We start from the raw sequence: 57,671 nt of genomic DNA, 5'->3' as shown, positions 1-57,671 counted from the left end.
ATATGATAGAAGTGGCATTGGAAAGTTCATTAAATTTATAATAAGGGGAAATGGTATGAAAATATCAGATATAAAGATGAAATTAACGGAAAAGGAAATAAGTAACTATATAGATGAAGCTAACAATATGCTTAAAAATGCTTATGTTCCTTATTCGAAATTTCCTGTAGCGGCTCTTCTCATTGATGAACAGGGAAGAAAATTTAAAGGTGTAAATGTAGAAAATGCTTCTTACGGATTGGGAATATGTGCTGAAAGAAACGTAATTCCTACAGCTGTGAGTGAAGGAATGAAGAAAATTCGTTTTCTTGTGATAACAGGAGGAACACCGGAACCGATAAGCCCTTGTGGAGCATGTAGACAAGTAATATATGAATTTTCCGATGAAGAAACAGTAATTATTTTGACTAATAAAGAAAAAAAATATAAAATTTGTTCAATAAAGGAATTACTTCCTTATGCTTTTGGTCCTGAGGATTTATAAAAAATAAACATCACCTATTTTAAGATTAAATTTTCAATTTATTTTTAAAATAGGTTTTTTATTAGAAATTAAATTATATTTGAATATCAAAATAATTGATTTTCAAAATAAATTGTGATAAGATAAATTTAACAAATTTATTTAGGAGGTTTTTTATGAATTACAGCAAAGCTGAAACTTATACAAAAAAAGTGTTACTGGGAATAACAGGATTTGTATTTGCAGGAATGAATATATTTGCAGGAGAAACACTGACATATCCTAAAGATGGAAAAGCTGACAGAGCGCTCGGGTATCAAAAATTAGAAAATTCCTTAGGAATATCAGGAAGTTACGAAGGAAATAAAGTGATTGTCAATGCAGGACCTGCAATTGAGCGTGTTTTTGGTGCTGCACAACCCGGAAAAGAGAATATAGAAATAATGAAAAAAAATACTGTAATTATTGATGGAGGTACACTTGCTACAAATGGACGTTGGGAAAGGGAAAATGAAAATATTCCAAAAGGAGGAAGCATTTACGGAGCAGGCGGACAAGCTACGCTTGTAACAGAAAATACAGTAATTATAAAAGGGACTTCTACAGTAGAAGGAAATGTTTATGGCGGATATAGTCATAGAGGCTCTGCAACATATAATAAAGTAATTATAGAGGGAACACCTAAATTTGGGACAGAAACAATATTGTTCGGAGGTAGAGGAAGTCGTTCAACAGCTTTGAAAGAAGATAAAAAAACTCTTGCTCCGTTGGATGTAATAACAGGAAATACACTGGAAATCAAAACAAAAAATGTAACAGTAAATGATATTAAAAACTTTGAAAAAATAATATTTAATTTGTCACTTGAAGAAATTGGTAAAAATGATAAAATACTGACTTTAACAAACAATAAAGGCGTTGATTTAGAAAAACCCGAAACGGTAGGAGTTTCTAAAAAACTTAACGCATTGACAGAAGAAGAAAAAAATAAAATTATTAAAGAGAAAAATAAGGATATTTCTTTAAAAATAGATGTTTTTCTCCAAAATAAACCTATGAAGAATATGAAAAATGTTAAAGTTGTTCTTATAAATGCGAAAGAAGGCCTTAGATTAAGTAAATTACCTAAAAATATAAATAAAACGGAAAAAAATTATAAATATCAGGTAAAATTTGAAAAAGATAAAGAAAATCTCTATGGAATAATAAATGTAACTTTTTTAAAATAATAAGAAATAAAAATGCCGCTTTGTCTTGAAGAGAAGCGGTGTTTTTATTGAAGTTGCTTATTCTTTTATTTTTATTTTAAATTATAAAATTATCACTTTAAATTTATTTATTGTACTTGGGAAGTAATAAATTTATTATATTTAGAGGAATGTTTTCCTAATAAATATAATTTCATATTTATTCAGAAAATTTTAAATATAAGAAAAAATTAATGTTTAAATTATTTTAGGCTCTCTGTCAAGAGTGGGGGTGAAAAAAGTTTGGTAATATCAAGAAATTCTAAGTTGTATCAACTTTTTAAGGTTATACCCCATAAGATATTTTTTACTATTTTTATCCTTTCTAGATTCTATGTTTATTTCCTTATCTCAATTATATAATATAGTTCTTTATTATGGATTTTTTTCTTCCAATATAAAGTTATTCAATTCATAATTAAATACGGATGTTTTTTTAAATAAATTTAAAAACTTCTTTTTCAATTTATATGTTTTTTCGACAGTATTTTTTTCTTTTATCAATTTGATTTCCAAATATATGATAGATATTGTCAATTAAATTAACTTTTTTATTTTTGTATCTTTTATTTCAGGTTAAAATAATTTTGCATAAATAAAGTTTCTTTTTTTAATGTATATCTTAAAAAACAATATCACAGATTTGTTAATTTCTTTTTTATTCATATAGATATTAGACATCCTTTATTTATGATTTAAAGTAAAAAATATTTTTAAAAATATAGTGAATTTAATTGAAATATAGTGTATAATAAAAAAATATCTGAAATAAAGAATTTAGATATTATAAATAAAATAAAGCAATGCGAAATATTGAAAGATAATAAAGAGAAAGAGGTGGAGAAAATATGTGGTTTACAAAATCACAGGAAGAAGTTTTAAGAGAATTGAATGTGGATCCGAAAATAGGTCTTACAACTGATGAAATAAATAAAAGACTGGAAAAGTACGGACAAAATAAATTAAAAGGGAAACCTAAAAAGAGCATATTTCAGTTATTTCTTGGACAACTTAAGGATGTACTGATTTATGTGTTAATAGGTGCAGCAGTTATAAATATAGTTGCACATGGTATAGAAGGAATTAAGGATGCCGTAATTATTTTAGCAGTTGTCTTTATAAATGCTATTGTAGGAGTAGTGCAGGAATCTAAAGCTGAAAAGGCATTGGAAGCTTTACAGCAGATGACTACGCCTAAAAGTCTCGTTAGACGTAATGGGGAAGTTATTGAAATAAGTTCCGAAGATCTTGTTCCGGGAGATATACTTGTAATTGATGCAGGGCGTTTTATTCCGGCTGACGTAAGACTTATTGAAAGTGCGAATTTACAGATAGAGGAGTCAGCTTTGACAGGAGAATCGCTACCGTCGGAAAAAAATGCTTCTTTTATTACTGAAGATACGAAAATATCTGTAGGAGATAAAGCTAACATGGCATTTATGTCAACAATGGCCACTTATGGAAGAGGAGAAGGTGTCGTTGTAGCAACAGCAATGGATACTGAAATCGGTAAAATTGCTAAAATACTTGATGAGGATGAAAATACATTGACACCGTTACAGATAAAGCTTGATGAACTTGGGAAAATTTTAGGATATATGGCAATAGGAATATGTGCTTTAATATTTGTAATAGGTATGTTTCAGGGAAGAGATATGCTTGATATGTTTATAACAGCTATAAGTCTTGCGGTAGCTGCAATACCTGAAGGTCTTGTAGCTATTGTAGCTATTGTACTTTCAATAGGTGTGACAAGAATGTCGAAAATTAATGCTATTGTGAGAAAATTACCTGCTGTGGAAACATTGGGAGCTGTAAATATAATATGTTCAGATAAAACAGGAACATTGACGCAAAATAAAATGACAGTTGTAAAAACTTATACTCTTGATAATTTAAGAGAAATTCCTTCAGAGGGAAAAAATTTTGAAGCGAATAATGATGAAAAGGAACTGATAAGATCATTTGTACTTTGCTCAGATGCTTCCATAGATAGCGGTCAGGATATTGGTGACCCTACTGAAGTGGCACTTGTAGTTTTAGGAGACAGATTTAATCTTGAAAAAAATACATTAAATACTGAATATAAAAGAGTAGGTGAAAATCCTTTTGATTCAGACAGAAAATTGATGTCAACATTAAATGAAGAAGGAAACAGATACAGGGTTCATACAAAAGGAGCAATTGACAATATTCTTACGAGAGCCGACAAAATACTTGTAAATGGACAGATTACTCCGTTAACTGAAGAAACTAAAGAAAAAATACTGAAAGTAACGGAGGAAATGTCCAATGATGCTCTTAGAGTGCTTGGAGTTGCATTTAAAGACGTTGAAAATATGATTTTACCTGAAGAAATGGAAAACAACCTTGTAGTTGTAGGAATTGTAGGAATGATAGATCCTCCAAGAACTGAAGTTAAAAGTTCTATCGATGAAGCAAAAAAAGCGGGTATCACACCTGTTATGATTACGGGAGATCATAAAAATACTGCTGTTGCCATTGCCAAAGAACTGGGAATAGCTACTGATATAAGTCAAAGTTTGACAGGAACTGAAATAGATGAGATTTCAGATAAAGAATTTGCAAAAAATATAAATAAATATAGAGTATTTGCAAGGGTATCACCTGAACATAAAGTTAAAATAGTGAGAGCTTTCAAAGAGCAAGGAAATATCGTTTCAATGACAGGTGACGGAGTAAATGATGCACCGTCACTCAAATTTGCAGACATAGGTGTAGCCATGGGAATTACAGGAACTGATGTTTCTAAAGGTGCGAGTGATATGATACTTACTGATGATAATTTTACAACAATTGTCCATGCTATAGAAGAAGGAAGAAATATATATAACAATATTAAAAAAACAATAATGTTTCTGCTTTCATGTAATTTAGGAGAAGTAATATGTGTGTTTTTTGCTACATTATTTAACTGGCCGTTACCTTTAATGGCAATACAGTTATTGTGGATTAATTTGGTGACGGATACATTACCTGCCATTTCACTGGGAGTGGATCCGGGAGATAAAGATGTTATGACAAGAAAACCGAGAAATCCTAAAGAAAGTTTTTTTTCAGGAGGAGCGGGAATAAGAGCTATAGTAGCCGGAACACTTATAGGAATATTAACACTCGCAGCATTTTATATAGGAATAGTGCATCATGGAAAAATGCCTATAAATGGTGATTTTTCAATTCCTGAAGGTCAAGCAGCTTTGACATATGGAAGAACGATGGCATTCATAGTATTGACAGTGTCTCAGCTATTTTATTCTCTAACTATGAGAAACAGTAAGAAAACTGTCTTTGAAGTGGGCTTCTTTAAAAATAAATATTTGATTTTATCTATAATAGTTGGAATAGCATTACAGGTAGGACTTACTTCAATACCGTCACTTGCAGCTGTATTCAAAGTTACTCAGCTTAAACTTGTGGACTGGGATATAGTCATAATATTTGCACTGATTCCATTTACTGTAAACGAAGTAATAAAATTAATTTCCCGAAATATAAAGAAATAATCTATATATTAAAATAAAAATTAAAATTTTGAATTATACAAAATTTATGCTTTATACTTAGAATATTCTTTATAAAATTAAAGCTAAAAATTATATTTTAACATATGAAAATTTAATTTTTGATTAAAAACATGAATAAAATGCGAATTTTACTTGACAAATTAAAAAAAAAGGTTAAAATACAAGTGTAGAGTTGATGTTTGTATTTTTACAAATAACAATTTATAAATCTTTAGGAGGAAAAAATGTCAAAAAAAGAATTTGTAGAAGCTTATGCAAAAGCAACGGGAGAAACTAAAAAAAGAGCTGAAGAATTAGTAAATGAATTTTTAGGAACTGTTGAAAAATCTTTATCTAAAGGAGAAACTGTACAGTTTGTCGGATGGGGAACTTTCGGAGTTCAAAAAAGAGCTGCGAGAAAAGGTAGAAATCCTCAGACAGGTAAAGAAATAAAAATAGCTGCTAAGAAAGTGGTTAAATTTAAAGTAGGTAAAAAATTAGCTGATAAAGTGGCAAAAGGAAAATAATGAATTAAAAAAGAGATGTATGTTTATCAGATCATCTCTTTTTTTATTTACATTTAAAATATATAATATTCAAATTTTTTATATTTTATAATAAAATAATATGTACTTAAAAATTAAATGTAGAAAGAAGGAGGCATTATGGAATTTTACAATCATATTTATCTTGAAAACAGTAGATTAATAACCGATAAATTATTTTTTTTTTTGGTTTATTTATCATACTATTGTTTTTAGTCTTTGTTTTATCAAGATGGTTCAAAGGAAGTATTACATTGAAAGAAAAACAATTGAGTTTACTGGTTCTTATTTTGGTATTATTATTCGGATTATCAAAAATGAGTGAATATCAATTACAAAATGATCAGGAGAAAATATATAAAAATATGGCAAGTGTTGTTAGGGGATTATCAAAAAAATTTCATGTATCCGAAGATGAAATATGTGTAAATACAAAACAGATAACCGAACATACCGTTTATAAAATTAGAGACAAATTTTATCAAATACATTGGGTTGACGGAACTATACTTGTTGAAGAAATGAAAGTTCCTTATGTTGATGAAATAAAGATATTTGATAAATAATGAAAAATGAAAGGAGAGTAAAAATGCCGTTTATAATATCTATGGCAATAAAATTGACAATAGGTTTTTCAGCACTTGTTCTATTTATGAATTTAAATGGAAAAGGTCAGCTTGCTCCTTTATCAACAGGAGATCAAATAGGGAATTATGTTCTTGGAGGAATTATAGGAGGAGTAATATATAATCCTTCCATAACAATAGTTCAATTTTTAATGGTTTTATTAATATGGGGTTTACTTATGACTGCTATAAATTTTCTTAAAAATACGAGTACGGAAATGAAAAATATAATTGATGGTCAAATAATAACTTTAGTAAAAGATGGAAAAATGGCGACAGAAAATTTTGCTAAAGCAAGTATGTCAATTTTAGATTTTTATACTAAGCTAAGAATGAAAGGTGTTTATAAAGTTTCAGATATTGAGGAAGCGTTTACGGAATCCAACGGTCAGATTACCATAATAAAAAAAGAAGATAATCTTGGAATAATGTTAATTGCTGAAGGAAAAATTATAGAAAGTAATTTGGAACATGTAGGAAAAGATATAAGGTGGTTGGTGAAAAAACTAAATGAAAAAGGAATTGAAAGTATAGAGAATATATTTTTAGCTGAAATTTCAGGAGATGATTTATTTATTGTAAAAAAAGAGTAAAAAATTATCCTATGTTTTCAGGATAAATAGAAAAAATAATAAAGATATTAGAGGAAAAATAATACAAGTATAAAAATAAATATATATGAAGATAAATATAAAAATAAGTTATAAATATTATATAATATTAAAAATTAAAAATCAAAAATTAACAAAATATATTTTTGATAGAAATATATAATGAAATATGTTATAATTAAAAAATAAAATTATTTAAGGAGGAAATTCAGATGAAAACAATTATGAGAGGTGTACTGTTATTCGGTATGTTAGGAGGCATGTTACTATCATGTGGAGGAAATGGAAACAAGAAAGAAAAAAAAGTTGAGAAAACTCAAGTTGAGAAAAAAGTTTATAAAATCGGGATATCACAGATAATTGATCATCCGGCATTAAATTCTGCTAAACAAGGGTTTAAAGATGCTTTGATAAAATCAGGAATAGAATCGGAATTTGATGACAGAACAGCAAACGGTGAAATCCCTACACAAACATTAATAATGCAGCAATTTTCAGCAGATAAAAAAGATTTAGTGTATACAATTACTACACCGACATCACAAGCAGCAAAAAATCAGATAAAGGATATTCCTATTGTCATAGCCGCAGTTACAGATCCTAAAGGAGCCGGCTTGGAAGGCGTTGAAAATATTACAGGAACAAGTGGAGCTGCTCCAATTAATGAAAATCTTGAGTTAATGAAACAGGTGTTTCCAAAAGTAAAAAAAATCGGTATAATTTATAATTCATCTGAACAAAATTCAGTTTCCGAATTAAATAATTTAAAGAAACTGGCCCCTGAAAAAGGATTTCAAATACTTGAAAAAGCTATAACAAATGGTACGGAACTTGTTGCAGCGGCAAATATAATTTCAAAGCAGGTTGATATTTACTACGCAATACAGGATAATACAATTTCTTCATATTTTCCTACATTACTTGATATTCTAAATAATGCAGGAATACCTGTATTTGCTACAAGTGACGTTTATTCCGATAGAGGAGGATTGATTTCTCAGGGAACGACTGATTATGACCTAGGTTATAGAGCAGGAGAAATAGCAGTGGAAATATTGAAAAATGGAAAAAAACCTGCGAATATTCCTATTGAAACAATAAAAAATCTTAAAATAGAAATAAACAGAAAAAATATGGAAATGTTAAAAATAAAAATTCCTGAAGAAATATTGAAAAAAGCTGTATTTACTGAAGATAAAAACAAAAAGTGATTTTTTCTCTGAATATTTATTAGTGCATTTATACTTTGTCTATCGACTACAAAATTTTTAAATTCTCAAAAATATTCATTGAATTTGAAAAATAGTAAACTTAATATGTTTAGACAGATGTTTTTCTAATCGACATAATTCAAATTTTTTCGGAAAACTTTTGAATATCGGAGATTTGAAAAAATAATAGAATATATGTGTATCAGATTAATAACAAAACGGTAAATTTTATGTGAAAACGTAAAGTTTTTTGTTTTGTTATATTTTTTGGAAAAATAAAAATTAAATAATCAAATCAGTATTGATATTAAATTTCTTTATTTATTATGTAAAAATAAGTTTTCAGTTTTTCTGAATTATGCTATAATAACACCTATGAAATAAATAAAGGAGCAAGAATGAGTAATAAAATAAAAAATATAGCGATTATCGCCCATGTTGATCATGGAAAAACTACTTTAGTAGATGCGTTATTAAAGCAGGCAGGAACATTTGCAGAGCATGAAAAAGTAAGTGAAAGAATAATGGACAGTAATGATCTAGAGAGAGAAAGAGGAATAACTATTTTTTCTAAAAATGCTTCAATTCATTATAACGGATATAAAATTAATATAGTGGACACACCGGGGCATGCCGATTTTGGTGGAGAAGTACAGAGAATATTAAAAATGGTAGATTCGGTGTTGTTACTTGTGGATGCTTTTGAAGGGGTTATGCCTCAAACAAAATACGTTTTGAAGCAAGCACTTGAACATGGACTTAGACCGATTGTCGTAATTAATAAAATAGACAGACCTAATTCCAATCCTGATGAAGTTGTAGATACAGTATTTGATTTATTTGTAGATTTGGGAGCAAATGATTTGCAACTTGATTTTCCGGTAGTATACGCATCAGCAAAAAATGGATTTGCTAAAATTAATATTGAAGATGAAAACAAAGATATGAAACCATTATACGACATGATTTTAAAATATGTAGATGAACCCGATGGAGATGAAAACGAACCTCTTCAAATTCTTATTACAAATACTGAATATGATGAGTATGTGGGGAAATTAGGAACAGGAAGAATTTACAACGGAAAAGTAAGGAGAAATCAGGATATTGTATTAATAAAAAGAGATGGAGAACTTGTAAATAGTAAAATTTCGAGAATTTACGGTTATGACGGACTAAAAAAAATAGAAATGGAAGAAGCAGGTGTAGGAGATATTATTACGATTGCGGGAATTGATAAAATAGATATAGGGGAGACTGTTTCTGAAAGGGAAAATCCGCGTGCTTTACCGTTAATAGACATAGATGAACCTACATTGGCAATGACATTTATAGTAAATGATTCTCCTTTTGCAGGAAAAGATGGTAAATATATTACTTCAAGAAATCTTCTGGAAAGACTGACAAAAGAGGTAAATCATAATGTAAGTATGAGACTTGAAATGACAGATTCTCCTGATGCTTTCATAGTAAAAGGTAGAGGGGAGCTCCAATTATCCATATTACTTGAAAATATGAGGCGTGAAGGGTATGAGGTGGCAGTATCGAAACCGGAAGTTATTTATAAAGAAGAAAACGGTACAAAAATGGAACCTGTTGAACTTGCCATAATAGATGTTGCTGATGAATTTGTCGGAGTAGTCATTGAAAAAATAGGGCTGCGAAAAGGAGAAATGCTGAATATGGTTCAGGGAAGTGACGGATATACAAGGTTGGAGTTCAAAGTACCGTCACGTGGACTTATCGGATTCAGAAATGAATTTTTAACTGAAACAAGAGGAACAGGAATATTGAACCATTCATTTTTTGAATATGAACCCTATAAAGGAGATATTACCGGAAGAAGGAAAGGAGTACTTATTGCTTTAGAGCAGGGAACAAGTATAGGATACTCATTAAATAATCTCCAGCCGAGAGGAATACTGTTTATCGGTCCGGGGATTGAAGTGTATGAAGGAATGATAGTCGGTGAGCACTCAAGAGAAAATGACCTTATAGTAAATGTATGTAAAGGAAAAAAGCTCACAAATATGAGAGCAGCAGGAAGTGACGATGCGTTGAAACTGGCTCCACCTAAAGAATTTACTCTGGAATTGGCTTTAGAATATATTGCCGATGATGAGTTAGTGGAAATAACACCAAATAATATAAGATTAAGAAAGAAATATTTAAGTGGAATTGAAAGAAAGAAGTACGAAAATTCAAAAAACTGATAAATATAAAAATAGACAGTGACATTAATACTGTTTATTTTTTATTTACAAAAATGATATTACATTAAAGTTGAAAGAATTTATAGAATATTGATATTAAAACCATGATGACAATTTTTTCTTATCGTTATTCTTTTTATTTTTTATGAAAAGGGATAATTGATAAATCTTATAATCCATTGAAATCAAATTTTTAAGTAAAGATATCAATTATAAACTTTTAAAATTTAAGATAGAAAAAACTTTTCTTTTTGTATAGTTAAAAATGACAACAGCTTGTAATTAAATCAAATGTTTTTATATTTTATCTGTTATAATTTTTATTATTAATTAGAAAGAATTAAAGCTTTTTAAAAAATTATTTGTACAATAAAAAAGTATTAAAAAATTATTGCATAAATTAATTTTAATACTTTACTATAAGAAATTTTATGGTGCGAGTGGTGGGATTTGAACCCACACGGACTAAGTCCACTGCTCCCTGAAAACAGCGTGTCTACCGTTTCACCACACTCGCTCAACTACATTAGATTATCATATTTATAAAAAAATTTCAAGAGGAAAATAAATTTTTTATTTTAAGTGAAAATGGAATGAGACTATTTTAAAAATAAATTGAAAATAATGGAAGAAGTTATATATAAAGAAAAAACAGCCTAAAAAATCAGAGCTGCTTTCTTTTAAATCTATATTTATAATTATATTATAACTTAAATAACAATGCTTTATAAGTAGGTAGCTTCCAAGTGGAATAATCGGTTATTTTTTCAATTTCATCACAAGGATTTCTAAGTGCTTTTAATCCTGAAACTAATTTATCGGCAGCTAAATCAGTCTGCTTTGAAAGATCTTTTTCAGATTTTACTGTTTCTATGCCTGCTTCCAGAGACTTTATTTCTTTTCTTAAAAGATTAATATTAGTCAGTAAGAATTTTAAAAGCTCTTCCTGTTCACTTACAAATTCTTTGCCGAATTTTTCTGTTTTATTTATATTATCGGCTAAAATATTGGCATATTTAACAGCATTAGGCAGTATATGTTTATTGGCAATATCAATTAGAACTCTGGACTCAATCGTCAATTGTGTTACATATCTTTCAGCATAAGCAATATAACGGGCTTCCGCTTCCGCTTTTGTAACCATTCCCGTTTCTTCAAACATATTTACAATTTCAGGTGCAATTAATGCCCTTAATGCTTCATTTGATGAAGTTATATTCGTTAATCCTCTTTTTTCAGCCTCTTTAGCCCATTCATCTCCATATCCGTTTCCGTTAAATATAATTCTTCCATGATTTTTATAAGTATTTGAAATAATTTCAATGACTGTTGTATCAATATTATCAGAGCTTTCAAGTTTATCGGCATATTCACTCAGAACTTTGGCAACAATGGAATTTATTGCTGCGGCGGTAGTTGCGGGTGTGGAACTTGAACCGGGCATTCTGAATTCAAATTTATTTCCTGTAAAAGCAAAAGGGGAAGTTCTGTTTCTGTCTCCTGAATCGGTATTTAAAGTAGGTAGAACACCTTCAATTCCTAAATTTAAAGATCCGACTCCTCCGACAGGTTTATTTTTACCTAATGCAATATTTTCAAGAATATCTGTTAATTCATCTCCAAGAAAAATGGATATTATAGCAGGAGGGGCTTCATGTCCTCCAAGTCTATGATCATTTGTAGCAGAAGCAGTTACTCCTCTTAGCAAAGGATAATATCTGTCTACGGCTTCTATTACTGAAGAAATGAATAAAAGAAATTGTCTGTTATTTTTAGGATCTTTTCCGGGACTGAACAGATTCTTTCCGTCATCAGTTCCTAAAGACCAATTGTTATGTTTTCCCGAGCCGTTTACTCCCGTAAATGGTTTTTCATGAAGAAGAGCGACCAGTTCATGTTTTAGTGCAGTTTTTTCAATAGTTTCCATTATTATCTGATTTTGATCTGAGGCAAGGTTTGCTCTTGAAAATAATGGAGCAACTTCAAACTGATTAGGAGCTACTTCATTATGTCTGGTTTTAGAAGGAATACCTAATTTCCATAATTCAACATCTACATCACTCATAAAATTTATAACTTTATTTTTTATTCTACCGTAGTAATGATCGCTTAATTCCTGTCCTTTAGGTGCAGGTGCTCCGAACAATGTTCTTCCTGTCAGTAATAAGTCTTCCCTACTTTCAAATAAATCTCTTCTTACAAGGAAATATTCCTGTTCAATGCCTAAAGTATTAAATACATGATTAGTAGTAGTATTTCCCAAAACTTTTAATATTCTTAACGCTTGTTTCCCTACAGCATTCATTGATCGCAATAGTGGGACTTTTTTATCAAGAGCCTGTCCGCTGAAAGAAATAAATGCAGTAGGGATATATAGCGTAGTCCCATTTTTATTTTCTCTTATAAAAGGATATGAACTTGTATCCCATACTGTGTATCCTCTTGCTTCAAATGTACTTCGCAATCCTCCGTTAGGAAATGATGAAGCATCGGATTCTCCTTTAATCAGACTTCTTCCTGAAAATTTATAAATAACATCTTTATCTCCTGTAGGTTCTAAAAATGAATCGTGTTTTTCAGCTGTTAAGTCTGTCAAAGGTTGAAACCAATGGCAATAATGTGTAGCTCCTCTTTTTGTAGCCCAATCTTTAATAGCATTTGCAATAACATCAGCAGATTCTTTTGATAAACGGGCTTCTCCCAATTGCGAAGCTTCAAATTCCTTGAATACACTTTTAGGAACCCTTTTTTTCAGATTACTTTCGGTGAACACATTTTCTCCGAATACTTTCATAGCGTTTTCCATAATTACCTCTTTCTTTCATTTTCAGTTGTCTTGATTAGAAGATAACTTTTTAATATGTGACATTATATAATAAAATAAATATTGTAGTCAATTATGAATTATATTAATAATAAAATTTTAATTTTTTTGTTTAGAAAATCAAAGAATTAAAAAAATTTTTTTATTATAAATAACAAATAATATATATAAATAATATACTTTACTGTAATTAATAAATATTGTATAATCTTTTATAATACAGTTAAAATTAGAATTTATCGAGGTAATTGGAATGAAAAATGCTGTTATATACATACATGGTAAAGGTGGAAACGGGAGAGAAGCTGATCGATATAAAAAATTTTTTAGTGATGAATATGAAGTTATAGAATTTAATTATAAATCAGAATTTCCTTGGGAAATTAAAATAGAATTTTTAAAATTTTTTGATCATATAAACTCTCAATATAGTGAAGTTTTGTTAATAGCAAATAGTATAGGCGCTTATTATTCTATGCTGTCATTGGCGGACAAATCTATCAAAAAAGCTATGTTTATTTCGCCAATTGTAGATATGGAAAAATTAATTTTGAATATGATGAACTGTTCAAATATATCAGAGGAAGAACTGTATAAAGAAAAAGTAATTACAACATCCTTTGGAGAGCTTTTATTTTGGGAATATCTTTCTTATGTTAGAAAAAATCCGATAACTTGGAATACACCGACTAACATTCTTTATGCAGAGAATGATAATATGACTTCTTTGGAAACAATGATGAATTTTGTAAATAAGATTGGTGCAAATATAACAGTTATGAATAATTGAGAGCATTGGTTTCATACAGAAGAACAAATGATTTTTTTGGATAATTGGGTTAAGAAATTTATATAACAAATCATTATTTATTAATAATAATTACTTCTTTAGGTTATATATGGGCAAGATTAATAGGAAATGTTTTTTTCTTACGGTGTTGATTGTACAGTTTATTGTATTCTGTTTGTTTATAATAAAATGTATTCACCTGTTTAATTTAATTTTATTAAAGAAAACAGATTTTTATGAGGTGTTTGATCACATGACTTAATTTATTTTCGGTATGCGATCAATTTTTAATGTTTTTGCCTGATAGAAAATATTTATTTAAATATTTATCTTTTAGTTCGGAGAATAACTTTTATAAAAAACGGAATATCTGTTTAAAAAAATATTTTAAAAATACAATATAACTTAGTATTTATTGATTTAATATAATATATATTTAAGTTATAAAAAATTTGAAGTAATATGGAAATGAGGAAAATAGATGAATGAAAATCATAAAAACGCAAGGTACAAAATTCTTGAAAAAAATATTATGGACGAAGTAGATGTTTCAAAAGAAACTTTTCTTATATTAAGTTGTGCCATAATAATCGCATCAGTAGGGTTAAATACAAACTCTATTGCGGTTATTATAGGTGCAATGCTTATTTCGCCTCTCATGTCTCCTATACAGGGTATAGGATTAGGCTTATCAAAAGGAGATGTTAAACTGACATATAAATTTTTATATCAGCTACTATTATTTATTTTAATAAGTGTCGCAAGTTCAACTTTTTATTTTATCCTTACTCCGATATCAGAAGCGACTGAGCAGATTATAAGCAGGACATCACCGACTTTATGGGATGTTTTAATTGCAGCATTCGGAGGGATTGCAGGAGTAATAGGTAAAGCCAAAAAAGATGGTGGAAATGTTACACCGGGAGTTGCTATTGCGACTGCTTTAATGCCTCCCCTATGTGTTGTAGGTTATGGATTTTCTCAAAGTAATTTTTCAATTGTTTTTGGAGCGGGTTATTTATTTATAATAAACCTGTTCTGTATTATGACTTCAACTTTTATAGGAGTAAAGATTTATTATGGAAAAATGGCGAAAGAGTCGTCATTCAGGCAGAAAGTAATATTTTATGTTATTACATTTTTAGTAGTTGTTCCGAGTATTTATACAGCTTCTATATTAGTAAAGGAATCTTATCAGCAGACATATATCAATCAGTTTATAAATACTGAACTGAAAAATCATTATGTGTTTGACAGAAATATAAATAATGCTGAAAAAATAATCAGTTTCAGAGTAGTAGGAGACATTTTATCTAAAGAAAATATTGAAAATTTAGAAAAAAAGTTATTCAAATATAAACTGAATAATTATAATCTCATTATAAAACAGTTATCAGATAATAAATATCTGACAGCTCAAGAATTATCAAGTTATCTTAAAAAAGAAGCGATAAAAACAAATGAAAGTAAAAGTATAAAATTTGATGAAGAACTTGAAAAAATAGAAAATATATTATATAAGGATTATAAAACTGACATTTTAGATATTCAGGCAGGAAGAGTCTTTGACAGTAAGAAAACGGAAAATTTTATTTGTATAATAACAGTTAAAAATGATGTATCAGATGAAACAATTAACAAAATAAAAGAATCAAAATTTAATACAAAACATGAATATATAATTATAATTCAAAAACGGGAAGAAAAATAAAAATTTTTGCACCACAAAATTTAAGTTGTCAGTTTTTGTTAAATAAGTTTAAGAGAAATTTTTTGTCAAATATTTTTCTAAAAAAATCGGATTTCACTTTTTTTCCTTGACAAATAATAAGTTATTTATTATAATATCTTGTATTATAGTAATTTTAAAGAGCAGTATTTAGGAATAATGCTTATTATATACCAAAATTATTGGAAAGGAGTCGATAATAATGGCAGTACCTAAGAAAAGAACTTCTAAAGCGAAGAGAAACATGAGAAGAGCACATGATTCAATCAAAGCACCTAATATAATAGTTGAAGCTGATGGAACAGTGAGAAGACCTCATAGATTAAATTTGGAAACTGGAGTATACAGAGGTAGACAAGTACTGGAATCCGAAAGTTCCGTAGCTGATTCTGAATAATAGTGAAGCAAGATAAAGCAGTCTTGCTTTTTTTGTATAAAAATTATTAAAAAGAGTGATTATAAATTGTAATTTTTAGTTTTTTATGGTAAACTTCATAATATCTAAATCCTTAAAAAAGGAGAATTTATGGAAAAAGATTTTGAATCTTCAGAAACGGAAAAACAACCTGTTTCAGAAAATTCAGAAAGCGAAAAATCACAAAATATAATATTTGAGATAAACGGTAAAGTAAGAAAAAATATAAAATTTATTGAAAAACTGCTTAATGTATTAGGAATTTTAAAAATTATAATGGGGAGTTTATATTTTATTTTTGCCATGGGAATTTTTTGGATGGAAGATTTTATTCTTGCAATTACAAATATTTTATTTGGAGGTATAAATATTATATTGGCTTTAAAAATTATAAAATTTAAAAATACTCTTCAGAATTTTTCAGAAAATGAAGATGAAAATATGTTGAGAAATTTTGTTAACAAAGAAGTTTCGTTAATATTAAAAGCAGCAGTCAGTTATATATTAACAGGATATTCTATAAATTTAGTATACACATTCTTTTTAATATATAATAATATGCATAGATAGGAGAGAAATATGAAAGAAGATGCATTTGACAATAGTAAAATAAATAGAATATTTTTGAAATCTGATAAAGAAACAGATAAAAATATAAATTTTATCCAAAAAATATTAAGAATATTAAGTTTTTTAATGTATTGGAAAGCTTTGGGTTCATTTCAGCTAGTTTTAAATATAAGAAAAGAAGCTTTATTAAATATTGAAGTAAGTTATCAGAGTGTTATTTTTACTGTTATAGAAGGAGTTTTATTTTTAATTACAGGATTTCAGCTGGGAAAAATATTTGAAAATATAAAGATGATGTTAAATACTGAAAAGAAAGTTTTGAATAATGAAATAATATTTGGAAAAGTAATTTTTATTTTAAAAATTCTTATTATGTTTACTATTTTAGCAATAATACTTACATGCATAAGAATTTCTGAGATAATTAATTATATAATGACAGTGTTATAAAACAAATAATAAATAACTGAGGTGAATAAATGAAAATAGGAATATTGGGAACAGGGTCTTATTTACCCGAAAAAGTGTTAACAAATGATGATCTTGCAAAAATGGTTGATACTAATGATGAATGGATAAGAACCAGAACCGGAATAATAGAAAGAAGAATTGTAGCAGAAGATGAGGCCACATCGGATTTGGCTTATAAAGCTGCAAAAAGTGCCATAGAAGATGCAGGAATAAATAAAGATGAAATAGAGTTGATAATTGTAGCGACAATGACTCCTGATCATGTTACTCCATCTACGGCGGCAATAGTACAGGACAGATTGGGAATCAGAGCAGCGGCTTTTGATCTTTCGGCGGCATGTACAGGTTTTGTTTATGCTTATACTACAGGTTACAGCTTTATTAGAGCAGGAATATATAAAAAAGTTCTTGTTATCGGAGCTGAGGCAATGACAAGAACTATTGACTGGGAAGATAGAGGTACATGTATTTTATTTGGTGACGGAGCCGGTGCCGTTGTTTTAGGAGAAACGGATAGTGGAGGATTCATAGCTTCGAATCTTGTGGCAGACGGTTCGGGAGCGTGTGAACTCATGATACCTTCAGGAGGATCAAGAAAACCTGTAAGTATAGAAACAATAAAAAACAAAGAAATATATATGCAAATGAATGGAAGAGAAATTTTTAAATTTGCGGTAAAAGTTTTCCCTGAAACAGTGGAAAATGTTTTAGAACAAGGAAATATAACAGCAGACGATGTAGATTTATTTATTCCTCATCAGGCAAATATAAGAATTATAGAATCCATAGCTAAGAGATTTAAACAATCGATGGATAAATTTTATGTAAATCTCCAGAAATATGGAAATACTTCTGCAGCAACAATACCTATTGCAATTGATGAGGCTAATAAAGAAGGTAGGCTGAAAAAAGGTGATAAATTGGTAGCTGTTGGATTTGGAGGCGGTTTAACTTACGGTTCAGTATTGTTTGAGTGGTCAAAATAAATGGAAATTAAATTAAAATTAAATATATGAGAGGGTGAATCAGATGAATAAAAAATTATTATGGGGAACGGTTATAATTCTTTTGAGTATATTTTACGGTATTCAAACATTATTTCCCGATTTTTTATCTGAAAGTGTGATGAAATATATTTTCAATTATCAGATGATATTAATACTGATAGGAGTATTTTTCATTGTTAAGAAAAGCAAACTTGGATGGTTTGTATTGGCAATAGGATTTTATCTGTATTTTCAGCAATTCCTTGGTGAATATTTTACAAAAGGATTGCCTATATTGACACTTATCGGAGGTATAGTTCTTGTTACTTTAGGGTTTAAAGAAACAAATGTAGGAAAACCTAAAAAGGATAAAAAAGCATTCAAACCTTCAGAAGCCGCTGAAGAAAATAAAGAAAACAAAGAAGAAATAGTTGATGCTGAAGAAGTAAAATAAGGAGGAGTAATGTCAAAAATAGCATTTGTATTTCCCGGTCAAGGCACTCAATATGCAGAAATGGGAAAAAAGTTATATGATGAAGTAAATGATGAAACAAAAAAAATAATTGACAGAATATTTGAAAATATAGAAAATAAAAATATAAAAAAAGTTTTGTTTGAAGGAACAGAAGAAGAATTGAAAGATACTAAATATGCTCAGCCTGCAATAGCACTTCTTTCAGTAGTATTTACAAAACTTCTGAAAGATAAAGGAATAATACCTGATTATGTTGCAGGACATAGCTTAGGAGAGTACAGTTCTCTTTATGCAGCCGGTGTTTTAAATGAGACGGAAACTTTAAAATTAATTTCCGCAAGAGGTGAAATTATGGGTAATGCCCGTGTGGAAGGAGCAATGGCGGCAGTGTTAGGACTTTCTTCAGATGAGGTTGAAAAAGTGTGTGAAGAAATAAGTGGCATAGTGGAAGCCGTAAATTATAATGAGCCTAAGCAGACAGTGATTGCAGGAGAAAAGGAAGCTGTTGAAAACAATATTGAGATTTTTAAAGGAAAAGGTGCTAAAAGAGTTATTCCTTTGGCTGTATCAGGACCTTTTCATTCTTCACTTATGAAACCTGTTGCTGAACAGTTGAAAGAAGAATTTAAAAATTATTCATGGAATAATCCTGAAATTCCCGTTATTGCAAATACAACTACAAAAATATTGAATACATCTGATGAATTGAAAGAAGAACTGTATAGACAGACTTTCGGTCCTGTGAAATGGGTAGATACAATAACAGTATTAGCTGAAAATGGAGTAAATAAAATATATGAAGTAGGTCCGGGTAAAGTTTTGGCAGGACTTATAAAAAAAATTAATAAAGAAATTGAAGTAATTAATATTGAAAGTGTTGAAGATATAAATAATGTATAATTTAATAAATTATAATTTGAAATGTAGAAAATTCAGTTTTAACCAAACAAGAAAAATAAAAATGTCACTTTGTGAGAGTTGAAAAGTGACATTTTTTATTTTGCAAAAATTATTTAAAAAATTTAGTTTTAAATTAGAAGATAAAAATTAAGTAACAAAAAATAAAGAAAAACAGGAACAGTATAAATTAAACTGAACTTTAAAATCAAAATATCCCGAAACCGTTAATTTCCATAAATCTGAAAAGTAAATCATTAGTAATTTTTTCATTTTTATGTTGTTCATAAGGTAAAGTAAAATCCCCATCTTTGTTAGTCCATAGTCTGTCATAGTAATCTAAAATATTTTTAGAAATATTTTGATCATATGTTGAAATGATTTTTATTTCATTTTCAAGATTATAATTTCTCATATTTCTTCTTGTAAAATTTGTAGAACCTCCGTAAGTAATTATATAGTCTTTTTTTAGGATAGAAAGCATTTTTACATGATACATTTCCTCACCTTTATTATAAAATTTTATTTCAATTTTATAATTATGCTTTCTTGCATATTTCATAAGATTTCCAGCAGCTGCTTTATTTGGTACTCCTGCATTGGAATTATTGAGTATAACCTGAATATCTGCACCTCTTTTAGCTGCTTTTTTAATATCGTTTATAATTCCTCTGTCAGCCAGAAAAAACTGTGCAATTATTATTTTATCTCCTATTGTCGTAAGTGAAAGTTCTTTGGAAATATCAGCAGCTGTCTGTCCTTCAGTAAAGTACTGTAGTCTAATTTTAGTATTATCGGATATAGGAATTTTACTGAAATCTCTGTTAGGAAGATGCTGTTTCAGGCTTCCGTCAGACTTTGTAATTTTAGCTGCCGCTTGTTCGGAAGAATATATCTCTTTTAAAATTGGAGAAGAAAATTTGAAAGCTACATTGGAATGTTTTGAACCTTCAGCATGAGGATTGGCAGAAGTCAACATAGCTGTATTTTCATTCATAATTAATTTTCTATGGTTAGCCTTGGCATTTAATGCTCTGAGAATACTTCTTACAGTGACTTTATCGGTACCTTCATAAACGGGATTTTTAATCTTTCCTTTATTTTTAGGATTTCCGAAAGGTCTTATAAATAATCTCCAGGGAGTAGAATAAACAGGCATAGGATCTCTTAGTTTTGCCAAATCTACATATCCGATTTTAACTCCTGCTTCTTCAAGTTTTTTATGGGTTTTATTATCAAAAGCCCCATAAAAAGTATTACTTTCGTCGAGAATAAGATAAATTTCCACATTGGGGTCTTTTTTTCTTTTTTCGAGAATTTTTTCTGAAAATTCTTCAGCAATGTTTAAAGGTTCAAGTTTTTCTTTTACTCCCTTTCCCAAAAAGTCATTAAATACAAAAATATCCATAAGAAAAAATTCTTTAGCGTTATCAAGTATGTTGTATGCCTGTTCCCATATTTGTCTTTCATATTGTATTTTTCCATTTTTCTTATATGTTAAATCATAGTAGAAATCAACATTGTCTGCATTATATATTTTGGATTTGTAAGAAAGTCCTTGGGGTAGAGATACGCAGGATAAAAGAAATAAAAAAATAAATATATTAAAAAAAATAAACTTTAATTTTGTCATAATTCTTCCTTTCATATATAAAGTAAAATTCACACAGGATTTTAATATTTTTCTTTGATTGAGTACATTATATTAATTTTTATTTGAAATAAAAAAATAAAAATAAGTTTCAAATTTTTTAATTTATATTATACTTTCAAGTTATAAAAATTTTTGATTTTATTAAATATCATATCGTATTTTAACTGAAACTTAAATTTTATTTTGTAGTTATTTATTGTACTAATTATACCATTTTTATTTCAAATATCAAAGAATAATTCAAAGACTATTGAATAATAGTTCAATATATGATATTATATTGAATATCAAAATATTAGGAGATGATTATACATGAATGAAATAATAAAGCAACTAAAAAATAGAAGATCTGTAAGAGAGTTTACAGGAGAAAAAGTGAAAGAAGAAGATTTGAAGCTGATTTTAGAAACAGCTCAAAGATACCCGAATTCCGTTCATGGACAGCAGACATCATTAATAGTTATAAGAGATAAGGAAACTATTAAAAAAATAGCTGAATTGTCGGGAGGACAGAAACAGGTGGAAACCGCAGATGTATTTATTTTAATATTAATAGATTATTATAGAGGTACATATGCCGCAAAAAGTTTAGGAAATAAGCATTTCGGACCTAAATCGGCAGACGGGATACTTGTAGGAGCCGTGGATGCAGGTATTATGTTAAGTACAATTCAGACAGCAGCAGAATCATTAGGATACGGAACGACTGCAATAGGTGGACTTAGACTTAATCCTGAAATATTTATAGAAATGTTTAATTTACCTGAACATGTATTTCCTATTTTAGGAACAACTATAGGAGTTCCACAGGAAAATAAATTGAAAAGTCCTAAACCCAGAGTACCTTTTGAAAGTTTTTCATTTGATGAGAAATATGACAGTGAAAAGTCAAAAAAAGGTGTAGATAAATTTGAAATAATCTATGATGAATGGAAAGCCGAAAATAATCTGAATCATCTTCCGTCTTATAAAGAAAATGTATCTAATGCATATAAGCAGATAAGATATAACAAAATTAAATCTACTATGGAAAAGCAGGGATTTGAATTTACGGATGATGAAAAATAAATAAAAAAATAATAGATAAGTCTACTTTAAGATTATATCGATATATCTGAATATCTGAAAAGTTGATAATATTTCAGAACAGGAAAATTAAAAAACATTTGAAATATAGAGTTTTAAGATATAGGTTCAATTTTTCATGATATTTAACATTATCATTTAATAAAAATTAAGTATAATTTTAAAATTTAAGTTTTTAAAATTTCGATGTTTTTTAGATTATGAGAAATAAAAAAAATAAACCTATAAATTTAAAAAAAATTTGACGGATATAAAAAATTATATATTTTATTTGAAAAAAGAAATTCATATAAAAATAGACAGAAAAATTATCCTGATTATAGATTTAGATATCTGTTAAATTATAGGGATATTCCCTAAACAATAAGTGAAAACGGTGAAGAAACGGGTGTTTATATTTTAGTCATATTTGAGTCTTTGGAGAAATTTGTCGGAATATACAGAGCAGATATAATGATGAAAATAGATTCATAACTACTCCTGAGAATAGAGAGTGTAATATTTTATAAGTGGAAGCATTAGTGAAATTTCAAGAAAGACTTTTCAGTATAAAATAATAGATAAATAAGTATTATCCAAAAAATATTTAAATATAAAATTCTATTTTTAAAAATAGATAAAACACAGGGCTGTTTCATAAATTGAAAGTATATTTAATTTATATATTTGTAATTCTATAATTTATAAAGTTTGAAAAAACAGTTTGTAATTTAAAGAATGTTCAGTGTATATAGTTTAAAAATAATTTTCTGTTTATGGACAGCCTTAAATTATATTTTTACTGAATAAAACATGTGATGTATTTGTAAAAATTTAAAGGAGAAATAGTTTAATTTAACGGGAAATTTGTCAGAAAAATTGGTAATATATTTACAATAAAAATTTAAATTTTAAAGAAAAAAATAAATAAAACGTATTTTATACCTAAAAATTCGGATATTATTCAAAATAATATTTAAAAAAAAGGAAAAATATTATATAATTATTATATAATATATAAAGTGTAATATAAAATCGGAGGGAATTCATGTGGAAACATTGAGAGAATTTTATAAAATTGGAAACGGACCTTCAAGCAGCCATACTATGGGTCCTGAAAGGGCTGCTTCACTGTTTAGAAAAAGATCCGAAGAAAAATATGGAATTGATTTAAGATACAGAGTGGAACTTTATGGAAGCTTAGCAGCTACAGGAAAGGGTCATCTGACAGATTACATTATAAGAGAAACATTGCAGAGTTTTGGAAAAGATAATGTGGAAGTTGTATTTATGTCTGAAGTTGTATATGATTTTCATACAAATGCAGTAAAATTTTCAGTTTATGAGAAAAATGATAAGGAATTTGAGAATTTACTGGAAGAATCATTGTTTTTTTCTGTAGGGGGCGGAACTATAGTTGAAGAAACGGAAGGGGAAACTTTAAGCAAAAATGAAAATGTAGAGCATATTTATCCTCAGAAAAATTTTAAAGAAATAATGGATTATTGTGAAAAGGAAAAAATAACTCTTCCTGAATATGTTGAAACATATGAAGGTAAAGAAATATGGAATTATCTGAAAAAAATTTGGGAAGCAATGGATGAAGCTGTTTATAGAGGGTTAAATGCTGAAGGATATTTACACGGCCAGCTCAAACTGGAAAGAAAAGCCAAAAAATTTTATGAAAAATATCTGAATTCTCCTTTTAAAGATTTTAAAGGAAAAGTATATTCTTATGCGTTGGCAGTTTCAGAAGAAAATGCAAGTGCGGGAAAAGTAGTAACTGCTCCTACATGTGGAGCTTCAGGATTAATTCCCGCATTGCTTAAAACTTTTCAACAAGAAAATGATTTATCTGAAGAGAAAATTTTAAAGTCATTGGCAGTAGCCGGAGTAATAGGAAATATTTATAAACAGAATGCTTCAATTTCCGGAGCGGAAGTGGGCTGTCAGGGAGAAGTGGGAGTAGCTTGTTCTATGGGAGCGGGAATGGTGGCGTATATAATGGGAGCGGATATAGCCGAAATAGAATATGCGGCAGAAATAGCAATGGAACACTGTTTGGGAATGACTTGTGATCCGATGTTGGGATACGTACAGATACCGTGCATTGAAAGAAACGCTATATACGCAGCTAAGGCAGTAGACTGTGCTCAGTACAGTCTTATGTCGGGAAGTAGTCATCTTATTTCCTTAGATGAAGTTGTGGAAACAATGCTTGAAACAGGAAAGGATCTTCATTCTAATTATAAAGAGACATCTCTTGCAGGACTTGCAAAGCTGAAAAAAGAAAAGCTAAACCTTGAATAAATAAGATTATAGGGGGATAAAATGAATTTTTTAGGGCATTCAATGATTTCTTTTGAAGTTGACAGAAAAAATAATAAAGAGACTTTGTATGGAAATTTTACAGGAGATTTTTATAAAGGACTTATAACAAAAATAACTCTTCCTGCCGGATTAAAAGAAGGAGTTGTTCTTCATAGAATAGTAGACAGTATTTCAGACAGAGAAGAAAATTTTTTAAATGAACTATTAAAAGAAAAATTCGGAATATACAAAGGAATTGTTTCAGATATGTTTGTAGATCATTTCCTATCAAAAAAATTTGATAGGTTATTCAATGAAAATATTAATGATATTGAAAAAGAAATTTTTTATAATATAAAAATCAATGAAAAATATTTTCCTGAAAGATTTGAAAATGTTTTCAGTTGGCTTGTATCTGAAAGAATTTTATCAAAATATGCAGATATTAATGTATTGGAAAAAGTATTTTCAGGAATTTCAAAAAGAATGAGAAATGGCACCGTTCTTACTTTAGCAGTTGAAGAATTGAAAAAAAATTATAATGAATTTGAGGAAAAATCAATTAAAGAATTTGAATATGTAAAAAACAACAGTATTAAAAAATTTTTAGATAAAATAAAGTAAAAAATATTAGGAGGATAGAAATGAAAAAAATCTTATTTACATTATTAATTTCGATGCAGGGATTAATAATGGCAGAATCAAAACCGAAAGCAACAGCTGTAAAGCCTCAGAAAAAAACTGAAACTAAAGCAGCAGCTAAAACAGCCCCCAAAAAAGACGAAATTAAAAAATTCAGTACATTAAAGGAAGCGGCGGATGATTATGCAAAAGTAATGCAAGAGATTTCGAATTACGGTTCAAGAGAAATGCTTAAAACGATTAATGTTGATGTTGATAAATATGTGAGTGCAAGAGGGGATCAGGAACTGGCTAAAAAATGGGAAGATACAAATACAATGTTACTGGAGCAGTTTGAAGTATCGGTATATAAAGTAAACGAGCACGGTAATTTGGGAGACGTAGTATTTTTAATACGTGGATATAATGAAAATGCTTTAAGTAAGTATTTGAACGATAATCTTGACAAATATGCTAAAATAGATAAAGGAAAAAGTGAAGTCGAAATTGACATAGAAGCATATATAAATCTCCAATATGAATATCTTTCAAATATAAGTAAAGTCAATATTGCAACTTCAACAGTAAATTTTGTTAAAACAGGAAATGAATGGAAAGTTGTAGAAGAAAAAGCAAAAAAATAAAAGTTCGTAAATGAAAGAAGGAAAAGGGGAGTTATGTTGATAGATTATCACATACATTTTGAATATGGTGATTATGATGAAAAATGGGTAAAGTTGTTTTTTGAGCAGGCAGAAAAAAAGGGATTAAAAGAAATAGGAATAACTGAACATACACATGGATTTAAAGAATTTAAGGATTTATACTTTGAAGATCTTATTTTGGATAATTCGAAAATGGGGCAATTTCAGAAAAAATGGCTCAATAATCCTAAAACAAAATTTGTACACACTCTGAGTGAGTATGTAGATTTTATAAGTATGCTAAAATCAAAAGGATATCCTGTAAAATTAGGATTGGAAGTATGTAATTTTAGAAATCAGATTGAAGTTAGAAAAATATTAAAAAAATATGAATGGGATTACTTAATAGTGTCCATTCATTTTATAAAAGGTTGGGGATTTGACTTTAATACCTTAAAACATAAATTTTCAGAAAGAAATTTAACTGACATATGGAAAGATTATGTCTATGAAATAGAAAATGTCATAACAGACGGATTTTATGACATACTGGGACATCCTTTCAATTTACGTTTGTTTAATAATATTCCTTGTAAAAATGATGTTGAAAAATTACTTGAAAAAACAGCTTTGTTAATTAAACAGGAAAATATGACAATTGATATTAATACAGGAACATATTATAGGTATCCTGTAAAGGAAATAACACCTTATGCCGATTTTATGGAATATGTAAAGAAATATGATATTCCTGTAATTTTATCCAGTGATGCCCATTATCCTGAACATGTGGGCATGGAGATAAAAGAAGCGGCAAATTATGTAAAAAGATTTGGAATTATGGAAATAGCAACATTTAATAAAAGAAAAAGAATACTTGAAAAAATTTAATAAAGCTATATTAATTTTATATATTATTATAGTTTATTGTAATTTTTGATTAAATTTTAATAGATTCAAAATTAATTTATTGAAGGATGATAAATAATGGAAAAATTTACTCTTGAAATATGTGTGGATAGTGTTGAATCCGCTATCAATGCTCAAAAAGGAGGAGCAAATCGCCTTGAGTTATGCAGTAATCTCATAATAGGAGGAACTACTCCCACAAAAAGTCTTTTTGAAGAAGTAAAAAAAAATGTGGATATACCTGTAAATGTACTTATAAGACCAAGATTTGGTGATTTTCTATATTCTCCTTATGAGTCGGATATAATAAAAAATGAAGTAGAAATGTTCAAAAAACTGGGAGCAGATGGAATAGTAGTAGGTGTTTTAACTGAAAACGGAGAAATAGACACTGTGAATATGAAAAAAATAATCGAAAAATCGGAAAATATACCCATAACTTTTCATAGAGCTTTTGATGTGTGTAAAGATCCTGTAAAGGCTTATTATGAGCTGAAAGAATTGGGAGTAAAAATTATATTGACTTCAGGTCAGGAAGAAAACTGTTTGAAAGGGAAAAAAAATCTGAAAAAATTAGTAACACTATCAAATAATGATAAAAACAACAGCCCGGAAATATTAATCGGTGGAGGACTGAATATAAACAATATTAGTGAAATTGCAAAATATACAAAAGGAACTTCCTTTCATTTTTCAGCAAAGAAAATCAAAAAAAGTAAAATGATTTATAAAAATGAAAATGTCAATATGGGATTAAAAGAGTTCAGTGAATTTGAAATTATCGAGACAGATATGAAATTAGTAAGAGAAATGTCGGCTTATCTTAAAAGCATATAAATAGAAACTCTATAAATTAAAAAATTATGTTTTATAATAACGTAGGAATTAATTTTCCTACTTTTTTTAATCTTAACAATAATTAATTTTCAATAGAATTTCAGTATTTTTAAAAATTTAAAAATATTATAAAGAACTAACGTTATTCACTTTGATTTATAATGATTTTTTGTGAAATAATTTTCTATCTAAATTTTGAATTAAAAATGATTTTTTAGTGATTTCATAAAAATTGAAATATATAGACAATATATTTTTTATATTATGTAATAAACGTATTTTTATAATATTGAAAAATTATAAAGTAGTAGTTATACCTTAATTTATAAAACAAACTAGTATTCTAAATTAACACATTTTTTTAAAAAATATAGGTTTAATATATAAGCTATAATATTAAAAAAAGTAAAAAATCCGCGTAATTACTATATTTCAAATAATTATCGGATTTTTTACTATCCAAAGTTTTTTATTGTGTTGTTAAAATTTTATAATTTTAATTATGAGAACTAACTAAACGGATTTATTGCCCATCTGAATGTTCTGCTATAATAATTACTGTCCAAACTTGAAACAGTAACTCTTCTACTTCCGGAAGAAGCATGGATAAACTGCCTATTTCCCATGTAGATACCTACGTGTGAAATACGACCTTTTCCGGTTGTTTCAAAAAATACCAAATCACCTTTTTTCATATTCATTGATGAAATTTTTGGTCTGAATGTTGCCTGAGCACTGGAAACTCTCGGTAAGCTAAGGTCAGCAGCCTTTTTAAAGACATAACCGACAAAACCGGAACAGTCAAAACTATTTGGTCCTGTAGCACCCCAAACATAAGGTGCTCCAAGTTTGTTAGAAGCAAATTCTATAATTTGGTCTCTAATACCGGATTTAACAGTACGTGAACTTTTTTCACTTTTACTGTTGCTATCTTTGACATTTAAAGACATAGAATCGTTTCTATAATAGTTTCCGATTATGTTTGTCAATTCATCTGAAGGATTTTTTTGTTTTGCAGCAAAAATCGATACAGATAATAACAGAGCTCCAGCCAGTGTTACTATTCTTTTCATGTAACCTCCAATCTACCATAGAACTTTGGTGCTAATATTTTATCATTAAAAACTTTGAAAAAAATTAGAAACAATAAGAAAAATATTTTATTAAAAAAATGGGTTATTATTTATAAAACAGAACAGTTGAATTGTTATTTATTATATGATATTATATATAAAATATGAAAAACCGATTTATAATATAAAAAATATATTTTTAAATTGTTTGGAAGTAAAATGCATAAAGTTTTAGTCGGGAAGTATATTGATGATGAGTAAAAATAAAATTTTAAAGCATCTGGAAATATTCAAGTAAATGTGAGAATAAGAATTTCCCGAGAAGAAATACTTAAAATAAATACATAAATATGATACAACATTTCATAAAAGTAGATAAATATCTTTTGGAAAAAGAAAAAAACTTAAAATAATAGAACATGCAGGAAGTAGATGTCGTAACTATCTGTACACCTAAAATTAAAAAAACAACAGATATAATAAATAATGACAATTTACACAAGCCTAAAGACGGGGTAAGACTTGTAAATGTTGCAAGAGGCGGGCTATTTAACGAAGAGAGTATAGAAAAAGGATTGAAATCACGAAAAATGGCAAAATTATTTCTAAATTTATTTAATTTAAAAATAAATTTAGAAGTTATCCAGTTATATTTTTAGAAGTTTAATTTTTTATTATTTCATAATTTTAGTGACAATAAGAAATTGATTTTATATTATAATACAAAAAAATAATATAGGAAATTTTTAAAAAACATTAAAGAAAGGTTGTAAAATGAGTTTAAAATTTAAAGTTAAAGTACCGGGAACATCTGCAAATATAGGAGTAGGATATGATTGTTTAGGAGTTGCTCTTGAGTATATATTGGAGTTGGAAATTGAGGAAAGTGATAAAATAGAGTTTTTGGAAAATGGTTCTCTTTTTTCAATACCTATTGAGAAAAACCTCATTTTTGAAGCAATAAAATATACTGAAAAACATCTTGAAAAAAATATACCGAGTTATAAGGTAAATATCAAAAAAAATGAAATTCCCATGGCAAGAGGGCTGGGAAGTAGTTCAAGTGCTATAGTTGCAGGAATACTTATAGCAAATAAATTTGCAGGAAATCCTATGGATATTAATCAAATCGCAAAACTGGCTGTTGAAATGGAAGGACATCCTGACAATGTAATTCCTGCAATTTTTGGCGGCATGGTCTTAACGGCTTATGATAAAGAAAATCTTGTTTATAGTTCATTGGAAAACTCCAATGACTTATATTTTTATGTTATGATACCTGATTTTCAACTGTCTACAGAACGCGCAAGAAGTGTGTTGCCTGAGTCATATTTGGTGTCTGATGCAATAAATAATATGTCGAAACTCGGACTTCTTGTAGATGCGTTTAATAAAGGCAAATATGAAAATTTGAGATTTTTATTAGATGATAAGATACATCAACCTTACAGATTTAGATTGATAAACAGTTGTGAAAAAATATTTGAAGCTTCAAAAAAATATGGAGCATTAGGAGAATATATAAGCGGAGCGGGACCTACACTTGTATCTTTAAATTACAATAACGATAAATTTTTGGAAAATATGAAAAAAGTACTTGAAACTCTTCCTAATAAATGGAAGATTGAAAAGAAAAAGATAAATTTTAAAGGTGCGGAAATTATAGATTAAGAAAGCCTGTAAAACAATAATCATATAAAATACTTATACTTACTTAAATCATAAAGAAAAATATGTTAAAATAAATATTCAGAAAATAATTGAAGTAGGAGAAATTTGACAATGGAATTTCATTTGAAAAGTAATATAGGAATATTGGAAGTAATTACAGGAAGTATGTTTTCCGGAAAAAGTGAAGAGCTGATACGACGACTGCGTAGAGCTAAGTATGCAAAGCAAAAAGTAATAGTATTTAAACATTCCATCGACAGGAGATACGGAGAGGGAGGCATATATTCCCATGCAAACAGCAGTTTGGAAGCTTATCCTGTAAATTCGGTAAAGCAGATGGAAGAAATAATGGAAAAAAATAATGATACTGAAGTTATAGGAATAGATGAAATTCAATTTTTCGGAGAAAAAGAAGATGTAGTAGGTTTTTGTAAAAAATATGTAGAATTTGGAAAGAGAGTTATTGTTGCAGGATTAGATATGAGTTTCAGAGCCGAACCTTATCATCCTATGCCTGAATTAATGGGCATAGCTGATCAGGTGGATAAATTTCGTGCTATATGTACTGTTTGTGGAAAACCTGCTTATGCCAGTCAGAGACTGATTAACGGTAAGCCTGCTTATTATGACGATCCTTTAGTTTTAGTCGGAGCTTCTGAAAATTATGAAGCCAGATGTAGAAGGCATCATATTGTAAGATATAGAAAAAATAATAAAGGAAAAATTTATTTTATAGTCGGAACGGATATAGGAGCAGGAAAAAAATCAGTTGAAAAATTATATTCAGAAAGTATATTAAAAGATAAAAAGATAAAAACGATAATACTGTCTTCGGAAACTGAAAAATCGGAAAACAGGTTGTCGGATTTAAGAAAAGAAATAGAAAAAGAACTGATTGAAAATGACTTTATTTTTATAAGAATAGTAAAAGGGATTTTGTTTCCTTTAGAGGGAAATTATACAGTTCTTGATTTTATGTGTGAATACCGAAAAAGTTCCGAGATAATTTTAGTTTCCAGAAATAAAAAAGGTCTTTTAAATCAAGTATTGCTTACAGTAGATATATTAAGAAAGTCCGATTTGAATTTTAAGGAAATAGTTTACACGAATAGAAGTGATATTGATAAAGAGGATAGTGAAATTATAGAAGAAGTATGTAAATTGACAAAATTAAGTTACAGAGTACTGGAATAAATTTGTTATTTTTAGTAAATGGAAAGTTTAAAAAAATAAAGGAGATATTGAAAATAAATACGAGGACTGTATAAGGTTCTCGTTATTTTTTAGACAAAATCAATCAAAATCTCTATATCTCCTTCTTTATATACAAATAATCCTGTGACTGCAATATCGGAAAGATGTTCTCTAATCATTTTGACAGCTTTTTTTATATAGTTTTTCTGAGTTTTATCATCAATAGGACAACCTGCACAGTCACTATGTCCTGCAATAAAAATATGATCAGATTTATGTTTATTAATAGAAATCAGTACAATTTTGTCTTCAACAGCTTTCAGGTAATCATCATAGATGATTTTATTTACAGGACCTGCATCGGTTATTGTGTCCACATATTCATATCTGTAATTGTTTCTTATATATTCATTTATTATATGTATAAATCTTCCATCCATACAGCAAATTAAAGTACAAAACATTTTCATCCTCCTAAATATAAAAGTTACATTTATTTCTAATGTTGAAATTCATTATTATGTCGATATAAACTTAATTTGTTAAATTTATGATTAATTTATTTTAATGTAAAATTATGAATTTGTTTTTCAGGTTGTTATACAACAGGATATATGATACAATAAATTACAAAATAAATCCAGTATATATAATATATAATTAACATAAATTTTATTAAAGGTCAATGAGAAGCACAAAATAAGAAATATCATATTATTACTGATTATTACTGAAAGAATGGAGAAATATAAAATGGAAGATATAATAAAAAAAATAAATGAGTTTTCAAAAATAGCAAGAGAAAGGGAATTGACAGAAGAAGAAGCAAAAGAAAGAGAAAAGTACAGGAAAGAATATCTGAAAAAATTTAAAGCAAGTATAAGAGGGCATTTGGAGAGTATAAAAGTCGTAAGAGTGGATGAAGCGGGAAATCCTATAGATGAAAAAGGAAATAAAATCCCTACTGAAGCATAATTTTAAATATAATTTTTACATTAAAGAAAGGAAAGCACATGAAGTATGATTTAGTATTATTTGATTTGGACGGAACACTTGTAAATACTCTTGAAGCTATTGCAAAATCGGGGAATTCAGCATTTGAAGAATTAGGAATGAAAACTTATTCAATAGAATACTTTAATAATCTTATAGGACATGGAGTGACCGGAATTGTAGATAAAGTATTTGATGTTGAAAATTATAATGAAAAGGAAATTAATAAGGAAAAAGTGAAGGAAGTTGTAAGAAAATACTATAAAAAATATTTTGATTACAATGTTTCTCTTTATCCTGAAATTGACAAATTAATGGATTTTCTTGAAAAAAACCATATAAAAAAAGGGATTGTTACTAATAAAGATCAGGAGCTGGCTTTAAAAACAGTAGAAAGCAGACTTTCAAGATGGAACTTTGTTGATATAATAGGGGCGGATGACGGCAAATATCCGAGAAAACCTCATCCTTATGGAATAGACAGAATTTCAGAAGAACTGGGTATATCTAAAGAAAAAGTATTATTTGTAGGAGATATGGAAGTGGATATAAAAACTGCATATAATGCAGGAACAGATGTGATTTATTGTGAGTGGGGATTTGGTAAAGGAAAAGGTGAAAAAAATATTCCTGAAACTATAAAAGTTGGCGATGTGAATAAATTTATAGAAAAAATCAAATAAAAAATTTTAAAGAGGACCGTTTTATATAATGATATTGTATTATTGTATAAAAGGTTTTTTTATATGGACAAAGTATTCAATTAAAGGTATAATTAGTTGAAAAATATTAAATCGGAGAAAATAATGAAAGAAAAAATTTTAATTATAAATACCGGAGGAACTATAAGTATGATTCATTCAGACGGTAGTGAAGGAAAAGGCGGTTTGAAGCCGTCAAAATCATGGGATGAAGCTATACAGAATTATCAGTTTCTGAAAAAGCTTAATGTAGACTATGCACAGACTAGTCAAATTATTGATTCTTCGGATATGAGTTATGAATTGTGGATAGAAATTGCAGATATAATTGAGAAAAATTATAATAAATATAAAGGGTTTGTAATACTGCACGGGACTGATACGATGTCATATACTGCCAGCGCTCTTTCATTTATGCTCAAAAATCTTAATAAAACTGTCATACTTACAGGCGCGCAGCGACCTATTCAGGAAATGAGGAGTGACGGGCTTCAGAATTTACTTACTTCCATTGAGATAATTGAAAAGCAGGAAAATTTTCAGTATAATGGAGAAAAACTTCCTGTAGTTCCTGAAGTATGTATATTTTTTAGAGATCATCTTTTCAGAGGAAATAGATCAAGAAAACTGGATTCATCAAATTATTTCGGATTTTCTTCACCAAATTATCTTCCTTTGGGACAGGCAGGCTCTAAAATAAATATATATGAAGAAAGACTCATGCTTAAATCTTCAGAGGAATTTTATGTAGATTATGAAATTAATCCCGATATACTTATGATTGATTTATTTCCAAGTTTTAATCCTGAAATATTGAAAAGAATATTTTATAAAAATAATGAAATAAAAGGACTTGTTTTAAGGACATACGGTAGCGGAAATACTCCTCAGAACAAGGAATTTCTTAATACTCTGAAATATATAGCAGATTCAGGAGTAATTATTTTGAATATAACTCAATGCACAATAGGAAGTGTAGAACCGGGACTATACGAAGCAAATGAAGCGATAACAAAAATTGGAGCTGTAAATGGATATGATATGACTCCTGAAGCCGCGATTACAAAATTTATGTATTTACTCGGCAAATATACAGATAAAGAGAAAATAAAAGAGAAACTTGGAGAAAATATTGCAGGTGAACTTACAAAATGACGCAAAAGATGATAAAAACAGAAAAAATTAATAGACTGATAAGAGAGTTTGAAAATACTGAATATTTCGGATATATGTTCTTCATTGAATATAACGGTGAAAAATTTGATTCTTTTGATGAAAATTCAGGAAAAAAAAGTGTAAAATCGGAATTCAGAAAATTGCTTGAAAAAAATAATATAAAAATTTTTAAAGGAATTCAACAGGCAGGCAGAACAGATAAAGAGGTAAATGCCGAAGAAAATATACTTTATGTAAATTCAAAGCAACATATAATGTATGAAGACATTATTAATGAATGTGACGGTCTTAAAATAAAAAGAATATCCAAAACTTTACCTTTTCTTGAATTTCCTCAAATGATAGAAAAGCGTTATTATATTTATGAATATCCTGAACATTTGATAAAAAATAATGAGGAAAAAATAAAGAAAAATTGTGAAGAACTGTCAGGAAAACGAAACTATATAAAGTTTACTTCAAAGAAAGGAAAGCAACTTAAAAATCATATAAGAGAAATTTATGTGAAGTTTGAAAGTGGGAAATTATATTTTGAAGGTAACGGTTTCCTTCATCAACAAGTACGTATAATGAGTAATTTTATATTAAACGGAAGTATGAGACCTCTTCAGGGTAAATATCTCATTTTTAAAAAAGCGGATTTGTCGGTAAAATTAAAAAAACTTATATTTAATAATGTTGATAGGAAAATATTTGAAACAGAAGAAGATTTAAAAAATTACAGTATAGGTATTAAAGAAGAAAGAATTTTAAATATAATTGAAAATATTGAAAAAAACAGTTATTTTTATATTTTTTATGTAAAGGAAAAAAATAAAAGTGAACTGATCGGAAAAAAAGGAAAAAATATAAAAAAGCTGAAAAAAATATTTGGAAATATTGTTGTAAAAGGAAAAGATTAATATAAAAATTGAAATATTATACAAATCTAAGAATGATAGAGTATAATAAATAGAAAAAAAGGAGCAGGCGAATATCTCAAATAAAAAAACAATATTTTATTAAAAAATGTTTCAGGCGTTGGAGTTAGAGCAACAGGAAATTATGAAAAATATGGAAATAAAATATTATTTGAGAAACCCAGTTGAAAATAAATGTATATAATAAAAAAAGGTATGGAATATTTTTTTCCTGAAATTGATAAAAGATTACTTGATGAAGCTATGCAATATTTATCCGGAAAAGAACAGAAAATTTTTGAAAATATGAGTAAATATGATCAGTCACATTCATTGGAAGTATATAAAAAATTAAAAAATACTGAATTGAAAAATGACAAGTTATATTTAAGGTTAGCTCTTCTTCATGACTGCGGTAAAGGAAAAGTATCGTTAGTAACAAGAATATTTCATAAATTCGGATTGAAAACTATACTGAAAAATCATACTTTAAACGGATATAAAAAAATAAAGAATATTGACAAAGAATTAAGTATTTTAATTAAAAATCATCATAATAAAAATTATTCGGATAAAATGTCGATTTTTCAAAAATGTGATGATGAAAGCTGAAAATAAAACAATGAGGAAGCCTATGAGAAATGAAGAAAAAATAAAAATAATAACTGTTTTTTCAGATAATATAAATGAGAGAATAGATATCTTTTTGTCGGGAAAAACCGCTTTAACAAGAAGTCGTATACAGCAGTTAATCAAAGACGGAAATGTAAAAGTGAATGGAAAAGATACAAAACCTTCTTATAAAATAGAAGAAAATGATAAAATAGAATTTATAATACCTAAAATTAAGGAAGTGGAAATAAAACCTGAAAATATAAGTATAAATATAATATATGAAGATACGGATATCGCTATTATAAATAAAAACGCAGGTTTGGTAGTACATCCTGCACAGGGACATTATTCAGGTACTCTTGTAAATGCAATTTTATATCATATAAAGGATCTATCGGGTATTAACGGGGAAATAAGACCCGGAATAGTTCATAGGCTTGATAAGGATACGAGTGGTCTTATAGTAATAGCCAAAAATGATAAAGCTCATATAAATCTTACAAAAATGTTTCAGGAAAAAGAAATAAAAAAAACTTATCTGGCAATTTTAAAAGGAAAACTGAATAAAAAAAATGGAAAAATAATAACGCAAATAGGACGCGATCCGAATGATAGGAAAAAAATGACAGTTATACGGGACGATAATAAAGGGAAAACTGCAATTACGAACTATAATGTAATTTCTCAGAACAATCTTTTTACATTGGTTAAAGTTTATATTGAAACAGGGAGAACTCATCAAATAAGAGTTCATATGAAATATTTAGGGCATCCCATATTAGGTGACAGAGTATATGGCAGAAAAGATAGTGAAAAAAGGCAAATGTTACATGCATATAAGCTTGAATTTTTGCATCCGGTTACAAGAGAACCTTTAAAATTTATATCCGAAATACCTAATGATTTTAAAAATGCACTAAAAAGTTCAAAACTTGAATTTAATATACGATGTGTGGAGGAATAATATGAATGAGATGGTAAAATTTGACGAAAGCTATAATCAGATAATAGCAGGAGTGGATGAAGCAGGTCGCGGTCCTCTGGCAGGTCCTGTTGTAGCTGCGGCAGTTATTATAACTCAATATTTTAAAGAACTTGAGGAAATAAATGATTCTAAAAAACTGACTGCGAAAAAGCGGGAGCATTTATTTGAACTTATAAATAAAAAATGTATTGTAGGAACGGGAATGGCCGATGAAAATGAAATAGATAGAATTAACATATTAAATGCGACTTTTTCCGCAATGAAAAGAGCAATAACAGATTTAAAGGAAAAATCGGATTTTGATATTGTTCTTGTTGATGGAAATCATAAAATACGAGGATATAATGAGAAACAGGAAGCTGTCATAAAAGGAGATTCAAAATCTCTTTCTATTGCAGCGGCATCTATTATTGCCAAAGTTACGAGGGACAGACTACTTGATGAAATGTCGGAGCAGTTTCCTGAATATGGTTTTGAAAGGCATAAAGGATATGGAACGAAATTTCATAGGGAAATACTCCTTGAAAAGGGACCATGTAGTTACCATAGAAAGTCTTTTTTAGAAAAAATACTGGGAAATAAGAATAAAAATAAAGAAAATAAAAAAGAGAACAATTAAAGGGAGGTAAAACTTTTCAATGAAAAATAAAAGGGAAACAGGGTTTGAATATGAGGAAATTGCAAAAAAGTTTTTGGAAGAGAAAAATCTTTCATTTATTACAAGTAATTATTATACGAGATATGGAGAAGTAGATTTAATTTTTTTTGAAAAACTTTCTGAAACTCTTGTATTTGTAGAAGTAAAATACAGAAAAAAGAGTATTTACGGAACAGCTGTTGAAACAGTCGATAGAAAAAAACAGGAAAAAATTTTGTTGTCATCTCAGATTTATATCATAGAAAATGAGTGGAACGGCAATATCAGATATGATATTATAGGAATAACGGGAAATAAATCTGAAAACAATATTAACTGGATAAAAAATGCGTTTTGAGGTGAAAAAATGAAAAATAATGAAAAATGTCTGAAATGCGGCTCAACAAGCTGTGAAATAAAAACAATGGCTATACCTACAAAAAAGCTTGGAGAAGCAAAAATATCACTTGATACTTTTTATTTAAAAATATGTCAAAACTGCGGTTATACTGAAATGTACTCGGCAAAAGTAATTGAAAAAGTTAAAAAACCTGTTAAAAACTACTGATATAAAATTTGATTTCTGTAAGATTATTTACAATTTTAAAAGTCTATTCTTTAAAAATAAAGATGTAATTTCTGGGGAGGAGTTAGCTGAGTACGGAATTGTATCAAAAAAAACAGAAAATAGACTTTTACAATTAAAAAAGTTAAGACAGTTGAATAATATATATTACATATGGGATTATAACGATGATTTTAAAAAAATGATTTTTTCATATAAATATAAAAGAAAAAAGAAACTGGCGGAATTAATTGCACGACTCATAAATGAAGAGTTCAGATTTATTCTTCAAAGGGAAAGGATAGATCTGATAGTAAGTGTACCTATAAATAAAAAAAGAAAAAGTGAACGTGGATATAATCAGGTAGATGAAATATTGAAATGTCTAAATATCCGATATATCCAGTTAAAACGTGTAAGAAATACTGAAAAGATGCATAAATTACTAAATGAAGAATTACGTATAAAAAACATAAAAGGAAGCTTTTCTGTAAATAAAAATGTTGATTTTAAAAATAAAAGAATATTAATAGTTGATGATATTATAACAACAGGATCCACATTGAGAGAAATAAAAAAGAGTATTTTAGAAGCAGCAGACGGTAAGGAGAAAAAATCATCTGGAGAAACGATAATTTCAGTTTTTTGCCTTGCAGCTGCAAGAGAAATTAAAATAAATAAGGGAGAAATATGAATTTGTTAAGAATGAAAAAGATAGTACTATTACTTATAATGACAGGAAGAATAATTTCATTTTCTGAAGGAAATCAGTCAACTGAAAATATTACAAAATACAGTCAGAGAGATGATAACTATATAGATACGGATTCTCTCTATCATGATGAGAAAACCGAATACAGAGTGGATGAAGGAGAGAAAGTACGGATAATACTTGAAACTAAAAATAACGATATTTATTCTGCACAAGTTATATATGGCGGCAAAGGAAAAACAATGAAAAGTATAGGAAATTATGGAGGAAAAGAAATATTTGTTGCTGAAATTCCTAACATTGAAACGGATTATTACTTTAAGTTGATAGATGGTAAAGTAAAATATTTTTATGGGAAAAATATTTCCACTTCAGAAAATTCCGTACAGAAATTTCATTATAAAAAATCAGATAAATTGACTAATATTCCCGAATGGTCCAGAGGTTCAGTCGGATATCAAATATATATAGATTCATTTAGAAACGGAAACGTGGACAATGATCCTATATTTAATGAATTTGGAACGGATGACTTTAAAGCACCTACGGGAAAGATACGCTCCGGAACACAAAAGAAAGATTTAGTTGCTGCAATGTGGGGCTCAGGAACATATAATTCGGAATTTACCGTAAATGAATGGAACGGGAATTACGAAACAAAAAATGTATGGGAAGAAAATGCCTTAAATGAAGTAAAAAATTATTCCAGATATTACGGAGGAGATTTACAAGGAATAAAGGAAAAATTGGATTATCTTAAAGATTTGGGAGTGGAGTACCTGATTTTATCTTCGCCTCTTTATTCATTGTCAAATCACAAGTATGATACAATATATTTCAATCATGTAGATCCTTATTTCGGGTATCTTGAACAGACAGGAACAGAGAAGGGGCTTGATGTTAAAGCTAAAGTACACAATAAAAACGGAGATAAGGAACTAAATTTACTCATATATAACAATAAAACAGGAAAAAATCTTCTTGGTGAAAATATGTTGGATACAAAAACATGGGTATGGACAGATTCGGATCTGGAACTGGCAAGTTTAATAAAGGAAGCTCATAAAAAAGGACTCAAAGTTATATTGGAAATAGCACCTGATATTACTTCAAGAAGGTTTTTTGCAAGAATGGATTCACGTTATAAAAACTGGTATTTGGATGAAAATGACTTGAGGTTGAATTTATCCAATAAAGATGTAAGAAATTATATAGAAAATTCATTGAAAAAATGGGTACTCGGACCTGATGAAACATTTAAAAACTACTCAGATGACGACGGTATTGACGGGATAAGATATGTTTATTATGACGATAAAAATAAAAATTATCTTGTCAGTATAACGGAAACACTGAAAAAATATAAGAAAGACATACTTATTTCAGGTGAATTTACTAAAAAGTTCGGAGAGGATATATCTTCAGGAGTTTATGACAGCGGAGAAGACTATAATATAGTAAATGATCTTATAAAATATACCGTAAATATAAATCCAAACTACAAAATAGGAAGTGTGGAATTTGCCACTAAATTGAATGAAATATACAATAAATATTCAAATGAAAGATTTAATGCAACACAGATTTTTGTAGATTCAGTAGATACTGACAGAATATATAGCGGAGTAATTAATCCTGACAGAGTATTTGACAGGAATAACCAGTCAAATCAAGAATATCTGAATATAAGACCTGATTTATATGATGTAAATGCAATAAGTAAATTTAAAAAAATAATAGCTGTACAGATGATGTTACCTGCAACCCCTGTTATATATTACGGTGATGAAAAGGGTATGTGGGGAGCGGATTCTCCACGAAATAGAAAACCTATGCTTTGGGAAGATTATATGCCGTATGAAAATGAAACTGATGATATAAGTAAATATACGAACAGATTGAGGAGTCTTCCTGAAAATGTACAAATAAATGAAGTTGAAAAGACAATTTCCTATCCTGTAGCTATAAATAATGATATTGAGGCATATTATAAAACTTTACTGAAGATTAGGAAAGACTACAGAGAACTTTTTAAAAACGGGAAATTCAGAATTTTAGAAGTTTATAATGACCCTAAGACAAAAATACGTATAGATAATGAAATGGCACAATATCTTAATGAAGAAAAGAGGAAAGCGAAAATTTATCAGGGAAAAGACATTATTCCTAAAGTTCCCAATGTTGATTTTATAACTTATGAGATTTCCAATAAAAAAGATTCAATTATAGTAATAATGAATAATAGTGGAGAATCTTATCCCTTGAGTTTACAAGTTCCGAAGCTTTTCGGTTTTTATACCAACCAATTGCTTAAGAAGGAAAAGTACTCAATTGCGGATAAAAAAATAAATATAATTGTGAAACCTTATGAAGTAAAAATACTTCATAGTAAAGATACGAATATACTTGATTCTTTTAAATAAAGATATAATGTCTATATTCAGGACATGTTAAAGTAAATATAAATTAAGTAAAATTCGAAATATAAAAATAAAAAAATATATAGAATAAAAGATAAGAAAATTTCCTTATAAACATATAAAATCTTACGGAAAATATTATGTTTATTTAAGGAAATTTTTAAATTGAGAATTTATAAGAAATATAAAGCTAAGAAGTAAAAATTAAGAAAAATATTTTTATAATTACTGTAACACAGATTACATTTTTTTTTCAAAAAATATTTTATAATGATGTAAATAAAAACATTACAAAATTAATATAAACTATGAATATACATAACTGTGGAAAAGTAAAAAATATATGTTCATAAAATATTAATATAAAATAATTTTTTGGAGGTAGTAAAATGAGTATGTTTTGTTTTCAATGTCAGGAAGCTGCGAAAAATATAGGCTGTACTGTCAAAGGTATATGCGGGAAAACTGATGAAGTTTCAAATTTACAGGATATTCTTGTATTTGTTGTAAAAGCTGTAGCTAATTATTCAAGTCAGTTAAGAAAAAATGGGAAAAGATACAAAAAAGTTGATGAATATTTATTTAGAGCATTGTTTATAACAATAACGAATGCAAACTTTGACGGAAAAGAAATTATTGAAGCAATAAAAGAGGGAACAGATTTAAGAAATTTTCTGAAGAATGAGCTTGAAAAGGAGAATATTTTTTTAGATCCAAAGTTTGAAGGCAGTTTTATGACAACTTTTGAATATACAGGAATAGAAAATATTGAAGAAATTGCAAAGAAAGTCGGAGTTTTAAGAAGTGAAAATGAAGATGTGAGATCCTTGAGAGAAATAATACTTTATGGACTGAAAGGAATGGCGGCTTACGGATTTCATGCTTTTAATCTCGGAATGACAAGTAATGATATTTATGATTTTTATGAAAAAGCACTGCTTGCAACTTCTGATAACGGTATAACAGCTGAAAAATTAACGGAAATGGTATTTGAAACAGGGGAAAACGGAGTAAAAGTAATGGAACTTTTAGATAAAGCCAACACATCGGCTTACGGAACTCCTGAAATGACTGAAGTAAATATAGGAGTAGGAAAAAATCCGGGAATATTAATTTCAGGACATGATTTGAAAGATATAAAAGAACTCCTTGAACAGACTGAAGGAACGGGAATAGATGTATATACTCATTCAGAAATGCTTCCTGCACATTATTATCCTGAATTGAAAAAATATAAACATTTAGTAGGAAATTATGGAAACGCATGGTATCATCAAGTAAAGGAATTTGAAACTTTTAACGGTCCCGTAGTATTTACGACAAACTGTATTGTTCCTCCAAAGTCCGACTCTACATATAATGAAAGAATATTTACATTAAATGCCGCAGGGTATCCCGGATGGAAAAAATTGAAAATAGGGAAGAACGGAAAAACAGACTATAGTGAAGTTATAAAACTGGCTAAAAGTTGTAATCCACCTACAGAAATTGAAACGGGAAAAATTACGGGAGGATTTGCACATGGACAGGTATTTGCACTGGCTGATAAAATAGTGGAAGCAGTGAAAACAGGAGCAATAAAAAAATTTATAGTAATGAGCGGTTGTGATGCAAGAATGACAAGCAGAGCTTATTATACTGAATTTGCTGAAAAGCTTCCTAAAGATGCGGTAATACTTACGTCAGGCTGTGCAAAGTTTAGATATAATAAATTAAAACTGGGGGATATAAACGGAATTCCGAGAGTTCTTGATGCAGGACAATGTAATGATTCATATTCATGGGCTGTTGTGGCACTTAAACTGAAAGAAATATTTAATTTAAATGATATAAATGAGTTGCCGATAGAATTTAACATCGCATGGTACGAACAGAAAGCTGTAATAGTATTACTTGCCTTACTTTATCTGGGAATAAAGAATATACATATAGGGCCTACATTACCGGCTTTTGTTTCTCCTAATGTGGCAAAGCTGTTAAATGAACAGTTTGGATTAAGCGGAATAACAAATGTTGAAAATGATCTGAAGATTTTTTTTGCATAAATAATTTGAAGTCGTCTTAAATAAAGCGGAAATAGTATATTAATCTATAAGTTTTATATGTTTTTATACAAAAATGTATTCTATAAATTGATGAAATTAATAGTTTATATTTATTTGAAATATATTGCTTATAGTTTGAAAAATATTTTCTGCTTATTAGACGGCTTTTTTAATATTTCTTATCTTATTTTATTTTTTCACAATTATATTATTTTCAGTTCTATTTTAACTGGAAATTGTAAGATTCTGTATTTAGGTAATTTTTAGTTATTATAACAGTCTATTTTTATATGATTTCAGGTAAAAAATTTTAAATAAAAATATTTAGAAAAATTTAATAAAAGTCTTAAATAATAAAGAAAAATAATAATAAACAGTATTTTTTTGAAAATTGATTTTTTCTTTCAAATAAGATATAATTTTATTAAAATAATGAAGACAATAATAATATTTAATTTTTTTGTTATTGCCTTTACAAAAGAGAATATTTAAAATAATATTGTTGAATTGGATTAAGATTTCTATTATATTGTGCTCATTTAAAAAAATATGAAAAAATTAGAAATGTTAATATATTATTTTATGATTTATCATTAGAAAAGTTAAAATTATATTTATTAAAGTATATTAAATTAAATGGAGGAAATAATGGATAATTTAATAAAATTTCTACAAAATAATATCACTGATAAAATGTCAATTGAAGGAATTGTAAATGTTTTTGAGAAAATGTGCAGCATATCTGTTGACAGTGAAGAAGATTTAATATTATTTGAAACAGGAATATTTTCTTATAATAATGAATCACTATTCCAAATTTCATTAGTTAGACAACTTCCAAATGATGTTGGAGAATATTATCAAATTCATGTGGATATTTTTTATCCTGTTACAAGTGAAAATAAAATATTTAAAGAAGTAATATGGGATGAAGATTTAAATGAAAATATATTTAACTATGTTAGAAATTCAAAAGTTTTTTCTTATGTAAAAAATAAAGAGTATCTAAGAGTAGAAATATATATAGATGAAACTTAAACTGAAGTCTTTCAGCTTGTCCGAAAAATAATTTTAAAGATATAAAATAAAGTATCAAAATAAGTTATATTAAAAATTAGAGTAAAAGAAGAATATTTATAGCAGAATTAAACGGACAAGAACTGATTAAACTAATGAATTTGAACAGGTGGAAATAAAAATTATAATTGATATTTTAATAAAGATGTATAAAACTCAGTACAAAATGAGTTTCTGTAGAATAAAATTGGAACGAAATGCAAGATGGAAACTAAAAAATATTAATGGGATAATTAAATGTTATTACATTGATAGAATAATAAAAATAATCCTAAGAGATCAGTAAAAAATAGAAAGAATAACAATTCAAATAAAAGAGAGGATAACAGAAGAAAACCTGTCAATATGTTATAATTTAAAATTGAATTGACGGAATCATTTTAAAGAAACAGAAATAATCTTCTCTCTTTAATATAGTGATTTGATAATTTATCCGCAAAAAAATTGTAAAAGCGGTCTTTACTTATAATAATTGAAAATAGCAAAAATAAGAGAATTAATTGAAAAATAAAAATATTATAATTTTATGAGTGATAATTATGAATAGATTAAAAAAAGTAAAATAAAGTTATTTACCCTTATATTCAAGTTATCAAAATATATAACATAAGTAATTTAAAAAGTATTGATTTTTTCCAATTCTTTTGATATAATTATTTGAAAATAAAAAATGGAGGTGGCATGTAATGCTGGATAAAATAAAATCAATAGTAGTAGAACAATTAGGAGTAGATGAGGATCAAGTAACTGAAGATGCATCGTTTATTGATGATTTAGGGGCTGACTCTTTGGATACTGTTGAATTGATTATGGCATTTGAAGAAGAATTTGATATTGAAATACCTGATGAAGATGCACAAAAAATTAAAACAGTTAAGGATGTAATTGAGTATATCGAATCAAAATAATAAATAATTCAGAATGTTGGGGGAGACTTACCCCCTATTTTTATTGAAAATTATTTGAAAAAATGTAAAAAAATTAGTATAATATAAATATTGAATATAAAAAAATTAAAATCAATTGGTGAGGTGTATAAATGAAAAGAGTAGTTATAACGGGGATAGGTCTTATAACTCCGTTGGGGACAGGAAAAGACAAAACATGGAAAAGATTACTTGATGGAGAATGCGGGATAGATAAAATTACTGCTTTCGATACTTCAGAATATCCTGTACATATTGCGGGAGAAGTTAATGATTTCAATCCTGAAGATTATATTGAAAAAAAAGAATTGAAAAAAATGGGAAGATTTTCTCAATTTGCAATAGCTGCTTCAAAAGAAGCATTAGAAGATTCAGGTTTTCAGATAACACCTGAAAATGCTGAAAGAGTAGGGATGATTATTGGTTCGGGAATTGGAGGACTGGAAATAATAGAGCAGGAAATAGGTAAACTTATTGAAAAAGGGCCTAAGAAAGTATCTCCTTTTTATATACCGGCAGCAATTTCCAATATGGCTTCGGGAAATGCTTCAATATATTTGGGAGCAAAAGGACCTAACAAATCCGTGGTTACGGCATGTGCTTCGGGAACAAATTCCATAGGAGATGCTTTCCAAACTATACTCCTTGGAAAAGCAGATGTTATGATAGCCGGAGGAACTGAAGGAACAGTTACTCCAAGTGGAATAGCAGGTTTTGGGAATTTAAAGGCTTTGTCTACAAATCCTGACCCTAAAAAAGCTTCGAGACCATTTACTGCAGACAGGGATGGTTTTGTATTAGGTGAAGGTGCGGGAATACTTATATTGGAAGAATTGGAACATGCAAAGAAAAGAGGAGCTAAAATATATGCTGAAATAGTAGGGTATGGAGAAACAGGAGATGCTTTTCATATGACTGCACCGTCAGATGGTGGAGAAGGGGCTGCAAGAGCTATAAAAATGGCTTTGGAGCAAGGAAATATAAAACTTGAAGAAGTAGGATATATAAATGCTCATGGGACTTCCACACCCGCAAATGATAAAAATGAAACTCAAGCAATAAAATCTGTTTTTGGAGATCATGCTTATAAATTAGCGGTAAGTTCTACAAAAGGTGCTACGGGACATTTGCTCGGGGGTGCCGGGGGAGTGGAAGCTGCATTTTTGGCATTGGCAATAAGTGAAGGTGTTTTACCTCCTACAATAAATTATGATAATCCTGATTCGCTTTGTGATTTATATTATGTTCCGAATAAATCGGAAAAAAGGGAAATAGAAGCAGGACTTTCAAATTCTTTAGGGTTTGGCGGACATAATGCAGTTCTGGCTTTCAGAAAATACAAAGGATAAAAATTAAATATAATAATGAAAATCCGGGGTATTCAGATTGTTCCGGATTTTCTGAAATATGAGTTTATAAAGGAGTTTTATCATAATGGTTAAAAATATTGAAGAATTAATGGAAAAAATAAATTATAAATTTAAAAATGAAAAGTATTTAGAAGAAGCTTTGACTCATCGTTCCTTTTCCAATGAAAATGAAAAATATAGAAACTTTGATAATGAAAAATTGGAATTTTTAGGCGATGCGGTTCTGAATTTAATAACAACTGAATATGTTTATGAGTCGGGAATAGGTAAAAAAGAAGGAGAATTGGCAAAACTTAAAAGTCAGATAATAAGTGAACCTGTATTTTCAGCTATTGCAGGAGAAATAGGTTTGGGAGATTATTTATATTTGAGTAACGGAGAAGCCGCTTCAGGCGGAAGAAGCAGAAAATCTATTTTAGGAGATGCTTTTGAAGCTTTAGTCGGTGCTATTTTCCGCGATTCGGACTACTATACTGCAAAAAAAATTGCTCTCGGATTTTTACAGGATAAAATTAATAATTTGGAAAAAATAGAAGAAACAAAGGATTATAAAACAGTATTGCAAGAAATATTTCAAGGGAAATATAAAAAAATGCCCGAATACGAACTTGTAAATACAAAGGGACCTGACCATAATAAATTATTTGAAGTTTCTGTGAAACTTAACAGCAGAATAATAGGAATAGGAAAAGGGAAAAGCAAAAAAGAAGCTGAAAAGAAAGCAGCAAAGGAAGCATTGGAATTTATTGAAAAAAATGGAAAAATCACATAACAGATAATAAAAACAGGAGATTATAATAAAATATGACTAAAACGGCTCTATATCCCGGAAGCTTTGATCCTATAACAAATGGACATGTGGATATAATAAAACGTTCATCGAATTTATTTGACAGATTGATAATAGGAATTTTTAAAAATTCCTCTAAAACAAAAGCATGGTTTTCAGATGATGAAAAAGTTGAAATGATAAAAGAAGTTCTTAAAAAAGAAAAAATTGATGCGGAAATAAAAATATTTAACGGCTTGCTCGTAGATTTTATATATGAAGAGAAAGTTAATATACTTGTAAGAGGATTGAGAGCACTTTCAGACTATGAATATGAACTGCAGTTTACCTTAACAAATAAAACTCTTGCTAAAAGTGAATTTGAAACAATATTTTTAAGTGCTCCGAGAAGATATTTATATTTAAGTTCCAGTCTTGTAAAAGAAATTGCACAAAATCATGGAGATTTAAAAACTTTTGTTCCTGAAAATGTGGAAAAAAAACTTATTGAAAAAGTAAAACAAATGGAGTTACAAGTTCTATCTAATGAAAATTTAAAAGATTATAAAATATAATATATTATAAATTAGGAGCAAAAAAGAAATTAAGGGGGAAAATCTGAATCATGGCAATATCCAGAACAAATACAAAAACTAAATATATATGTTCAGAATGTGGCTACACATCTCAAAAATGGCTTGGAAAATGTCCAAATTGTGATTCATGGGGGACATTTGAAGAAGAAATAGATATAAAAAAGACATTTAAAAATATTCAGTCAGCTGAAGTGTCCATAAGTAAAATTTCTGAAATAGAAATAGAAAAAGAATTTAGAATGCTAACTCGGTATGAAGAATTTGACAGGGTACTGGGAGGAGGACTTATAAAAGGCGAAGTAGTTCTTATAACCGGAAGTCCGGGAATAGGGAAGTCTACATTTTTGCTACAGTTATCAGAAGAATATTCAAAAATAGGGAATGTATTTTATGTTTCAGGTGAAGAATCGCCAAGACAGATAAAACAGAGAGCTGAAAGAATAAATGTAAACAGTGGAAATTTATATATTTTGAATAATACAAATATTGAAAAAATAGAAAATGAAATACTGAAAAATAAACCGAAAGTAGTAGTAATAGATTCCATACAGACACTTTATTCTGAAAATGTAAATTCAATTCCGGGAAGCGTTACACAAATTAGAGAAACGACATTAAAGCTAATAGAAATTGCTAAAAAAAATGAAATATCTTTTTATATAGTAGGTCATATAACAAAAGATGGGAAGCTTGCAGGTCCAAAACTTCTTGAACATATGGTGGATGCTGTACTTCAGATTGAAGGGGAAGAAAGCAGTTATTATAGAATAATACGTTCTATAAAAAATAGATACGGTTCGACAAATGAAATATCAATTTTTGATATGAAAGAAAATGGAATAAGTGAAGTAAAAAATCCTTCGGAATTTTTTATAAGTGATAGAGAAGAAAAAAATATAGGAAGTATAATTGCACCCATATTTGAGGGAAGCAGAGTATTTCTTTTTGAAATACAGTCACTTTTGAGTATACCGAACTTCGGAATGCCCAAGAGAACGGTGGAAGGTTATGATAAAAATAGAGTAGAAATTTTGAGTGCGGTATTGTCAAGTGCTTTAAATATTGATGTCAATTCCAGAGATATTTACATTAATATTCCGGGAGGAATAGAACTCAAAGACAGAAGTTCCGATTTGGCAGTAGTATTTTCTCTCCTGTCTTCAATAAATAAAATACCTGTAAGTCAGAAAATAGCTGCTATAGGTGAATTAGGACTAAGAGGTGAAGTAAGAAAAGTATCATTTATAAAAAATAGAATAAATGAACTTGAAAAATTAGGTTTTACGGGAGTTTATCTTCCTAAAAGTAATAAAGCGGATATGGAAAAAGAAAAAACAAAAATTAAACTGAATTATATCAGTAATATTAATGAGTTGGTTGAAAGGGTGAAATAAATATGAAAAAAAAGGAAACAAAAAAGAAAATACTTGAATATGTATTTTCAATACTTGCACCGGGAACACCGTTAAGGCTTGCAATAGACAGAATACAGGAGGCTTCTTTAGGTGCAATAGTAGTACTGGGAGACTCCGCTGATCTTGCAGGAATAATGAGAGGAGGATTTAAACTGAATACATCTTACACTCCCCAGAAATTATATGAATTGTCAAAAATGGACGGTGGAATTATATTATCTGAAGATATAAAGACAATATATGGAGCAAATATTCAACTTCAACCTAACTCAAATATAAAGACCGATGAAAGCGGCACAAGACACCAATCCGCCGAAAGAGTAGCTAAACAAACAGGAAATCTGGTCATTACAGTCTCAGAAAGAAGAAATAAAATTACTATATATAAAGGAGATTTTAGATATACATTACACGATATAGGTGATTTACTTGTAAAGTCTTCTCAAGCTATAATGGCATTGGAAAAATATGCAGTAGCAATAAGTAGAAATCTTATAAATCTCACGGTATCTGAATTTGACAATATGGTGACTTTATATGATATTGTGGAAGTGATAAGAATGTATGGATTGCTTTTCAGAATGTCCGATGAACTTGTGGAATACATATCAGAACTTGGGACAGAAGGTAGACTTGTTAAAATACAATATCAGGAAATAATGCTTAATCAAAATGAGGAATTCAATGATTTAATAAAAGATTACAAAAAAAATGATGAAAAAGTCGAAAAAGTAGTGGAAAATATCAGAATGTTAAATAAAGAAGAATTACTTGAAGATGAAAACATAGCAAATATACTTGGTTTCAACTTAAAAAATATAAGTTTTGATGAAATAATAACATCAAGAGGATACAGAATTCTTGGGACAATAAATAAAGTAACAAAAAAAGATATAGAACTTTTAGTAGGAGAATTTGAAGAAATACAGGCTATTTTAATAGCTACTGTCGAAGAAATGACTCAAATAAAAGGAATAAGCAAATTAAAAGCTGAACATATAAATAAAGCACTTACAAGAATAAAAAATAAAGTGATGCTTGATAGATATTAATCAATATTAAAACAGAAGGGAAGATAAAATGGAAGAAAAAATAACAGTCGGAGGTCAAGCGGTAGTTGAAGGAGTAATGATGAGAGGTCCTAAAGCTATAGCAACAGCAGTAAGAAAACACGACGGAAGTATAGTTTACAAAAAAATTGAATTAACCGAGAAAAACGGGAAATGGTTTAAAATTCCTTTTATAAGAGGAGTTTTTGCATTGTTTGATGCAATGGTTGTGGGAACTAAGGAACTTATATTTGCATCAAATCAGGCAGGATTGGAAGAAGAGCAGATGACAGATAAACAGGTAACTTTTACTGTAGCAACTTCAATATTGCTTGGAATCGCTATATTTATGGTTTTGCCTTCGTATATAGGGGGATTATTGTTCAAAGAAAAGACAATATTGGCAAATCTTACTGAAGCTGCCGTTAAACTTATCCTGTTTTTAGGATATATATGGGGGATTTCTTTTTTTAAAGATATAAAAAGAGTATTTGAATATCACGGAGCAGAACATAAAAGTATAATAAATTATGAAGAAGGTAAGGAACTTACACCTAAAAATGCAAAGGCATGTACGAGATTTCACCCGAGATGCGGAACAAGTTTTTTGTTACTTGTAATGTTTATAAGTATACTCGTATTTTCAGTAGTGGATCTCATATTCGGAATAACAAGAGAAAATAGTGGAATGTTGGTTTTTCTTATTTATAAGTTGATGACGAGAGTTCTTTTTGTTCCTGTAGTTGCAGGAATTTCATATGAACTTCAAAGATGGACAAGCTATCATTTAGATAACGGGATTGCAAAAATAGTTGCAATACCCGGAATGTGGCTTCAGAAAATTACTACAAGTGAACCTGATGAAAGTCAACTTGAAGTTGCTATCGTAGCATTAAATGTCGCTTTAGGAAAAGAAGTAACAAATGCTACTGAAGTTTTTGAATAAAAACTAAGAAAAAATCAATTTTTTTTATAAAATAGAATTGATAAAAAATAATTACATAATTGTTTTTTTATGAGGGATTGTTATTCCTCATAATTTTTTTTTAAACTAAGTAAATTTCTACAAGCATTTTTGCAAAAAAATGTTGTACTTAAAAACTTTTCAACTCAAATTATTTTGCCTCAAAAATACTTTACTTCATAAAGAAACACAAATTTACTTTGCTTAAACAGTAATTTTTTTAAATGCCTGTTTTTATATTTTCCTTTATAATTTGAATGTTAGATTTTGACTTTACTTTTAGTTTTATGTATCGGATTTTTAAAATTTTCCAAAAAATACATTATGTCAATCAGGAAAAAATCTTTTTAAGTAAAAATAAGTTTTTAGATTTCTAAACTGTAATGGATATTTTTAAGAATTAAAAAAATTATAGTTGATAATAGTAATATGAAGGAATAACAAGTCCTCATGAAAAAAATATTAAAAATTCCATTTTTCTCTTGACAATAAAAAAATATAGTGATATTCTATATAATATAAATTAGGCTAGCCTAATTTTATGGTTAGGAAAAACTAAGAAAGGAGATGAAATGAGTAGAAGTATAGAGGACTATTTAAAAGGAATATATACACTGAAAAAGAAAAAACAATATTCAAACAAAAATCTTGCAGAATACCTGAATATTTCTCCGGCTTCAGTAAGCGAAATGATAAAAAAACTGGCAAATGATGCATATTTGACAGTATCAGGGAAAAATATAAAGTTGACAGAGAAAGGTAACAAATTTGCTTTGAATATTATAAGAAAGCATAGAGTATGGGAAGTTTTTCTATTTGAAAAACTGGGATATAGTAAGGATGAAGTACATACTGAAGCAGAAATTCTGGAACATGTAACAAGTGAAAGACTTCTTAAAAAACTTGAAAAATTTCTCTTTTATCCAAAAGAATGTCCACATGGGAGTCCTATTTTCTATGGTATTAAAAAATTTGATGAAGAAAATATAATTAAGCTTTCAGAAGCGGAAGAAGATGATGAAGTAATTATATTAAGTGTAGAAGACAATATTGAGCTATATGATTATCTTAAAGAATTGAATATAGGAATTAAAGAAACTTATACAGTTCAGAGAAAAGATCCTTTTAAAGGACCGATATACTTGAACAGTAAGGAAAAAAGTATAAAAGTGGTGGCTTATAATGCGGCAGGCATGATAGAGGTTTATAGAAAAAATAAAGATACGGAGGATATGTAGAATGAATAAAAATATAAAAAATATTTTCAAATTTTTAATTATATCAATAATAACAGTACTTGCAGTATTTTCATGCGGAAAAAAAGAAGAAGCTAAAGAAAATATGAGTGCTGCTACAACGGATAAAAAAATAAAGGTTACAACAACAACAACAATGCTTGTAGATCTTATAAAAACTATAGGAGGAGATAAAGTCGAAGTCACAGGGCTAATGGGAGAAGGAGTAGATCCTCATTTATATGCTGCAAGTGCAGGAGATATAGATAAGCTTTCAAATGCTGATATTGTAGTATATGGGGGGTTACATTTGGAAGGTAAAATGATTGAAATATTTGAAAAATTGTCATCCCAGAATAAAAAAGTTTTAAATGTTGGAGATGCTTTAGATAAAAATAAAATTATGCTTGAAGATGAAAATACTGCTGACCCTCATGTATGGTTTGATACGGAATTATGGGCAAAACAAGCTGAAGCTGTTGAAGCTGAATTAAGTAAAAATGATCCGTCAAATAGTACATATTATAAAGAAAATCTTGAGAAATATAAAGGGGAATTAGTTGAATTGGCAAATTATGTAAAAGAAAAAATAAATGAAATTCCTGAAAAAAGTAGGGTTCTTGTAACTGCCCATGATGCATTCGGATATTTTGCAAGACAGTTCGGATTGGAAGTTAGAGCTATACAGGGTGTTTCTACAGATTCTGAAACAGGAAGCAAAAATATTACTGATTTAGCAAATTTTATAGTTGAAAATAATATAAAAGCAATATTTATTGAATCTTCAGTACCTAAGAAAAGTATAGAAGCTTTACAGGAAGCTGTAAAATCTAAAGGAAAAGAAGTAAAAATAGGAGGAGAGTTGTATTCAGATTCATTAGGAGATGAAGCTCATGGAACTGAGACATATATCAAAACTGTAAAAGCAAACGCAGATACAATAGCAAATGCCTTGAAATAAAATTTTAATTTAAATTCAAAAAATTGATGAGATATAATAAAAAAAATTTAAAATAAGAAAATCAATGTTTTTACAAAGCAGTTAAATAATTTTAAATGTTTTGTTGTAAATTTATATGACGTGAAATCTCAATTTTTACATAAGTTTGGAACAGGAGGAAAAATGTCTGAAAATAATTTAAAAGAAGCAGTTATTAAAGTGGAAGATTTGACAGTAGCATATGAAGAAAAACCGGTTTTATGGGATATTGAACTGGAAGTTAGAAAAGGTGTGCTAATGGCAATAGTCGGACCTAACGGAGCGGGAAAATCTACTTTAATAAAAGCAATGCTTGATTTAATAAAACCTGCAACAGGTGAAATATTCTTTTATGGAGAAAAATATAATAAAGTAAGGAATAGAATTGCTTATGTACCTCAAAGAGGAAGTGTCGATTGGGATTTTCCTACAACAGTTTTTGATGTGGTGGAAATGGGAAGATACGGTAAAGTTGGATGGCTGAAAAGAGTAGGTAAAATAGATAGAAAAAAAACAGAAGAGGCGATTTTGAAAGTTGAAATGGAGGAGTATAAAAACAGGCAGATAAGCCAATTATCAGGAGGCCAGCAGCAAAGAGTATTTTTGGCAAGGGCGTTAGTTCAGGATGCGGATATATATTTTATGGATGAACCTTTTCAAGGAGTTGACAGTAAAACTGAGAAGTCAATAGTGAGTATACTTAAAAAATTAAGAGATGACGGAAAAACTGTAATAGTAGTACATCATGATTTACAGACAGTAAAAAACTACTTTGATTATGTAACTTTCATAAATGTTTCCGTTATAGCTTCAGGTCATGTAGATGAAGTCTTTACTTCTGAAAATATAGAGAAAACTTATAAAAGTAAGTTTTTATCCGAAAAGGAGGTTTAAATGTGAATATAATACATCTCCTTATAAGTGAACATACATTCAGAACGGTTGCTATGGGCTGTATGCTTTTAGGCTCTGTTTCAGGTATATTAGGTTGTTTTGCAGTTTTGAGAAAACAAAGTCTGTTAGGAGATGCAGTTTCTCATGCTTCATTGCCCGGAGTCTGTATTGCCTTTATTATCACTCAAGTAAAGAATACTGAAATTCTTCTTTTAGGAGCTTTAGTAGTAGGTATGATCTGTATCGGGCTTATACAGATTATTCAGAATAATACTAAAATAAAATTTGATAGTGCATTAGCCTTTATTTTATCTGTATTTTTCGGTTTGGGTCTTGTTTTTCTTTCATATTTGAACAAGTTACCGGGAGCTAATAAATCAGGATTAAACAAGTTTATTTTTGGACAGGCTTCTACATTTGTCGAACGTGATGTAAAATTGATGTTGTATACAGGAGTGATACTCTTAATTATAATTATTCTATTATGGAAAGAATTTAAAATAGTGGTTTTTGATCCTGATTTTGCAAAAACGTTAGGGTTTCCAAGTAGAAAAATTGAAATTTTTATTTCTGTCTTACTTGTAGTTACGGTAATAATAGGAATTCAGGCAGCAGGAGTAATACTGATAAGTGCTATGATTATTTCTCCGGGAGTGGCGGCAAGACAATGGACGGATAAATTATCAATAATGATTATTCTATCAGGGATATTTGGGGGATTGGCAGGATTGACAGGAACTCTTATAAGTATGACTCAGTCTGATCTTCCAACAGGTCCCGTTATAGTAGTAGTTATAAGTATAATAGTAATATTAAGCATTCTTTTTTCTCCCAAAAGAGGAATTATATTCCGGATTGTTATGAATAAGAGAAGAAAAAAAATATTTAAAGAACAGCTTAAAAATAAGAAAATAAAACAGACCAATGTGCAAAGGGGGCTGGAATTATGAGTGCAGGATTGGTAATACAGCTAATTGCAATAATGGTAGCTTCTTCGTGTTCTATTTTAGGTGCATTTCTGGTTTTGAAAAATATGGCAATGGTTTCTGATGCAATAACTCATACAATTTTACTCGGTATTGTAATTGCATTTTTCATAGTTCATGATTTAAGCTCACCTTTCTTGATATTAGGTGCAGGGATAGTAGGGGTTTTAACAGTATATTTAGTGGAACTTTTGCATTCTACAAGACTTGTAAAAGAAGATTCCGCAATCGGAGTAGTATTTCCTCTTTTGTTCAGTATAGCTGTGATACTTATATCAAAATATGCTTCAAATATTCATCTCGATGTAGATTCCGTATTATTAGGAGAGCTTGCCTTTGCTCCATTTAATACGGTAGAAATTTTTGGTTTTACGATAGCTAAAGGTTTAATTATAACTTTTACCGTATTTGTAGTAAATTTCTTATTTGTAATAATTTTTTTCAAAGAGTTAAAAATATCTACTTTTGATAAGGCACTTGCAGCAACTCTAGGGATGAAACCTGTATTAATTCACTACATGCTTATGTCACTGGTATCAGTAACTTCAGTAGCATCTTTTGAAGCTGTAGGATCCATACTGGTAGTAGCTTTTATGATAGGACCGCCGATAACTGCTTATTTAATTACAAGTAATCTTAAGATAATGCTGTTTTTAAGCATAATTTTAGGCTCAGTATCAAGTGTAATTGGATATTTTCTCGCTGTAAAATGGGATGTTTCAATAGCAGGGATGATTTCGGTAGTAATAGGAGTGATTTTCATTATTGTACTGACAGTTTCTCCTAAAAAAGGATTGATTTTTACATTTTATCGGAAGAAAAATCAAAAAATAGAATTTTCAGTAAAAATGTTATTAATTCATATATTTAATCATAGTGGTACACCTGAAGAAAAAGATGAATGCGGACTTGACACAATGGAGTATCATTTAAGATGGGAAAAAAAGTTTTATAACAAAATTCTTGAAAAAGCTAAAGAATTAAAATTGATATATATAGATAACAGAATTTTTAAAATAACAGATAAGGGAAAAGAATTTTTAAAACAAAAACTATAAGTTAAGAAACTATAATATATTAATATTTTGAACATTTAATCCGTTTCAAAATGAAAAATTAAAAATTATTTTTCATTAAGAAACGGATTTTAAATTTTTTTGACATAAAATTATTTTTTACACATTCAAAAATTTCTGAAAAATGCTGATTATACTGATTAGGAAAAAATTGTATGATAAGAGTAAATTCAAGTATAATTAATATTTTGAAAATTAAAAATTGTAGTAGATAAGTATAATATTAAAATAATAATAAGTATTCATAAAAAATAAAAATATTAATTATACAAAAAAATAAAAGAAAAATTTCCCTATAATTTTTATTTTTGAAATATAATTATAGTGTAAATTACAAAGATAATAAATTATATTATCTTTTGTTAAATTTAAAATTTAAAATTTTTACAGGAGGTAGACAAAATGGCAATTAATGTAAAAAGTGAAATAAAACCGTTAAAAAAAGTTTTATTACACAGACCCGGAAAAGAATTGTTGAATTTGACTCCGGACACATTGGAAAGACTTTTATTTGATGATATACCTTTCCTAAAAGTTGCACAAGCTGAACACGATACTTTTGCAAAAATTCTTAAAGAAAACGGAGTTGAAGTCGTTTATCTTGAAGATTTAGCGGCAGAAACAATAGGACAATGTCCTGATTTAAAGAAACAATTTCTCGAGCAGTTTATTACTGAAGGAGGGGTACTTGTACCTGAATATAGGGAAGCTTTAATGAAACTTTTCGATTCATATAGTGATAATAAGGAATTAATATTGAAAACTATGGAAGGAGTAAAATACGGAGAGCTTAATTTGACTTCTGATTCGCTAATTTCAAGATTAAATGATGATAGTGAACTGATTTTGGATCCTATGCCAAATCTTTATTTCACACGTGATCCTTTCGCTTCAATCGGAAACGGTGTAAGTCTAAATAGAATGTATTCCATAACAAGAAACAGGGAAACTATTTATGCAGATTACATTTTCAAACATCATCCTGAATACAAGGGAAAAGTTCCTTATTTTT

The 57,671-nt window shown here is 28.5% G+C and carries 55 protein-coding genes, 1 tRNA gene and 1 pseudogene (2 of these 57 running past the window's edge); 52 read left to right on the top strand and 5 right to left on the bottom strand.

The features are described 5' to 3' along the window. From deoD to typA, 9 genes are all read left to right on the top strand, one after another. A protein-coding gene (gene deoD, locus EII29_RS00755; protein WP_125235629.1) for a purine-nucleoside phosphorylase crosses the window boundary here: on the top strand, window positions 1-41 show its 3' end. Its footprint begins 670 nt before the window's first position; the window shows 41 of its 711 coding nt (coding positions 671-711); the start codon falls outside the window, past its left edge; the stop codon is at window positions 39-41. Window positions 42-55: 14 nt separating this feature from the next. Beyond that, the gene (gene cdd / locus EII29_RS00750; RefSeq protein WP_255410996.1) at window positions 56-484 is read left to right on the top strand and encodes a cytidine deaminase; all 429 of its coding nucleotides are present in this window, start codon (window positions 56-58) and stop codon (window positions 482-484) included. A gap of 155 nt (window positions 485-639) precedes the next feature. Beyond that, window positions 640-1,692: a hypothetical protein gene (locus EII29_RS00745; protein ID WP_125235628.1), complete on the top strand. Its 1,053-nt coding sequence runs from the start codon at window positions 640-642 to the stop codon at window positions 1,690-1,692. Between the two features lie 866 nt (window positions 1,693-2,558). Beyond that, complete coding sequence (locus tag EII29_RS00740; RefSeq protein ID WP_125235627.1) at window positions 2,559-5,234, top strand: cation-translocating P-type ATPase; 2,676 nt, start codon at window positions 2,559-2,561, stop codon at window positions 5,232-5,234. Window positions 5,235-5,479: 245 nt separating this feature from the next. Next, window positions 5,480-5,761: an HU family DNA-binding protein gene (locus EII29_RS00735; RefSeq protein ID WP_125235626.1), complete on the top strand. Its 282-nt coding sequence runs from the start codon at window positions 5,480-5,482 to the stop codon at window positions 5,759-5,761. Between the two features lie 224 nt (window positions 5,762-5,985). Next, window positions 5,986-6,345: a DUF3290 family protein gene (locus tag EII29_RS00730; RefSeq protein WP_233573210.1), complete on the top strand. Its 360-nt coding sequence runs from the start codon at window positions 5,986-5,988 to the stop codon at window positions 6,343-6,345. A gap of 23 nt (window positions 6,346-6,368) precedes the next feature. Continuing rightward, window positions 6,369-6,998, top strand: a complete 630-nt coding sequence (locus tag EII29_RS00725; protein ID WP_125235625.1) for a DUF421 domain-containing protein — start codon at window positions 6,369-6,371, stop codon at window positions 6,996-6,998. A gap of 230 nt (window positions 6,999-7,228) precedes the next feature. Continuing rightward, the gene (locus EII29_RS00720; protein ID WP_125235624.1) at window positions 7,229-8,227 is read left to right on the top strand and encodes an ABC transporter substrate-binding protein; all 999 of its coding nucleotides are present in this window, start codon (window positions 7,229-7,231) and stop codon (window positions 8,225-8,227) included. Between the two features lie 398 nt (window positions 8,228-8,625). Beyond that, window positions 8,626-10,440 (top strand): translational GTPase TypA, encoded by a 1,815-nt coding sequence (gene typA / locus EII29_RS00715; RefSeq protein ID WP_125235623.1) that lies wholly within the window; start codon window positions 8,626-8,628, stop codon window positions 10,438-10,440. A 432-nt stretch (window positions 10,441-10,872) separates the two neighbouring features. Here the strand turns inward: typA and EII29_RS00710 are convergent. Next, window positions 10,873-10,957: transfer RNA gene (locus tag EII29_RS00710), tRNA-Leu, on the bottom strand. Between the two features lie 186 nt (window positions 10,958-11,143). Next, window positions 11,144-13,246 carry a glutamine synthetase III gene (locus EII29_RS00705; RefSeq protein ID WP_125235622.1) on the bottom strand — a complete coding sequence of 701 codons (2,103 nt, stop codon included), beginning with the start codon at window positions 13,244-13,246 and terminating at the stop codon, window positions 11,144-11,146. Window positions 13,247-13,517: 271 nt separating this feature from the next. On the opposite strand from EII29_RS00705, the pseudogene EII29_RS00700 reads away from it, so the two are divergent. The 8 genes and pseudogenes from EII29_RS00700 to fabD form a co-directional block, all read left to right on the top strand. Next, window positions 13,518-14,051 (top strand): annotated as a pseudogene (locus EII29_RS00700) (alpha/beta hydrolase); the annotation flags it as partial. A gap of 484 nt (window positions 14,052-14,535) precedes the next feature. Beyond that, window positions 14,536-15,765, top strand: a complete 1,230-nt coding sequence (locus EII29_RS00695) for a TIGR00341 family protein (protein ID WP_125235621.1) — start codon at window positions 14,536-14,538, stop codon at window positions 15,763-15,765. A gap of 220 nt (window positions 15,766-15,985) precedes the next feature. Beyond that, entirely contained in the window at window positions 15,986-16,180 is a 195-nt protein-coding gene (gene rpmF / locus EII29_RS00690) for a 50S ribosomal protein L32 (protein WP_125235620.1), read from the top strand. Between the two features lie 129 nt (window positions 16,181-16,309). After that, on the top strand, window positions 16,310-16,768 hold the full coding sequence (locus EII29_RS00685; RefSeq protein WP_125235619.1) for a hypothetical protein: 459 nt from the start codon (window positions 16,310-16,312) through the stop codon (window positions 16,766-16,768). A 9-nt stretch (window positions 16,769-16,777) separates the two neighbouring features. Continuing rightward, complete coding sequence (locus tag EII29_RS00680) at window positions 16,778-17,218, top strand: hypothetical protein (RefSeq protein WP_125235618.1); 441 nt, start codon at window positions 16,778-16,780, stop codon at window positions 17,216-17,218. A 29-nt stretch (window positions 17,219-17,247) separates the two neighbouring features. Then, window positions 17,248-18,225 carry a beta-ketoacyl-ACP synthase III gene (locus EII29_RS00675; RefSeq protein WP_125235617.1) on the top strand — a complete coding sequence of 326 codons (978 nt, stop codon included), beginning with the start codon at window positions 17,248-17,250 and terminating at the stop codon, window positions 18,223-18,225. Window positions 18,226-18,268: 43 nt separating this feature from the next. After that, window positions 18,269-18,679: a hypothetical protein gene (locus EII29_RS00670; RefSeq protein WP_125235616.1), complete on the top strand. Its 411-nt coding sequence runs from the start codon at window positions 18,269-18,271 to the stop codon at window positions 18,677-18,679. Window positions 18,680-18,688: 9 nt separating this feature from the next. Further along, complete coding sequence (gene fabD / locus EII29_RS00665; protein WP_125235615.1) at window positions 18,689-19,600, top strand: ACP S-malonyltransferase; 912 nt, start codon at window positions 18,689-18,691, stop codon at window positions 19,598-19,600. A gap of 205 nt (window positions 19,601-19,805) precedes the next feature. Here the strand turns inward: fabD and EII29_RS00660 are convergent, their stop codons facing one another. Next, a complete protein-coding gene (locus EII29_RS00660) occupies window positions 19,806-21,230 on the bottom strand; it encodes a phospholipase D-like domain-containing protein (protein ID WP_125235614.1) in 1,425 nt (474 codons plus the stop codon). Window positions 21,231-21,563: 333 nt separating this feature from the next. Between EII29_RS00660 and EII29_RS00655 the strand changes: the two genes are divergently transcribed. The 6 genes from EII29_RS00655 (at window position 21,564) to EII29_RS00630 (ending at window position 27,637) form a co-directional block, all read left to right on the top strand. Next, on the top strand, window positions 21,564-22,319 hold the full coding sequence (locus EII29_RS00655) for a nitroreductase family protein (RefSeq protein WP_125235613.1): 756 nt from the start codon (window positions 21,564-21,566) through the stop codon (window positions 22,317-22,319). Between the two features lie 1,047 nt (window positions 22,320-23,366). Then, on the top strand, window positions 23,367-24,626 hold the full coding sequence (locus EII29_RS00650; protein ID WP_125235612.1) for an L-serine ammonia-lyase: 1,260 nt from the start codon (window positions 23,367-23,369) through the stop codon (window positions 24,624-24,626). A 21-nt stretch (window positions 24,627-24,647) separates the two neighbouring features. Further along, the gene (locus EII29_RS00645) at window positions 24,648-25,250 is read left to right on the top strand and encodes an ACP phosphodiesterase (RefSeq protein WP_125235611.1); all 603 of its coding nucleotides are present in this window, start codon (window positions 24,648-24,650) and stop codon (window positions 25,248-25,250) included. 20 nt (window positions 25,251-25,270) lie between these two features. After that, window positions 25,271-25,891 (top strand): hypothetical protein, encoded by a 621-nt coding sequence (locus EII29_RS00640; protein ID WP_125235610.1) that lies wholly within the window; start codon window positions 25,271-25,273, stop codon window positions 25,889-25,891. Window positions 25,892-25,924: 33 nt separating this feature from the next. Further along, complete coding sequence (locus tag EII29_RS00635; protein WP_125235609.1) at window positions 25,925-26,782, top strand: histidinol-phosphatase HisJ family protein; 858 nt, start codon at window positions 25,925-25,927, stop codon at window positions 26,780-26,782. A gap of 96 nt (window positions 26,783-26,878) precedes the next feature. Next, window positions 26,879-27,637, top strand: a complete 759-nt coding sequence (locus EII29_RS00630; protein WP_199725995.1) for a copper homeostasis protein CutC — start codon at window positions 26,879-26,881, stop codon at window positions 27,635-27,637. Between the two features lie 509 nt (window positions 27,638-28,146). On the opposite strand, the gene EII29_RS00625 is transcribed toward EII29_RS00630, so the two are convergent. Then, window positions 28,147-28,710 carry a C40 family peptidase gene (locus EII29_RS00625; protein WP_125235607.1) on the bottom strand — a complete coding sequence of 188 codons (564 nt, stop codon included), beginning with the start codon at window positions 28,708-28,710 and terminating at the stop codon, window positions 28,147-28,149. 419 nt (window positions 28,711-29,129) lie between these two features. Here EII29_RS00625 and EII29_RS00620 point away from each other — a divergent pair, with 419 nt between their 5' ends. The 3 genes from EII29_RS00620 to EII29_RS12970 all read left to right on the top strand — a co-directional run bounded on the left by EII29_RS00620 (window position 29,130) and on the right by EII29_RS12970 (window position 31,575). Further along, window positions 29,130-29,369, top strand: a complete 240-nt coding sequence (locus EII29_RS00620) for an NAD(P)-dependent oxidoreductase (RefSeq protein WP_125235606.1) — start codon at window positions 29,130-29,132, stop codon at window positions 29,367-29,369. Window positions 29,370-29,484: 115 nt separating this feature from the next. Continuing rightward, window positions 29,485-30,381, top strand: coding sequence for a homoserine kinase (thrB, locus tag EII29_RS00615; RefSeq protein ID WP_125235605.1), 897 nt, complete (start codon window positions 29,485-29,487; stop codon window positions 30,379-30,381). Window positions 30,382-30,492: 111 nt separating this feature from the next. Beyond that, window positions 30,493-31,575: a thymidine kinase gene (locus tag EII29_RS12970; protein WP_125235604.1), complete on the top strand. Its 1,083-nt coding sequence runs from the start codon at window positions 30,493-30,495 to the stop codon at window positions 31,573-31,575. An 89-nt stretch (window positions 31,576-31,664) separates the two neighbouring features. Here EII29_RS12970 and EII29_RS00605 read toward each other — a convergent pair whose 3' ends face one another. Beyond that, entirely contained in the window at window positions 31,665-32,039 is a 375-nt protein-coding gene (locus tag EII29_RS00605; RefSeq protein ID WP_125235603.1) for a carbonic anhydrase, read from the bottom strand. A 289-nt stretch (window positions 32,040-32,328) separates the two neighbouring features. Between EII29_RS00605 and EII29_RS00600 the strand changes: the two genes are divergently transcribed. From EII29_RS00600 to arcA, 26 genes are all read left to right on the top strand, one after another. Beyond that, on the top strand, window positions 32,329-32,550 hold the full coding sequence (locus EII29_RS00600) for a DUF896 domain-containing protein (RefSeq protein ID WP_125235602.1): 222 nt from the start codon (window positions 32,329-32,331) through the stop codon (window positions 32,548-32,550). 38 nt (window positions 32,551-32,588) lie between these two features. After that, on the top strand, window positions 32,589-33,251 hold the full coding sequence (locus tag EII29_RS00595; RefSeq protein WP_125235601.1) for an HAD family hydrolase: 663 nt from the start codon (window positions 32,589-32,591) through the stop codon (window positions 33,249-33,251). Between the two features lie 123 nt (window positions 33,252-33,374). Further along, window positions 33,375-34,424 (top strand): asparaginase, encoded by a 1,050-nt coding sequence (locus EII29_RS00590; protein WP_125235600.1) that lies wholly within the window; start codon window positions 33,375-33,377, stop codon window positions 34,422-34,424. Continuing rightward, the gene (locus EII29_RS00585) at window positions 34,421-35,347 is read left to right on the top strand and encodes a pseudouridylate synthase (protein WP_233573208.1); all 927 of its coding nucleotides are present in this window, start codon (window positions 34,421-34,423) and stop codon (window positions 35,345-35,347) included. Before EII29_RS00590 ends, EII29_RS00585 begins: the two co-directional genes overlap by 4 nt. A 192-nt stretch (window positions 35,348-35,539) precedes the next feature. Next, on the top strand, window positions 35,540-35,956 hold the full coding sequence (locus EII29_RS00580) for an HD domain-containing protein (protein ID WP_125235599.1): 417 nt from the start codon (window positions 35,540-35,542) through the stop codon (window positions 35,954-35,956). 22 nt (window positions 35,957-35,978) lie between these two features. Next, window positions 35,979-36,923, top strand: a complete 945-nt coding sequence (locus EII29_RS00575; protein ID WP_125235598.1) for an RluA family pseudouridine synthase — start codon at window positions 35,979-35,981, stop codon at window positions 36,921-36,923. A gap of 1 nt (window position 36,924) precedes the next feature. Further along, window positions 36,925-37,563, top strand: coding sequence for a ribonuclease HII (locus EII29_RS00570; protein WP_125235597.1), 639 nt, complete (start codon window positions 36,925-36,927; stop codon window positions 37,561-37,563). 19 nt (window positions 37,564-37,582) lie between these two features. After that, complete coding sequence (locus tag EII29_RS00565) at window positions 37,583-37,939, top strand: YraN family protein (protein WP_125235596.1); 357 nt, start codon at window positions 37,583-37,585, stop codon at window positions 37,937-37,939. A gap of 9 nt (window positions 37,940-37,948) precedes the next feature. Continuing rightward, the gene (locus EII29_RS00560; RefSeq protein ID WP_125235595.1) at window positions 37,949-38,149 is read left to right on the top strand and encodes a zinc ribbon domain-containing protein; all 201 of its coding nucleotides are present in this window, start codon (window positions 37,949-37,951) and stop codon (window positions 38,147-38,149) included. Between the two features lie 151 nt (window positions 38,150-38,300). Then, entirely contained in the window at window positions 38,301-38,840 is a 540-nt protein-coding gene (locus tag EII29_RS00555) for a ComF family protein (RefSeq protein ID WP_233573207.1), read from the top strand. After that, window positions 38,837-41,281, top strand: a complete 2,445-nt coding sequence (locus EII29_RS00550; protein WP_125235594.1) for an alpha-amylase family glycosyl hydrolase — start codon at window positions 38,837-38,839, stop codon at window positions 41,279-41,281. The genes EII29_RS00555 and EII29_RS00550 overlap by 4 nt, the downstream gene beginning before the upstream one ends. Before the next feature lie 386 nt (window positions 41,282-41,667). Continuing rightward, entirely contained in the window at window positions 41,668-43,323 is a 1,656-nt protein-coding gene (gene hcp / locus EII29_RS00545) for a hydroxylamine reductase (RefSeq protein ID WP_125235593.1), read from the top strand. Window positions 43,324-43,971: 648 nt separating this feature from the next. Continuing rightward, a complete protein-coding gene (locus EII29_RS00540) occupies window positions 43,972-44,361 on the top strand; it encodes a hypothetical protein (protein WP_125235592.1) in 390 nt (129 codons plus the stop codon). Between the two features lie 725 nt (window positions 44,362-45,086). Continuing rightward, complete coding sequence (locus EII29_RS00535; RefSeq protein WP_125235591.1) at window positions 45,087-45,308, top strand: acyl carrier protein; 222 nt, start codon at window positions 45,087-45,089, stop codon at window positions 45,306-45,308. Between the two features lie 131 nt (window positions 45,309-45,439). Further along, a complete protein-coding gene (gene fabF / locus EII29_RS00530) occupies window positions 45,440-46,675 on the top strand; it encodes a beta-ketoacyl-ACP synthase II (RefSeq protein ID WP_125235590.1) in 1,236 nt (411 codons plus the stop codon). 85 nt (window positions 46,676-46,760) lie between these two features. Further along, window positions 46,761-47,468, top strand: a complete 708-nt coding sequence (gene rnc / locus EII29_RS00525) for a ribonuclease III (RefSeq protein ID WP_125235589.1) — start codon at window positions 46,761-46,763, stop codon at window positions 47,466-47,468. A gap of 32 nt (window positions 47,469-47,500) precedes the next feature. Beyond that, window positions 47,501-48,040: a pantetheine-phosphate adenylyltransferase gene (gene coaD, locus EII29_RS00520; RefSeq protein ID WP_125235588.1), complete on the top strand. Its 540-nt coding sequence runs from the start codon at window positions 47,501-47,503 to the stop codon at window positions 48,038-48,040. 50 nt (window positions 48,041-48,090) lie between these two features. Then, window positions 48,091-49,455 (top strand): DNA repair protein RadA, encoded by a 1,365-nt coding sequence (radA, locus tag EII29_RS00515; protein WP_125235587.1) that lies wholly within the window; start codon window positions 48,091-48,093, stop codon window positions 49,453-49,455. Between the two features lie 2 nt (window positions 49,456-49,457). Beyond that, complete coding sequence (gene disA / locus EII29_RS00510; protein ID WP_125235586.1) at window positions 49,458-50,528, top strand: DNA integrity scanning diadenylate cyclase DisA; 1,071 nt, start codon at window positions 49,458-49,460, stop codon at window positions 50,526-50,528. A gap of 28 nt (window positions 50,529-50,556) precedes the next feature. Then, on the top strand, window positions 50,557-51,471 hold the full coding sequence (locus EII29_RS00505) for a DUF1385 domain-containing protein (protein WP_125235585.1): 915 nt from the start codon (window positions 50,557-50,559) through the stop codon (window positions 51,469-51,471). A 590-nt stretch (window positions 51,472-52,061) separates the two neighbouring features. Continuing rightward, window positions 52,062-52,727, top strand: a complete 666-nt coding sequence (locus tag EII29_RS00500; RefSeq protein ID WP_125235584.1) for a metal-dependent transcriptional regulator — start codon at window positions 52,062-52,064, stop codon at window positions 52,725-52,727. Between the two features lie 13 nt (window positions 52,728-52,740). Continuing rightward, the gene (locus EII29_RS00495) at window positions 52,741-53,685 is read left to right on the top strand and encodes a metal ABC transporter solute-binding protein, Zn/Mn family (protein ID WP_199726002.1); all 945 of its coding nucleotides are present in this window, start codon (window positions 52,741-52,743) and stop codon (window positions 53,683-53,685) included. A 162-nt stretch (window positions 53,686-53,847) separates the two neighbouring features. Then, a complete protein-coding gene (locus EII29_RS00490; protein WP_125235582.1) occupies window positions 53,848-54,597 on the top strand; it encodes a metal ABC transporter ATP-binding protein in 750 nt (249 codons plus the stop codon). A 2-nt stretch (window positions 54,598-54,599) separates the two neighbouring features. Then, window positions 54,600-55,547 carry a metal ABC transporter permease gene (locus tag EII29_RS00485; RefSeq protein ID WP_125235581.1) on the top strand — a complete coding sequence of 316 codons (948 nt, stop codon included), beginning with the start codon at window positions 54,600-54,602 and terminating at the stop codon, window positions 55,545-55,547. Beyond that, window positions 55,544-56,641 (top strand): metal ABC transporter permease, encoded by a 1,098-nt coding sequence (locus EII29_RS00480; RefSeq protein ID WP_125235580.1) that lies wholly within the window; start codon window positions 55,544-55,546, stop codon window positions 56,639-56,641. The genes EII29_RS00485 and EII29_RS00480 overlap by 4 nt, the downstream gene beginning before the upstream one ends. Window positions 56,642-57,061: 420 nt before the next feature. Next, window positions 57,062-57,671, top strand: partial view of an arginine deiminase gene (gene arcA / locus EII29_RS00475; protein ID WP_125235579.1) — the 5' portion only. Its footprint extends 605 nt past the window's final position; 610 of the gene's 1,215 nt are visible here — the first part of the coding sequence; the start codon lies at window positions 57,062-57,064; its stop codon lies beyond the right edge, outside the window.

This window comes from Leptotrichia sp. OH3620_COT-345, from assembly GCF_003932895.1.
Taxonomy (GTDB): domain Bacteria; phylum Fusobacteriota; class Fusobacteriia; order Fusobacteriales; family Leptotrichiaceae; genus Pseudoleptotrichia.
The sequence above is the reverse complement of the archived record's forward strand: the minus strand, read 5'-3'. Positions and strand labels throughout refer to the sequence as shown.

Excerpts from the sequence above, each read along its gene's own strand:
- EII29_RS00625 (WP_125235607.1), bottom strand. The coding sequence starts at position 28,710 with ATGAAAAGAATAGTAACACTGGCTGGAGCTCTGTTATTATCTGTATCG.
- EII29_RS00575 (WP_125235598.1), top strand. The coding sequence starts at position 35,979 with ATGAGAAATGAAGAAAAAATAAAAATAATAACTGTTTTTTCAGATAAT.
- coaD (WP_125235588.1), top strand. The coding sequence starts at position 47,501 with ATGACTAAAACGGCTCTATATCCCGGAAGCTTTGATCCTATAACAAAT.
- EII29_RS00675 (WP_125235617.1), top strand. The coding sequence starts at position 17,248 with ATGAAAATAGGAATATTGGGAACAGGGTCTTATTTACCCGAAAAAGTG.
- EII29_RS00670 (WP_125235616.1), top strand. The coding sequence starts at position 18,269 with ATGAATAAAAAATTATTATGGGGAACGGTTATAATTCTTTTGAGTATA.
- EII29_RS00720 (WP_125235624.1), top strand. The coding sequence starts at position 7,229 with ATGAAAACAATTATGAGAGGTGTACTGTTATTCGGTATGTTAGGAGGC.
- cdd (WP_255410996.1), top strand. The coding sequence starts at position 56 with ATGAAAATATCAGATATAAAGATGAAATTAACGGAAAAGGAAATAAGT.
- EII29_RS00540 (WP_125235592.1), top strand. The coding sequence starts at position 43,972 with ATGGATAATTTAATAAAATTTCTACAAAATAATATCACTGATAAAATG.
- EII29_RS00725 (WP_125235625.1), top strand. The coding sequence starts at position 6,369 with ATGCCGTTTATAATATCTATGGCAATAAAATTGACAATAGGTTTTTCA.
- EII29_RS00600 (WP_125235602.1), top strand. The coding sequence starts at position 32,329 with ATGGAAGATATAATAAAAAAAATAAATGAGTTTTCAAAAATAGCAAGA.
- EII29_RS00680 (WP_125235618.1), top strand. The coding sequence starts at position 16,778 with ATGAAAGAAGATGCATTTGACAATAGTAAAATAAATAGAATATTTTTG.
- EII29_RS00590 (WP_125235600.1), top strand. The coding sequence starts at position 33,375 with ATGAAAGAAAAAATTTTAATTATAAATACCGGAGGAACTATAAGTATG.
- EII29_RS00565 (WP_125235596.1), top strand. The coding sequence starts at position 37,583 with ATGAAAAATAAAAGGGAAACAGGGTTTGAATATGAGGAAATTGCAAAA.
- rpmF (WP_125235620.1), top strand. The coding sequence starts at position 15,986 with ATGGCAGTACCTAAGAAAAGAACTTCTAAAGCGAAGAGAAACATGAGA.
- thrB (WP_125235605.1), top strand. The coding sequence starts at position 29,485 with ATGAGTTTAAAATTTAAAGTTAAAGTACCGGGAACATCTGCAAATATA.
- typA (WP_125235623.1), top strand. The coding sequence starts at position 8,626 with ATGAGTAATAAAATAAAAAATATAGCGATTATCGCCCATGTTGATCAT.
- EII29_RS00505 (WP_125235585.1), top strand. The coding sequence starts at position 50,557 with ATGGAAGAAAAAATAACAGTCGGAGGTCAAGCGGTAGTTGAAGGAGTA.
- EII29_RS00490 (WP_125235582.1), top strand. The coding sequence starts at position 53,848 with ATGTCTGAAAATAATTTAAAAGAAGCAGTTATTAAAGTGGAAGATTTG.
- EII29_RS00695 (WP_125235621.1), top strand. The coding sequence starts at position 14,536 with ATGAATGAAAATCATAAAAACGCAAGGTACAAAATTCTTGAAAAAAAT.
- EII29_RS00745 (WP_125235628.1), top strand. The coding sequence starts at position 640 with ATGAATTACAGCAAAGCTGAAACTTATACAAAAAAAGTGTTACTGGGA.
- radA (WP_125235587.1), top strand. The coding sequence starts at position 48,091 with ATGGCAATATCCAGAACAAATACAAAAACTAAATATATATGTTCAGAA.
- EII29_RS00735 (WP_125235626.1), top strand. The coding sequence starts at position 5,480 with ATGTCAAAAAAAGAATTTGTAGAAGCTTATGCAAAAGCAACGGGAGAA.
- EII29_RS00705 (WP_125235622.1), bottom strand. The coding sequence starts at position 13,246 with ATGGAAAACGCTATGAAAGTATTCGGAGAAAATGTGTTCACCGAAAGT.
- fabD (WP_125235615.1), top strand. The coding sequence starts at position 18,689 with ATGTCAAAAATAGCATTTGTATTTCCCGGTCAAGGCACTCAATATGCA.
- EII29_RS00570 (WP_125235597.1), top strand. The coding sequence starts at position 36,925 with ATGAATGAGATGGTAAAATTTGACGAAAGCTATAATCAGATAATAGCA.
- EII29_RS00535 (WP_125235591.1), top strand. The coding sequence starts at position 45,087 with ATGCTGGATAAAATAAAATCAATAGTAGTAGAACAATTAGGAGTAGAT.
- EII29_RS00605 (WP_125235603.1), bottom strand. The coding sequence starts at position 32,039 with ATGTTTTGTACTTTAATTTGCTGTATGGATGGAAGATTTATACATATA.
- EII29_RS00640 (WP_125235610.1), top strand. The coding sequence starts at position 25,271 with ATGAAAAAAATCTTATTTACATTATTAATTTCGATGCAGGGATTAATA.
- hcp (WP_125235593.1), top strand. The coding sequence starts at position 41,668 with ATGAGTATGTTTTGTTTTCAATGTCAGGAAGCTGCGAAAAATATAGGC.
- EII29_RS00645 (WP_125235611.1), top strand. The coding sequence starts at position 24,648 with ATGAATTTTTTAGGGCATTCAATGATTTCTTTTGAAGTTGACAGAAAA.
- EII29_RS00620 (WP_125235606.1), top strand. The coding sequence starts at position 29,130 with ATGCAGGAAGTAGATGTCGTAACTATCTGTACACCTAAAATTAAAAAA.
- EII29_RS00740 (WP_125235627.1), top strand. The coding sequence starts at position 2,559 with ATGTGGTTTACAAAATCACAGGAAGAAGTTTTAAGAGAATTGAATGTG.
- EII29_RS00595 (WP_125235601.1), top strand. The coding sequence starts at position 32,589 with ATGAAGTATGATTTAGTATTATTTGATTTGGACGGAACACTTGTAAAT.
- EII29_RS00580 (WP_125235599.1), top strand. The coding sequence starts at position 35,540 with ATGTATATAATAAAAAAAGGTATGGAATATTTTTTTCCTGAAATTGAT.
- EII29_RS00685 (WP_125235619.1), top strand. The coding sequence starts at position 16,310 with ATGGAAAAAGATTTTGAATCTTCAGAAACGGAAAAACAACCTGTTTCA.
- EII29_RS00585 (WP_233573208.1), top strand. The coding sequence starts at position 34,421 with ATGACGCAAAAGATGATAAAAACAGAAAAAATTAATAGACTGATAAGA.
- EII29_RS12970 (WP_125235604.1), top strand. The coding sequence starts at position 30,493 with ATGGAATTTCATTTGAAAAGTAATATAGGAATATTGGAAGTAATTACA.
- EII29_RS00550 (WP_125235594.1), top strand. The coding sequence starts at position 38,837 with ATGAATTTGTTAAGAATGAAAAAGATAGTACTATTACTTATAATGACA.
- EII29_RS00500 (WP_125235584.1), top strand. The coding sequence starts at position 52,062 with ATGAGTAGAAGTATAGAGGACTATTTAAAAGGAATATATACACTGAAA.
- EII29_RS00635 (WP_125235609.1), top strand. The coding sequence starts at position 25,925 with ATGTTGATAGATTATCACATACATTTTGAATATGGTGATTATGATGAA.
- EII29_RS00560 (WP_125235595.1), top strand. The coding sequence starts at position 37,949 with ATGAAAAATAATGAAAAATGTCTGAAATGCGGCTCAACAAGCTGTGAA.
- EII29_RS00655 (WP_125235613.1), top strand. The coding sequence starts at position 21,564 with ATGAATGAAATAATAAAGCAACTAAAAAATAGAAGATCTGTAAGAGAG.
- disA (WP_125235586.1), top strand. The coding sequence starts at position 49,458 with ATGAAAAAAAAGGAAACAAAAAAGAAAATACTTGAATATGTATTTTCA.
- EII29_RS00660 (WP_125235614.1), bottom strand. The coding sequence starts at position 21,230 with ATGACAAAATTAAAGTTTATTTTTTTTAATATATTTATTTTTTTATTT.
- rnc (WP_125235589.1), top strand. The coding sequence starts at position 46,761 with ATGGTTAAAAATATTGAAGAATTAATGGAAAAAATAAATTATAAATTT.
- fabF (WP_125235590.1), top strand. The coding sequence starts at position 45,440 with ATGAAAAGAGTAGTTATAACGGGGATAGGTCTTATAACTCCGTTGGGG.
- EII29_RS00630 (WP_199725995.1), top strand. The coding sequence starts at position 26,879 with ATGGAAAAATTTACTCTTGAAATATGTGTGGATAGTGTTGAATCCGCT.
- EII29_RS00480 (WP_125235580.1), top strand. The coding sequence starts at position 55,544 with ATGAGTGCAGGATTGGTAATACAGCTAATTGCAATAATGGTAGCTTCT.